At 62.2% G+C, this 57,364-nt stretch carries 54 protein-coding genes (1 of these 54 cut by a window edge); 31 read left to right on the top strand and 23 right to left on the bottom strand.

Annotated elements, in window-relative coordinates:
- The 5 genes from ACHHTY_RS03700 to ACHHTY_RS03680 all read right to left on the bottom strand — a co-directional run.
- Positions 1-366, bottom strand: partial view of an SIMPL domain-containing protein gene (locus tag ACHHTY_RS03700; protein ID WP_395492715.1) — the 5' portion only. The gene continues 357 nt to the left of window position 1, outside the view; the window shows 366 of its 723 coding nt (coding positions 1-366); its start codon is at positions 364-366; its stop codon lies off the left edge, out of view.
- Positions 367-600: 234 nt separating this feature from the next.
- Entirely contained in the window at positions 601-1,029 is a 429-nt protein-coding gene (locus ACHHTY_RS03695; RefSeq protein WP_395492714.1) for an FKBP-type peptidyl-prolyl cis-trans isomerase, read from the bottom strand.
- Positions 1,030-1,267: 238 nt separating this feature from the next.
- Positions 1,268-1,696: a response regulator gene (locus tag ACHHTY_RS03690; RefSeq protein WP_395492713.1), complete on the bottom strand. Its 429-nt coding sequence runs from the start codon at positions 1,694-1,696 to the stop codon at positions 1,268-1,270.
- 109 nt (positions 1,697-1,805) lie between these two features.
- Positions 1,806-3,482, bottom strand: coding sequence for a sensor histidine kinase (locus ACHHTY_RS03685; protein ID WP_395492712.1), 1,677 nt, complete (start codon positions 3,480-3,482; stop codon positions 1,806-1,808).
- Positions 3,483-3,636: 154 nt separating this feature from the next.
- Positions 3,637-5,160, bottom strand: a complete 1,524-nt coding sequence (locus ACHHTY_RS03680) for a phospholipase D-like domain-containing protein (RefSeq protein WP_395492711.1) — start codon at positions 5,158-5,160, stop codon at positions 3,637-3,639.
- A gap of 363 nt (positions 5,161-5,523) precedes the next feature.
- Here ACHHTY_RS03680 and ACHHTY_RS03675 point away from each other — a divergent pair, with 363 nt between their 5' ends.
- The 3 genes from ACHHTY_RS03675 to ACHHTY_RS03665 all read left to right on the top strand — a co-directional run bounded on the left by ACHHTY_RS03675 (position 5,524) and on the right by ACHHTY_RS03665 (position 7,752).
- A complete protein-coding gene (locus tag ACHHTY_RS03675; protein WP_395492737.1) occupies positions 5,524-5,916 on the top strand; it encodes a diacylglycerol kinase in 393 nt (130 codons plus the stop codon).
- Between the two features lie 176 nt (positions 5,917-6,092).
- Positions 6,093-7,010 carry an inositol monophosphatase family protein gene (locus ACHHTY_RS03670; protein ID WP_395492710.1) on the top strand — a complete coding sequence of 306 codons (918 nt, stop codon included), beginning with the start codon at positions 6,093-6,095 and terminating at the stop codon, positions 7,008-7,010.
- A gap of 223 nt (positions 7,011-7,233) precedes the next feature.
- Positions 7,234-7,752, top strand: coding sequence for a hypothetical protein (locus tag ACHHTY_RS03665; RefSeq protein WP_395492709.1), 519 nt, complete (start codon positions 7,234-7,236; stop codon positions 7,750-7,752).
- A 30-nt stretch (positions 7,753-7,782) separates the two neighbouring features.
- Here ACHHTY_RS03665 and hypE read toward each other — a convergent pair whose 3' ends face one another.
- From hypE to ACHHTY_RS03635, 6 genes are all read right to left on the bottom strand, one after another.
- Complete coding sequence (gene hypE / locus ACHHTY_RS03660; protein WP_395492708.1) at positions 7,783-8,883, bottom strand: hydrogenase expression/formation protein HypE; 1,101 nt, start codon at positions 8,881-8,883, stop codon at positions 7,783-7,785.
- 71 nt (positions 8,884-8,954) lie between these two features.
- Entirely contained in the window at positions 8,955-10,046 is a 1,092-nt protein-coding gene (hypD, locus tag ACHHTY_RS03655) for a hydrogenase formation protein HypD (RefSeq protein ID WP_395492736.1), read from the bottom strand.
- Positions 10,047-10,048: 2 nt separating this feature from the next.
- Positions 10,049-10,351: a HypC/HybG/HupF family hydrogenase formation chaperone gene (locus ACHHTY_RS03650; protein WP_395492707.1), complete on the bottom strand. Its 303-nt coding sequence runs from the start codon at positions 10,349-10,351 to the stop codon at positions 10,049-10,051.
- 11 nt (positions 10,352-10,362) lie between these two features.
- Positions 10,363-12,822 (bottom strand): carbamoyltransferase HypF, encoded by a 2,460-nt coding sequence (locus ACHHTY_RS03645; protein ID WP_395492706.1) that lies wholly within the window; start codon positions 12,820-12,822, stop codon positions 10,363-10,365.
- A complete protein-coding gene (hypB, locus tag ACHHTY_RS03640) occupies positions 12,819-13,622 on the bottom strand; it encodes a hydrogenase nickel incorporation protein HypB (protein ID WP_395492705.1) in 804 nt (267 codons plus the stop codon). The genes ACHHTY_RS03645 and hypB overlap by 4 nt, the downstream gene beginning before the upstream one ends.
- 119 nt (positions 13,623-13,741) lie before the next feature.
- On the bottom strand, positions 13,742-14,080 hold the full coding sequence (locus ACHHTY_RS03635; protein ID WP_395492704.1) for a hydrogenase maturation nickel metallochaperone HypA/HybF: 339 nt from the start codon (positions 14,078-14,080) through the stop codon (positions 13,742-13,744).
- A gap of 459 nt (positions 14,081-14,539) precedes the next feature.
- Here ACHHTY_RS03635 and ACHHTY_RS03630 point away from each other — a divergent pair, with 459 nt between their 5' ends.
- Both ACHHTY_RS03630 and ACHHTY_RS03625 read left to right on the top strand, forming a co-directional pair.
- Positions 14,540-15,667, top strand: a complete 1,128-nt coding sequence (locus ACHHTY_RS03630) for a phosphotransferase enzyme family protein (protein ID WP_395492703.1) — start codon at positions 14,540-14,542, stop codon at positions 15,665-15,667.
- A gap of 50 nt (positions 15,668-15,717) precedes the next feature.
- Entirely contained in the window at positions 15,718-17,070 is a 1,353-nt protein-coding gene (locus tag ACHHTY_RS03625; protein WP_395492702.1) for a DUF945 family protein, read from the top strand.
- On the opposite strand, the gene ACHHTY_RS03620 is transcribed toward ACHHTY_RS03625, so the two are convergent.
- The 6 genes from ACHHTY_RS03620 to ACHHTY_RS03595 all read right to left on the bottom strand — a co-directional run bounded on the left by ACHHTY_RS03620 (position 17,049) and on the right by ACHHTY_RS03595 (position 22,947).
- Positions 17,049-17,507 (bottom strand): YbhB/YbcL family Raf kinase inhibitor-like protein, encoded by a 459-nt coding sequence (locus ACHHTY_RS03620; protein WP_395492701.1) that lies wholly within the window; start codon positions 17,505-17,507, stop codon positions 17,049-17,051. The genes ACHHTY_RS03625 and ACHHTY_RS03620 overlap by 22 nt on opposite strands.
- Before the next feature lie 63 nt (positions 17,508-17,570).
- Positions 17,571-18,257, bottom strand: coding sequence for an LOG family protein (locus ACHHTY_RS03615; protein ID WP_395492700.1), 687 nt, complete (start codon positions 18,255-18,257; stop codon positions 17,571-17,573).
- 177 nt (positions 18,258-18,434) lie between these two features.
- A complete protein-coding gene (locus tag ACHHTY_RS03610) occupies positions 18,435-20,177 on the bottom strand; it encodes a tetratricopeptide repeat protein (protein WP_395492699.1) in 1,743 nt (580 codons plus the stop codon).
- Positions 20,174-21,607, bottom strand: coding sequence for an L-seryl-tRNA(Sec) selenium transferase (gene selA, locus ACHHTY_RS03605; protein WP_395492698.1), 1,434 nt, complete (start codon positions 21,605-21,607; stop codon positions 20,174-20,176). Before selA ends, ACHHTY_RS03610 begins: the two co-directional genes overlap by 4 nt.
- Before the next feature lie 63 nt (positions 21,608-21,670).
- Positions 21,671-22,036, bottom strand: a complete 366-nt coding sequence (locus ACHHTY_RS03600) for a hypothetical protein (protein ID WP_395492697.1) — start codon at positions 22,034-22,036, stop codon at positions 21,671-21,673.
- Between the two features lie 137 nt (positions 22,037-22,173).
- A complete protein-coding gene (locus ACHHTY_RS03595; protein ID WP_395492696.1) occupies positions 22,174-22,947 on the bottom strand; it encodes a hypothetical protein in 774 nt (257 codons plus the stop codon).
- Between the two features lie 389 nt (positions 22,948-23,336).
- Between ACHHTY_RS03595 and ACHHTY_RS03590 the strand changes: the two genes are divergently transcribed.
- Genes ACHHTY_RS03590 through ACHHTY_RS03580 form a run of 3 tightly spaced genes read left to right on the top strand, consistent with a single transcriptional unit; the run spans position 23,337 to position 26,165 of the window.
- Complete coding sequence (locus ACHHTY_RS03590) at positions 23,337-23,864, top strand: GNAT family N-acetyltransferase (RefSeq protein ID WP_395492695.1); 528 nt, start codon at positions 23,337-23,339, stop codon at positions 23,862-23,864.
- On the top strand, positions 23,848-24,993 hold the full coding sequence (locus tag ACHHTY_RS03585; protein ID WP_395492694.1) for a M20 family metallopeptidase: 1,146 nt from the start codon (positions 23,848-23,850) through the stop codon (positions 24,991-24,993). Before ACHHTY_RS03590 ends, ACHHTY_RS03585 begins: the two co-directional genes overlap by 17 nt.
- A 17-nt stretch (positions 24,994-25,010) precedes the next feature.
- Positions 25,011-26,165, top strand: a complete 1,155-nt coding sequence (locus ACHHTY_RS03580) for a murein transglycosylase domain-containing protein (RefSeq protein ID WP_395492693.1) — start codon at positions 25,011-25,013, stop codon at positions 26,163-26,165.
- On the opposite strand, the gene ACHHTY_RS03575 is transcribed toward ACHHTY_RS03580, so the two are convergent.
- Positions 26,162-26,947, bottom strand: coding sequence for a M90 family metallopeptidase (locus tag ACHHTY_RS03575; protein WP_395492692.1), 786 nt, complete (start codon positions 26,945-26,947; stop codon positions 26,162-26,164). The genes ACHHTY_RS03580 and ACHHTY_RS03575 overlap by 4 nt on opposite strands.
- Before the next feature lie 306 nt (positions 26,948-27,253).
- On the opposite strand from ACHHTY_RS03575, the gene ACHHTY_RS03570 reads away from it, so the two are divergent.
- The 17 genes from ACHHTY_RS03570 to ACHHTY_RS03490 all read left to right on the top strand — a co-directional run bounded on the left by ACHHTY_RS03570 (position 27,254) and on the right by ACHHTY_RS03490 (position 42,318).
- The gene (locus ACHHTY_RS03570; RefSeq protein WP_395492691.1) at positions 27,254-27,547 is read left to right on the top strand and encodes a rhodanese-like domain-containing protein; all 294 of its coding nucleotides are present in this window, start codon (positions 27,254-27,256) and stop codon (positions 27,545-27,547) included.
- A 233-nt stretch (positions 27,548-27,780) separates the two neighbouring features.
- Positions 27,781-28,734, top strand: coding sequence for a substrate-binding domain-containing protein (locus tag ACHHTY_RS03565; RefSeq protein ID WP_395492690.1), 954 nt, complete (start codon positions 27,781-27,783; stop codon positions 28,732-28,734).
- 12 nt (positions 28,735-28,746) lie between these two features.
- Positions 28,747-30,204: a sensor histidine kinase gene (locus tag ACHHTY_RS03560; protein WP_395492689.1), complete on the top strand. Its 1,458-nt coding sequence runs from the start codon at positions 28,747-28,749 to the stop codon at positions 30,202-30,204.
- Positions 30,197-30,871 carry a response regulator gene (locus ACHHTY_RS03555; protein ID WP_395492688.1) on the top strand — a complete coding sequence of 225 codons (675 nt, stop codon included), beginning with the start codon at positions 30,197-30,199 and terminating at the stop codon, positions 30,869-30,871. Before ACHHTY_RS03560 ends, ACHHTY_RS03555 begins: the two co-directional genes overlap by 8 nt.
- 340 nt (positions 30,872-31,211) lie before the next feature.
- Positions 31,212-32,090, top strand: coding sequence for an NrfD/PsrC family molybdoenzyme membrane anchor subunit (gene nrfD, locus ACHHTY_RS03550; RefSeq protein WP_395492687.1), 879 nt, complete (start codon positions 31,212-31,214; stop codon positions 32,088-32,090).
- A gap of 23 nt (positions 32,091-32,113) precedes the next feature.
- A complete protein-coding gene (locus ACHHTY_RS03545; protein ID WP_395492686.1) occupies positions 32,114-34,654 on the top strand; it encodes a molybdopterin-dependent oxidoreductase in 2,541 nt (846 codons plus the stop codon).
- Positions 34,655-34,670: 16 nt separating this feature from the next.
- Entirely contained in the window at positions 34,671-35,354 is a 684-nt protein-coding gene (locus tag ACHHTY_RS03540) for a 4Fe-4S dicluster domain-containing protein (RefSeq protein ID WP_395492685.1), read from the top strand.
- 257 nt (positions 35,355-35,611) lie between these two features.
- On the top strand, positions 35,612-36,229 hold the full coding sequence (locus tag ACHHTY_RS03535; protein ID WP_395492684.1) for a TorD/DmsD family molecular chaperone: 618 nt from the start codon (positions 35,612-35,614) through the stop codon (positions 36,227-36,229).
- A gap of 17 nt (positions 36,230-36,246) precedes the next feature.
- A complete protein-coding gene (locus ACHHTY_RS03530) occupies positions 36,247-36,606 on the top strand; it encodes a DUF4870 family protein (RefSeq protein WP_395492683.1) in 360 nt (119 codons plus the stop codon).
- Between the two features lie 201 nt (positions 36,607-36,807).
- The gene (locus ACHHTY_RS03525; protein WP_395492682.1) at positions 36,808-37,056 is read left to right on the top strand and encodes a hypothetical protein; all 249 of its coding nucleotides are present in this window, start codon (positions 36,808-36,810) and stop codon (positions 37,054-37,056) included.
- Between the two features lie 6 nt (positions 37,057-37,062).
- Positions 37,063-37,953, top strand: coding sequence for an NAD(P)/FAD-dependent oxidoreductase (locus tag ACHHTY_RS03520; protein WP_395492681.1), 891 nt, complete (start codon positions 37,063-37,065; stop codon positions 37,951-37,953).
- A gap of 38 nt (positions 37,954-37,991) precedes the next feature.
- A complete protein-coding gene (locus ACHHTY_RS03515; RefSeq protein WP_395492680.1) occupies positions 37,992-38,288 on the top strand; it encodes a hypothetical protein in 297 nt (98 codons plus the stop codon).
- Between the two features lie 18 nt (positions 38,289-38,306).
- Positions 38,307-40,004, top strand: coding sequence for a 2-oxoacid:acceptor oxidoreductase subunit alpha (locus ACHHTY_RS03510; RefSeq protein WP_395492679.1), 1,698 nt, complete (start codon positions 38,307-38,309; stop codon positions 40,002-40,004).
- A 9-nt stretch (positions 40,005-40,013) separates the two neighbouring features.
- The gene (locus ACHHTY_RS03505) at positions 40,014-40,865 is read left to right on the top strand and encodes a 2-oxoacid:ferredoxin oxidoreductase subunit beta (RefSeq protein WP_395492678.1); all 852 of its coding nucleotides are present in this window, start codon (positions 40,014-40,016) and stop codon (positions 40,863-40,865) included.
- A 79-nt stretch (positions 40,866-40,944) separates the two neighbouring features.
- Entirely contained in the window at positions 40,945-41,337 is a 393-nt protein-coding gene (locus tag ACHHTY_RS03500) for a class II SORL domain-containing protein (protein WP_395492677.1), read from the top strand.
- 116 nt (positions 41,338-41,453) lie between these two features.
- The gene (locus ACHHTY_RS03495) at positions 41,454-41,810 is read left to right on the top strand and encodes a TusE/DsrC/DsvC family sulfur relay protein (protein ID WP_395492676.1); all 357 of its coding nucleotides are present in this window, start codon (positions 41,454-41,456) and stop codon (positions 41,808-41,810) included.
- A gap of 70 nt (positions 41,811-41,880) precedes the next feature.
- Positions 41,881-42,318, top strand: coding sequence for a hypothetical protein (locus ACHHTY_RS03490; protein ID WP_395492675.1), 438 nt, complete (start codon positions 41,881-41,883; stop codon positions 42,316-42,318).
- A gap of 80 nt (positions 42,319-42,398) precedes the next feature.
- Here ACHHTY_RS03490 and ACHHTY_RS03485 read toward each other — a convergent pair whose 3' ends face one another.
- The 5 genes from ACHHTY_RS03485 to aat all read right to left on the bottom strand — a co-directional run bounded on the left by ACHHTY_RS03485 (position 42,399) and on the right by aat (position 50,218).
- On the bottom strand, positions 42,399-43,550 hold the full coding sequence (locus ACHHTY_RS03485; RefSeq protein ID WP_395492674.1) for a PQQ-dependent sugar dehydrogenase: 1,152 nt from the start codon (positions 43,548-43,550) through the stop codon (positions 42,399-42,401).
- 153 nt (positions 43,551-43,703) lie between these two features.
- Positions 43,704-45,308: a Na/Pi cotransporter family protein gene (locus ACHHTY_RS03480; protein WP_395492673.1), complete on the bottom strand. Its 1,605-nt coding sequence runs from the start codon at positions 45,306-45,308 to the stop codon at positions 43,704-43,706.
- A 149-nt stretch (positions 45,309-45,457) separates the two neighbouring features.
- Entirely contained in the window at positions 45,458-47,134 is a 1,677-nt protein-coding gene (locus tag ACHHTY_RS03475; RefSeq protein WP_395492672.1) for an electron transfer flavoprotein-ubiquinone oxidoreductase, read from the bottom strand.
- 179 nt (positions 47,135-47,313) lie between these two features.
- Positions 47,314-49,419, bottom strand: coding sequence for an FAD-binding protein (locus ACHHTY_RS03470; protein WP_395492671.1), 2,106 nt, complete (start codon positions 49,417-49,419; stop codon positions 47,314-47,316).
- 100 nt (positions 49,420-49,519) lie between these two features.
- Positions 49,520-50,218, bottom strand: coding sequence for a leucyl/phenylalanyl-tRNA--protein transferase (aat, locus tag ACHHTY_RS03465; RefSeq protein WP_395492670.1), 699 nt, complete (start codon positions 50,216-50,218; stop codon positions 49,520-49,522).
- A 289-nt stretch (positions 50,219-50,507) separates the two neighbouring features.
- Between aat and ACHHTY_RS03460 the strand changes: the two genes are divergently transcribed.
- The 6 genes from ACHHTY_RS03460 to ACHHTY_RS03435 form a co-directional block, all read left to right on the top strand.
- Positions 50,508-50,846: a P-II family nitrogen regulator gene (locus ACHHTY_RS03460; RefSeq protein ID WP_395492669.1), complete on the top strand. Its 339-nt coding sequence runs from the start codon at positions 50,508-50,510 to the stop codon at positions 50,844-50,846.
- Positions 50,847-50,912: 66 nt separating this feature from the next.
- Positions 50,913-52,238, top strand: coding sequence for an ammonium transporter (locus ACHHTY_RS03455; RefSeq protein ID WP_395492668.1), 1,326 nt, complete (start codon positions 50,913-50,915; stop codon positions 52,236-52,238).
- Positions 52,239-52,376: 138 nt separating this feature from the next.
- A complete protein-coding gene (locus ACHHTY_RS03450; protein WP_395492667.1) occupies positions 52,377-53,096 on the top strand; it encodes a type 1 glutamine amidotransferase in 720 nt (239 codons plus the stop codon).
- Positions 53,097-53,260: 164 nt separating this feature from the next.
- Positions 53,261-54,898 carry an ABC-F family ATP-binding cassette domain-containing protein gene (locus ACHHTY_RS03445; protein WP_395492666.1) on the top strand — a complete coding sequence of 546 codons (1,638 nt, stop codon included), beginning with the start codon at positions 53,261-53,263 and terminating at the stop codon, positions 54,896-54,898.
- 279 nt (positions 54,899-55,177) lie between these two features.
- Entirely contained in the window at positions 55,178-56,242 is a 1,065-nt protein-coding gene (locus ACHHTY_RS03440; RefSeq protein WP_395492665.1) for a potassium channel family protein, read from the top strand.
- Positions 56,243-56,392: 150 nt separating this feature from the next.
- Positions 56,393-57,364, top strand: a 972-nt coding sequence (locus tag ACHHTY_RS03435; RefSeq protein WP_395492664.1) for an amidoligase family protein, incomplete at its 3' end; no start/stop codon positions are given.

The following is a 57,364-nucleotide window of genomic DNA, read 5'->3' as shown; positions in this document are numbered from 1 at the left end:
GCGCAATGTCTGGCGGATCCGCCAGCCTACCCTTTCGCTTTGCCCGTCGCGGCGCTGGTAGATTGGCTGGGTGGAATAGGCGGTGGTTGCGGCCTTGACCTGGGGATATTTGCCGGCCTCGGCCAAGGCCCGGGCCATGATCTCGGCCACCATGGCGGCCAGGCGGGCGCTGTCGGGGCCGGTGCGCTCAACGCTGAGGGAAGCGATCAACAAATCGTTGGCCGCTTCCTCTTCCGCCCAGGCCGTCATGTGGACGGTAAAGCCGTCTTCCAGGCTCGCCGGCCCGCCAGCGGCCAGCGCCAGGCCGGCCGGTCCCCCCAGCAACCAGATAACCGTCCATACCAGGACAAAGCGTACCGTTGCCATAGTCGTTCCTCCTTTTATCAATTACCTTGCCCCAACCGGGAACCTAGCAGGTCCCCGACCGCTTACAACCCGCAGCAAAACACCGCGCTTATCACTTCCGGGCCCAGACCTGGCGGGGTTTCCCGCCAGGATCAACCGACGGACCAAGGCGGCAAAAGAAAAGGCCCCGCACCATCAGAAATCAACGGTAAACCGGAGCCTTTTCCCTTGCCGGAGGCAGCAGGTTGCCTGAAATCAGGCAATCTCCACCAGCTCGATATCAAAAATCAAGTCCTCGCCGGCCAGAGGCGGATTGGCATCGAGCTTGATCAATTCCTCCGTCACCTCGACCACCTTTACCACCACGTTTTCGCCGTTGGGACCGCTCATCTGCAGGCGCTGATCCACCTCGGGATTGAGGTCCGGGGGCACCTGGCTGCGGGGAACGTCAATAATCAACTGCTCGACCCGAGGGCCATAAGCCCGATCCATGGGGATGGTCACATTCTTGCTTTCACCCACTTCCATCCCGGCAACCGCGTCGTCAAAACCGGGAATAACCTGACCGCTGCCAAGGGTGAATGCGAGGGGATCACGTCCCGAGGAAGAATCAAACACCGTGCCGTCGGTCAACCTGCCGGTATAATGAATTTTAACGTTATCGCCTGATTTCGCTTGAGCCATAATAATAATCTCCTTTATCTGGGGTTGGCGGCACCGCCTTTTTTGGTCGGCCCCACAAAAAGCCGCTACGCCAGATCTCCAGGCTTATCAACTTGTTCCTTGCGCTCAACCCTGACCAGGGTCCGGTTCTTTTTGCGGGCTTGGCAAAATAAGGGGGCCAATATTTCCGTAACCATAACATATAGTGACGGAAATCACACCCCGAGATTCCCCCGGCGGCAAGCTGCTCCCGCTGACCCTACTTAACCGCCAGGCCTGCCAGCCCCCGCCTTTTAATGACCCGGGTCAAGGCCTCTTCAATATCATCGGTGACAATCGGTTTTTCGATGAACTCATGGACCCCGAGGCGGAATGCTTCGGCCAGTACCTCCTCGTTCATGTAGGCGGTCAGCAGTATTTTCTGGGCCGCCGGTTGCAGTTCCTGCAGGATGCGCAAAAAATCCAGCCCGTTCATGCCGGGCAGCCGGAAGTCGGTGATCACCACGTCGAAAGGGCGATGGTGGATGATCTCCAGGCCGTCCTCGGCGCTTTCCCGGACCTCCAGCCGGCAACCCTCGTTGGCAAAAAACAGGGCCAGGGAATCGCGGACCAGCTCGTCATCCTCAACGAGCAGCATGTTAAGTCTTTGCAAAAGTGCAAAAAGATCGTCATTTTTGGGACCCGGCATCGCTCTGTCCTCCCGCTGACCACCTTGCTGGCCGAAACCGGCACCAATCCGATCCAGGCCCATCATTCGATCATCGCATATTCAATCCGCTCTTGTCATTTTTTTTTGCCTACCCGGCCGCCCCCAGACCGGCTACCGGCAGAATGACCCGGAAACCGGCGCCCCCCAGGTCGCTGGGCCCCGCCTCCAGGCGGCCGCCATGATCCTTGATGATCCGCTGACTGATATTGAGCCCGATCCCGGTTCCTTCCAGCTTGGTGGTGAAAAAGGGATCGAAGATTTTCCCCCGCACCTCCGGAGCCAGCCCCGGCCCGCTGTCATCCACCTGGATTTCCACCTCGTTGGCCCGTCCCAGGGTCCGTACCCGCAAGAGGCGGGGAGCGGCCGGGGGCAGGATGCCCATGGCCTCGGCACTGTTGGACAGCAGGTTGAGGATGACCTGCTCGATCTGGTTGCAATCGATGCGGCAAGGCGGCAGACCGGGGGCCAGATCACGGTCCACTTCGACTCCGTGTTTTTTCAGGAAAACCGCGGCCAGATCCAGGGCCGCCAGCACCGGCTCGTTAATTGGGGTCAAATCCATCAGCGGCTGCCCCGGTTGGGCGAAATCAACCACCCGCTTGATTACCGCCTCGATCTTGGTCGAGGCCAGGGCCAGGCGGCGAAAAATCTCCTCGGCCTGGTCCCGTTGCTCCGGCCGCTGGTAAATCCGGTGCAGGGTCGCCAGGTAGATATTGATTCCGGAAAGGGGATTGCGGATTTCATGGGCCAGGCCGGCGGCCACCCGGCCCAGGGAAGACATCTTGTCCTGAATCCGGACCAATCCCTCCAGTTCCTTGGCCCTGGTCATATCCATCATGCTGATCAGCAGGGTTTGGCGGCCCTGGAAATCAATGAGCCGGGCCCGGCCGTAAACCCAGACCAGGGCGGCCTCGTCCTGCCGGCCTCCGGTATAAAAACGAAAATCGAGATCCTCCTGGCGCGAATGGCCTGTACTGATCCGGCGGTAACTTTCCCTCACCTTGGCCTGGTCGTCGGGATGAACGGCGGCAAAATTTTCCAAATGCACATAGCGGGGATACCTTCCCAGCAAACGCTTCTGCTCGGGATTCTGGTAAATTATTTCGCCATCCTGGATCAGCATAATCCCCACCAGGGAATTCTCGACCAGTTCGCGGAAATTCCGCTCGCTGCGGCGCAAGGCCGCTTCCGCCCTTTTGCGCTCGGTGATGTTGATGGCGATTTCCAGCCGCACCAGGCGGCCGTCAAACCAGTCCAGGGCCCGGGCGATACCAAGATACCAGTTGTCGTTCCAGGGATTACGAAACTCCCGCACCACCGGGGGACCGGGTTTGCCGTCCGGCCCCAGCAGAATCCGGTCGGTGCAGAACAGACACGGTCCCGGGCTGCCCGGTCCTTGGCCCGGGAAGCCCTTTTCCCCCGCCAGAGGCCCCTGGAAACAATCCCGATCGCGACCGGCGATGGCCAGGATTTCATGGGTTTCCATGTCCGCCACGTAAATCCCGCCGGCAATGGCATGGAAAACGGCAAAGATATCTTCGACCTGCCGGCCCATGGCCGCCTTGACCTGCGCTTCCCGCTCCGTTTCGGCCCGTTGCAGCAGGCGATGATGGTGGAGCCGGACCAACCAGGCCGCCGGCAAGCCCGCCAACCCGCAGGCCAGCGCCACCCATCCCAGGCTGCCAAGCCCATACCCCTTGACGGCCAGCCAATAACCTCCGCCGGCCGCCAGGACGGTCCCAACCGCGCCAACCGCGAATACCAATGGGAATAACCGGTTTATCTGCATGGCGATGTCCCCGGGCGCGCCGACTCGCCGGCGCTGAACAGAGGTTTAAAAGGCCCTGAAAGCCCTCGGCGCCCCACCAGGCAGCAGGCGGCCTGGGTGGTGGGAAGCTGAGGCACGGTCGTCCTGCTGCTCAGAAAGTTCCCAGGCCGCTGAATTCCTGCCAGGAGGACACGATCTTTTTAAAGCGCCCCGGCTGGGCCAACTCCCCATAAGCCAAGGTATAATTTGCGTCGCGGTTGGTCCAGAGCCGATTGAAAAAATCCCCCGCCTCGCCGGCGACCGGATCGGCTGAGCCGGCCCGGATTTCCAGGCAGGTTTCCAGGTTGTAACCCGCCAGGTTGCGGCGGGTAAAATTGGCCGAACCACCGATTATCAGCACCTCGGCCCCGGCAAGCAATTCCCGGGGCGGACGGGATTCCGACTCCGCCTGAGGATCGCCGCCCGCAGCGGCCGTCGTGACCCGGCCATATTCAATCATGATCAACTTGGCGTGAAACTGTTCTCCCTGGGTATCATACCAGCGGATTTCCATCTTTTCCCCCGCCTGCTCCCGTAGTCGGGCCGCCGAACTCAGGTTGGGAATGCCATACTTGTTGCGACCAAAGGCATGGCGGCTGGGGTCAAGGATCAGGCGAACCGCCACCCCACGGTGAGCGGCGCCAACCAGGGCGGCCATAACCTGGCGGTCGGTCAGATAAAATTGGGCCAGCCGGATCCGATCACCGGCCCCGGTGGCGGCAAGGGCCTCCAACAGGGTTTTTTTGATCGCGCTTTCGGTAAGCAGGCGGACCCGGGGAGGTGCCAGCCCCGCTGCGCCGCCGGCAGGAGTGGCGGCGGCAACCGACGGCAGCGCCCCGGCGGGAAGGGTGAAATCATGGCCGGAAAATCGAACCGCCGCCAATTCGCTGGCCACCAGGTCGGCAATGATTTCTCCACTGACTACCCGAAAGGCGATATTACTGTGGCGGGCGCTGGCATCGTGGATGTTGCCCGAGCTTACCACCGCGGCCCGCTCGGTGATCAGCAGCTTGCGGTGATTGGCCTTGAAGTTGAGCAGCCGCAGGTATGAACGCAAACTCAGCGCCGGAGCCTCGGCGGCGAAAGGATTGGGCAGCCGGACGCGATCGGCGGCGGGAAACCACTGCAGGAGAGGGCGCCAAAGCCCGCTATAGAGGATATTGGAGTCGGGCAGGCGGCTCAAATCGACCGGAACTACAACCACCCCGTGAGCGACCAGCCGTTCCAGGTGCGGTTCGAGATAAGACCCGTAGCCGGTGTTGATTTCGTCGGTGAGGAAAAGGATCGCCAGTTCCGGCCGTCCCCGCCGGGCCTTGAGCAGCGCCTCGGTCAGGCGAGCCACCGGCGATGGCAAATCCGGGTCCAGGACCTGGTGGCCGCCGATGGTGTTAAACAGGAACATATCGACAATGATAAAACGCCGGGCCTGCTCAATTTCGGCCAGGATCGCCGCCAGGATCCGCTGTTCATGCACGGGCCGGCCATTACGCTGGAAACTGAGATCAGACAAAAACTCCAATTCGACCGCCGACCGCAGCGGACCGGCCACGGCAAATCCCGGCGGCGGCCGCCGGCTCAGCGAGTAAACCACCCCGAGACCCCAGGCAAGGAGTAAAACAAAAAACAGAACTTTCATTTTTCCCCCAGGCAAGGGTCAGTAATTTTCCCCCTGCCGTCAGCTTCTTTTAGCCGCTGCCGGAAGTCAAGGAGAAGATGGCGCCGCCGCCTGGCCTCGGCAGCAACGATCATTTGCCCTGCCGGAACCGCTTCCCCTCTTCCCTGCCTGGCGGCGCCAGGGCCAAGATTAGCGATGACGGAGCAATTTTGGTTTTTTTTCTGGCGGGAAAAGGGGATTATCCTAAAAAGACCTGTCGAGCTTCAAGGTGGCGGCATGAACCCAACTCCCCCAAAACTGGCCTTCCGCCGCCTGGCCGCCGGGGACTCGACCAACCGGACCGAAACTAATCGGGGAATTGCCAACTCACCGGAGACCGCAATGATGATCAGCGACAAAAAACAACCCCAAACCTCCCCGTTAGCCGGATTGACCCGGCTTTGGCGGGCCCTCGTTTATTCCCTGGCGGGTCTGCGGGCCGCCTGGCGAGGAGAAGCGGCCTTTCGGCAGGAAGTCATACTCTGTCTGGTGCTGGTCCCCGCCGCTTTTTGGCTGGGCGGCTCCAACCTGGAAAAAGCCCTGTTGCTGGGCAGCCTGTTGCTGATTCTGCTGACCGAATTGCTCAACAGCGCCATCGAAACGGTGGTGGACCGGCTGGGCGAGGGTTATCACCCCCTTTCCGGCCGGGCCAAGGACCTGGGCTCAGCGGCGGTTTTCATCGCCCTGATCAACGCCGCCGTAGTTTGGCTGCTCATCCTGACCGGCGCGGAGTTTTGATGCGACCGCCGGCAATTTACCTGCCGGCCGACCACGCCGACTAAAAGCCCGCGCCATTTTTCCGGCGGCAGCCGCCAAGGCCCCGGAGGCCAAAGGCAAGCCGGTTGACACCGGCGCCGGCACCCTATAACCTGTGGCCATCATTGCCAACCGAAGGCAAAAGGAGATAAAGCCTAATGGATCGTCTGCAACGCTCTCTGGCCCGTTGCCGGGATCGCCGCCTGGCGGCAATTCTCGACGCGGCGGGCCGGGCCGCCTTAGCGGCCGGGGAAATCCTGCGCCGGCTTTACGATACCCCGGTTAAGATCAGCAACAAGGGCCGGATCGATCTGGTCACCGAAGCCGATGTCGCCGCTGAAAAGGCCATCCTAAAAATTCTCAGCCGCACTCACCCCGAAATCGCGGTGCTGGCCGAAGAGTCGGCCTCCGCCTACCAGCCGACTCCCGCCGGCAACCCGGGACCGGCAACTCCCCTGCCCGGCCCGACGAGTTCTCCCTCGGCTCCGCCCGATCCAGCTCCACCGCCGGGGCCGGATTTGCAGGGTCCCCTCTGGGTCATCGATCCCTTGGACGGCACCACCAATTTCGCCCATGCCTATCCCTGGTTCGCCGTGGCCATCGGTTACATGGAAGCGGGCCAATGCCGGGCGGGGGTGATCTACAATCCGATCAGCGAGGAATTTTTCTGCGCCGTCGCCGGGGGCGGGGCCTGGCTCAATGGCTCGCCGATCCGGGTTTCCCGGATCAACGTGCTCGAAAAGGCGCTCCTGGCCACCGGTTTTCCTTACAGCATCGCGGAAAAGGCCGATGAAGTGGTGGATGTGCTGAAGGCGATGCTACCCCGGGTGCAGGGCGTAAGACGGGCGGGGGCGGCGGCCCTGGATCTGGCCTACGTGGCCTGCGGCCGGCTGGACGGCTTCTGGGAAATCAATCTCAAGCCCTGGGACACGGCGGCGGGGATTATTCTGCTCCACGAGGCCGGCGGCCGGTCCGGCGACTTCAGCGGGGCGGATTTTTCCCCTTTCAAGCCAGAACTGCTGGCCTCCAACGGCCTCATTCACCGGGACATGCAGGCGATCATCGCCAAGGGCTGAATTCCGAGGGATCCCATGGGCTCATAGGTCTTCGACCGGCGGTCCCCCTCTTTGTGGGCCGAAATCCCGCCCTGGCCCCCCGGCAATACCGAGCGCCGCCGGCGGAATCTCCCTGCCGGGCCATGCCGATGTTGCGGACCCAAAATTTTATCCCGCCGCCTGTCAGAGCGATGCTATAATAAGGGTCAACAATTCTTGCCCTTTTAAACTGCGGAGGTTAGCCATGAATATGTTGACACCTGCCACGTCCGTCCTTTCGCTGCTGCTCAGCCTGACCCTGATCTCCTGCACCCCCGGGCTGCGCCTGGATACGACCCGGGCGGAGGAAAGCGCCCTCAGCGGCACCTACACCCTCATTCTGCATGGCTGCAGCTACGGCAACGACACCTCGACCATCGCCTTTCTCCAGCAGGAGAATCAGCCTTATACCTTTGCCCCGGCCTCGCCGGCCTTCCAGTTCCGGGTCGAAGAGGGGGTGCCGGCAGCGGCCGCCCTGGCCAAAGCCCAGGAGTTCATCAACTGCAGCGCCCATTACCAGCGCCCGCAACTGCGGGCGATCCTGGGTCCCCAGAGTGAGGTGATCGGTTACGAACTGCGTCCCATTTATCGGCTGTCGGGTTTCGGCATGCCCGATGTCCTCAATGTTGCATACTATGTGGACGGCCAGCAGGTAAGGATTTACGTAACCCCCATGAACCGGGAAAATGACGGGGAGGACCGCGACGACGGCCGGGGTCTCTGAAGAGCATTCCCCCTGCTGTTGCGACGCTGATCAGCAGATCCGGGGCAGCAGTTCGCCGGCGGGCAAGTCGATGATCCGGTGGGGCCCCAGGAGAGTGCGCAGGGCCACCAGGCCGGGATTGGCGGCCCGCACCTCGCCGATGATCGCCGCCTGCCGACCCAAAGGGTGGGCCCGCATGGCATTCAGCACCGGAGCGGCTGCTTCGGGGGCTACCACCGCCAGCAGTTTGCCTTCATTGGCGACAAAGAGCGGGTCGATGCCGAGAATTTCACAGGCCCCCCGAACCGGGTCGGCCACCGGCAGGCTTTCTTCCGCGATGACCACCCCAACACCCGACGCCCGGGCCATTTCACTCAAGACCGCCGCAACCCCGCCCCGGGTGGGATCCCGCATCGCCCGCAGGGCCCCCGAGGGTCCGCCGCTCTCCCTTCCCCCCATCCCGGCCGCCGCCAGGATGACGGCCACCAGGCCATCCAGGGCGGCAGTATCACTCCGCAGGGCTTCGACAAAACTCAAACCCTGGCGGCAGCTCATGATCGCCATCCCGTGATCGGCCATGGTGCCGGAAATGATGATCTGATCACCGGGCCTGAGGTTGGCGGCGGATAACTCGATTCCCGCCGGTACCGCCCCAATACCGCTGGTGTTGATAAAAAGCTTGTCGCAGGCGCCCCGGCCCACCACCTTGGTATCCCCGGTCACCACCCGCACCCCGGCCGCGGAAGCGGCGGCGCTCATGGCGGCAACCACCCGCCGCAACCACTCCAGGGGCAGACCCTCCTCGATGATCAGGGCCGCGGAAAGATAAAGGGGCCGGGCTCCGCCCATGGCCAGATCGTTGACCGTACCGTTGATCGCCAGTTCCCCGATGCTGCCGCCGGGGAAAAAAAGCGGATCCACCACGAAGGAATCGGTGGTGAAGGCCAGCCGTTCCCCGGCGGCCAGTTCCGGGTTCAGCACCGCCTGGTCTTCCAGGCGGGCCAGAACCGGGTCGGCAAAGGCGGGCACCAGCATTTTTTCGATCAGCTCGGCGGCCAGGCGGCTGCCGCCGCCGTGGGCCAACTGGACGGTCTCGCTGTTATCCTGCGGCAAGGGACAAGTGAAATCTTCCGGCTTGATGGATAAAGACATCGACAACCTCTAAGGGGTTAGCTGTTGAGTGCCCGGCTTTGCCGCCGGGCTTGGGCCAAGCGGGCCGGGCCTCAGAACCGGTGGCGCTGGGCGCTGAAGTAGGCGGAACAGGCCCCTTCGTTGGAAACCATGGTCGCGCCCAAGGGATGGGCGGGGGTGCATTGGCGGCCGAAGGCGGGGCACTGGGGCGGTTTTTTTTCGCCGCGGAGGATCGCTCCGCTGATACACAGGGGCGATTCCTCGGCCTGAATCGGGGAGAGGTCAAATTTCTGCTCGGCGTCGAAGGCGGCGAATTCCGGCCTAAGGGTCAAGCCGCTGGCGGGAATTTGCCCCAGGCCGCGCCAGGTCCGGTCGCTGACCTGGAAAACCTCCGCCACCGTCCGGCGGGCGGCGGGATTGCCCTCGCGGCGCACCGAGCGGCTGTATTCATTTTCCACCTCGGCCCGGCCGGCCTCGGCTTGCCGGACCAGCAGCAGAATGGCGGCCAGGATATCCACCGGCTCGAAGCCGGCCGGGACAATGGGCACCCGGTAATCGGCGGCGATCGCTTCATATTCCTCCAGGCCGGTCACGGTGCAGACATGGCCGGGGGCGATAAAGGCCTGGACCCGGTTTGCCGGGCTGGCCAGCAAAGCGGTGATCGCCGGCGGCACCAGGACATGACTGACCAGCAGGCTGAAATTCCCCAGCCCGAGGCGGGCGGCCTGCCGCACCGCCAGAGCATTGCCGGGGGCGGTGGTTTCAAAACCCACCGCGAAAAAAACCACCTGCCGGTCGGGGTGGCGCACGGCCAGCTCGACCGCCCCCAAGGGAGAGTAAAGCGGACGGACATCACCGCCCCGGGAGCGGACCATAGCCAGGCTTTCCCGGCTTCCCGGCACCCGCAGCATGTCACCGAAGCTGGTGAAGATCACTTCGGGCCGGCCGGCCAGGGCGACGGCCTTGTCCACCAGTTCAACGGGAGTGACGCAAACCGGGCAGCCCGGCCCGTGCACCAGCTCGATCTGCTCCGGCAACAGGCGGTCGATGCCGGAGCGGATGATGGCATGGGTATGGCCGCCGCAGATCTCCATGATCACCAGGGGGCGACGCGCCACGGCGGCAATTTCCCCCAGCAGGCGCCGGGCCAGGTCAGGATCCCGGTATTCATCCAGGTATTTCAGCATCAGACCTGGCCCCGCTTTGGCTTGGCCGCATCCGGATCCAGGGGCCGGCCGAAGAGATCAACCCCCTGCCGATCCGCCTCGGCCTGAAGTTCCCGCCAGGCATCGAAGCTTTTGGCCGCCTCTTCCTCATCGAGGATGGAAAGAGCGAAACCGGCGTGCACCACGGTATAATCGCCCAGCTTGATTTCCGGCACATATTCGAGACAGGCCCGGCTCACGGCCCCGGCATAGTCGACATGGCCCATCTTCAAGCCGTTTTCCTCAAAAATTTCCACCACTTTTCCCGGTACCGCCAGACACATTGAGAACCTCTTCAGGGCTGAACTTGTTTGCCGTGCTGGGCAAAGTTAAGGGCGATTACCGCCTGGCCGAAGGAAATGCAACCGTCGTTGGGCGGTAGACGCCGGGGCAGCAGAACTTCGAAACCGGCCGCAGTCAGGGCTTGCCCCAGCCCGGCCAGCAGGATTTCATTTTGCATCACTCCCCCGGAAAGTACCACTGTTTTGATCCCGCTGGCCGTGGCGGCCCGTTGCACCGCGGCGGTAAACATTTTTACCAGAGTATAATGAAAACGTCGACTGATCATGGCCAGGTCGGCCCCGGCGGCAACCGCGGCGGCGACATCCCGCACCAGGGGCCGGATGCCGAGTACAATCCCTTCCCCCTGTTCTTCTATCCCGTAGGCAAAAGCGGGGGCCGCCATCCCGCCGCCCGCCTGCATCAATTCAATGGCGGCCTGGGCCTCATAGCTGATAATTCCCGGGCCGCCGCTGATGGCGGCCACGGCATCAAACAAGCGACCGCAGCTGCTGGTAAGGGGGCAGTTGAGCCGGCGCTCCAGCATGGCCACCACCGCTGCCCGTCCCCCTCCGCCGCCCCCGGTCAAGGCGGGATCGCCAAGCCCGGCCAGAAAGGGCAAGTCGGGCAGCTCGCCGCCAAAGGCCTGATGGAGATAGGCCAGTCCGGCCCGCCAGGGCTGGGCGACTGCGGCATCGCCCCCGGGCAACGGCATGGTTTCAAGATGGCCGTAACGCCGGTAGCCGGCGCCATCGCCGATGAGAATCTCGCCGCCCCAGATGGTGTGGTCCGGGCCGTAACCGGTGCCGTCCAGAATCACACCGATGGCCGGACCGGGATGCCGATTTTCCGCCAGGCAGGAGGCCAGGTGGGCATGGTGGTGCTGAACCGCCAGGCGGGGCAACCCCTCGGCCTGGGCCCACTCGCGGGCCCAGCGGCTGGAAAGATAATCGGGATGAAGATCATGCGCCACCACTTGCGGACGGATGGCAAAAAGGGCGGCGAGATCGCGGATGGTCCGGTCAAAGACCCGGTAACTTTCCAGGTTTTGCAAGTCTCCGATATGCTGGCTTAAAACCGCCCGGCCCGCCGCGGCCAGGCAGACGGTGTTCTTCAGTTCCGCCCCCACGGCCAGCACCGCCGCCCCGCCGGTGGCCACCGGCAGCAGCCCGGGAGCGTAGCCCCGACCCCGGCGGATCATCAAATGGCCGGTTGAACCGGGGATCCCGGCCGGAGCAGGCAAACCGACCAGACCCATGACCACCGAATCGTCGTTGCCCCGGCTGATTTGCCGATCGTGGAGCAGGGTGGCATCGGCAATCCCCGCCAGCCGCCGGCGGGCCTCGTCGTCGGCGATGCAGATCGGTTCGGCGCTGCGATTGGCGCTGGTCATCACCAGCACCGGCAGATCATCGGTCAGCAGCAGATAATGGAGCGGGGCGTAGGCCAGCATCAGGCCCAGGCGCTGGTGGCCCGGGGCCACCGCCGGGGCCGCCAGGGGCGGTGCCGTTCCGGCTGGTCCTGGCTCGACCGTGATTTTGGGGGCCAGCACAATGGGGCGGGCCGGGGAGGTCAAAAGCCGTTCATCATCCGGGCTTAACCGCACCAGGCCCCGGGCCGTGGCCAGATCCCGGACCATGAGGGCCAGCGGCTTGGCCGCCCGGCCCTTGCGGCGCCTCAGGCGGCGCACTGCCGCATCATCGGCCGCGTTGACCGCCAGATGAAAGCCGCCGATTCCCTTGATCGCCAGGATCCCACCGGATCGCAACAGGCCCCGGGCGGCAGCAACCGCTGCCCGCTGGTCTGGCCGCCCGTCGGCCTCCAGCGCCTCTGCCCCCGCCGCCCAAATCGATCGGGGCAAAGCGGCGTCGGCCGGATTGCCGGCATCCGGCCCCGGCTCCTGGAGCGGAGCCAGCCGCAACCGGGGGCCGCAGGCCGGGCAGGCATTGGGCTGGGCGTGGAACCGGCGACTGGCCGGATCGTCGTATTCCGCCTGGCAGGACGGGCACATGGTAAAGGCCCGCATGGTGGTGTGGGGACGATCATAGGGAATCGCTTCGATGATCGTGTAACGGGGGCCGCAGTTGGTGCAATTGATAAAAGGATATAGGTAACGGCGGTCGGCCGGATCCAGCATCTCCCGCAAGCAATCCGGGCAGACCGCCAAATCCGGGCTCACCCCGGCCAGGGGGGGGCCGCCGGCGCCGGAGGCTTCAATGATGAAAGCAGCACTTTGCTGGGGAGGGATTGCGGTTTGCTCCACCTCTTCGATCACGGCGGCGGGGGGGCATTCACCCGCCAGGGCGGCGGCAAAAGCCTCCAGGGCCGGCGCCGGACCCTCGATTTCCATTTCCACCCCGGCGGGGCTGTTGCGAACCAGTCCGGCCAGGCCATGGCGGCGCGCCAGGCGATAGACAAAGGGCCTGAACCCCACCCCCTGGACAATGCCGCTCACCAGCAGGCGCCAACGGGTCATCGGGCGGCGGGCATCAAGCTGCGAATCGCCGCCAGCCAGGCATCCATGCCCTCGCCGCTGCGGGCGGAAAGGGCGCAAAACTGCAGGTCCGGGTTGGCCCGGCGCGCGTACTGGCGGCATTTTTCCAGATCGAAATCGACGTAGGGCAGCAGGTCGATCTTGTTGATCAGGCAGAGCTTGGCGGCGGCGAACATGGCGGGGTACTTCAAGGGCTTGTCTTCCCCCTCTGTAACGCTGATGATCACCACCTTGGCCTCCTCACCCAGATCAAAAACCGCCGGACAGACCAGGTTGCCGACGTTTTCGATGAAAAGGAGCGAGTTGGGCGGGGGCTCAAGCCGATGCAGGGCCCGATGGATCATGGAAGCGTCGAGATGGCAGCCGGCCCCGGTATTGACCTGGGCCACCGGCACCCCGGTTTTTTCAATGCGCTGGGCATCCAGCACGGTTTGCTGATCGCCTTCGATGACCGCCAACGGCAGCGAGCCGGCCAGGCGCAGAATGGTTTGTTCGAGGATGGTGGTCTTGCCGGAGCCCGGCGAGCTCACCAAATTGAGGGCCAGGATGTTATGGCGGCGGAAATGCTCCCGGTTATGGGCGGCCTGGGCGTTGTTCTGTCCCAGAACCTCTTTTTCCACCAGCAGCCGGCGGCCGGGATCGCCATGCCCCTCAGCCTCGGCTCCACCGCCCTCCCACCGGGGGCCGGTGCCCTGGCCGTCTTTCCCCGCCCGGCGGGTCACTCCCGCCACGGTAATCGTCACGCCATCGGGCCCGTGATCACAGCCGCAATTGTCGCACATGATTTTCCAGCCTCTCGGAATGGATTTTAACCAGGCGATCCTGAGCCTGGCCTGTTACCTTACGGGCAAGCCCCGGGGCCGATCTGCCGCCGGGCAAAATCTTTTTATGTAACCAAGTTTCAATCAACCACAATGGCGATCAAGCGCAGTTCCGCTCCCTGCCTCATCCGCAATAGACCGCCGCAGGCGGGGCAAAGTTCCAGGTTGGTGGTCATCGGCATGACCTGGCGGCAACCGACGCATTCGCCCTCCCCCGGCGTGGTCCGAATCAGCAACTCCGCTCCCTCGGCCAGGGTGTCGCGACAGGCGGCGGCAAAACAGAAATGCAGGGCGTCCTCCATCACCCCGGCCAGGGCGCCCACCTCCACTTCGATCCGCCGGATCTTGGCCCCGCCGGCCGCCCGGCTTTCCTTTTCGGCCAACTCCACGATATTCAAGGCTATCGACATTTCATGCATGGTGCCGTTCCCGCCAGTACCGGTCAATTTTCTGCCGCGCTTTTGCCATTGGGCCAGAATAGCCGAAAATTAATGGCGGCACAAATCTATTGCCGCCTCATTGCTGCCGCCGGCGCGAAAATCTTTATTTAATAACTCCCGGACCACTGCCGGCGCCATGATGAACTGCCGCAGCACCAGGCGGCGGGGCCACCAGCGGGGCGGCAATCCCGGCTGGCCGACCTCCGGCCTTGACATCGGAGGAGCGAATAGTTAAGCAGTGAAAAGGGCCGACGTCGCTAAAAAACAGGCCCCCGGCTGGTCTCCCGCGGGATCTGGCCGGCGGCTCCTTACCCTGGCCAGAAGGCCCGCGCTTTCGAGAATGTCCAATGCCGGGCCGCCGGGCCGATCGCCCTTGGGCAATTTATGCCGGCGTTGCCGCGGGGCCGGAATGCCGAAGGGTTCGAGGTTGTCAAACTTGTGAACAGCGATCAGGAATCCCGCCCCGCCACTTTGCCCCTCTCACCCCGTTCGGTGGCGGCTTTTTTCGCCCCGCCCGGCGATATTATATCCATCACTCCCCATGGCCGAGGCCTGATCAACGACAGTTACCTGGTCCGGCGCCGCAGAGGGGAAGATTTTTTATTGCAGCGGCTCAACCCCGCCATATTTCCCCAGCCGGAAATGCTGCTCGGTAATCTCCGCCTGGTCAGCCAGCATCTGGGCGGCAAAATCGCCGGCGCCGGAGCCGGCAAGCGCCACCAGGCCGTCCGTCTCCTGCCGGCCCGGCAGGGCCGGGATTTTCACTACGACCAGGAGGGGAACTGCTGGCGGGCCCTTAATTTCATCGGCCCCAGCAGGGTTCTGTCCCGAATCGCCACCGAGGAACAGGCCGGAGCCGCCGGTTCGGCCCTGGGGCTTTTTCATGCCTGGCTGGCGGATCTGCCAGTAAACCGGCTGGCCGATCCCCTGCCCGCCTTTCATGTGACTCCCTGGGTGCTGGCGACTTACGAGCAGATCGCCGCCGCTCGGCCGGAACCCGCCGGAGCCGCCGGCGACCAGCGCTTTTGCCGGGATTTTATCAGCCGCCGCCGCAGCAGCGTAGCCGGCCTGGAGCAGGCCCGGGCCCGGGGTATCTTGCGGGAGCAGGTGATCCACGGTGATCCCAAGCTCACCAATATTCTCTTTGACCGCACCGAGGACCGGGCTCTGGCGCTGATCGACCTGGACACGATCAAGCCGGGCCTGCTCCAGTACGATATCGGGGACTGCCTGCGCTCCTGCTGCAATCGAGCCGGCGAAGACCCCGGCGATCCGGCCGCCGTGGAGTTCGACCTCGACCTGGCCCGGGCCCTGCTGGCCGGTTATTGCCAGCCCATGCGGCCCTTGCTGACCCGCGGCGATCTGGCCTGTTTTTACGATGCCGCCCGCCTGATCACCTTCGAGCTGGGCCTGCGTTTTTTCAGCGACTATCTGGCCGGCAACTGTTATTTTAAGGCTGACGATCCCGAGCATAACCTGCGCCGGGCCCTGACCCAGTTCCGGCTCACCGCCTCCATCGAAAGCCGGGAGCGGCCATTTCGCCTGCTCATGGCCGAACTGACCTGAAATCGACATTTATTGAGCCTTAAACGGGACAAACGCCCCAGGCACCAGCCATGACCAATCACCCCAAGTTCAGAAAAATTCTGCTGGTTCTGGCCCTGCCGATTTGCAGCGCCCTGCTGCTGTTGGCGGCGGCCTCCTCCTGGTTGGGGATCAAGGGCGAGGAACATATGGCCCGCACGGTGGCCGAACTCAACGGCCAGGCGGGAATCGAGCTCAGCCTGCTGGAATACCGGCGGGGGTGGTTTTCCTCGCGGGCCCTCACCGAACTGCGCCTTGCGCTGCCGGCCGCTGGGCCTTTGATTATCAGCCATCGCATCTGGCACGGTCCCCTGCCGCTGGCCGGCCGCCCCCACGGATCCGGAGATCGGTTCAAACCGCTGCTGGCCGCCATCGACTCCCGGCTGGTTGCCCCTTCTTCCCTGCCCAATCCCGGCCAGCTGGCGGCCGCCCCGGCCCCGGTCAATGTATTCCATGCCAACACGACCATAACTCTGGGCGGCCGGGCCGAAACTTTTTTCCGCCTTGCACCAGGATACCAGGACTGGCAAGCGGGAGCCCGGCAACTCTCCGTGAGCTGGCGGCAGTTGGAGGGCCACCTGCTCTTCCCCGCCAATCTGCACAGCATGCGGGGCGAGCTGCGGTCCCCCGGTCTGGCCCTGCGGTCAGCCGACCAGGGACCTGAGCCGCCCAGCTTACTGGAAATCAAGGGAATCAGCCTGCTTTTCAACTATCGGCGGGAGGATGACGGGGCGGGAGGCGGGACCCTGGCAGGCAGCCAGCAAATGGTGCTGAGCCGGATCCATACCGGCGGCAGCGAACATGGGCCCTTGAAGCTGGAAATTGCCTGGCGCAATCTTGATCAGCGGGCGGGCGGGGAACTGCTGGGGGTGGCCCCCTGGTGGCCGCAATTGCTGGGGGGCGGAGGGGGCCGGGAAATCCCGCCTGCCGTCGCCCAAACCCTGGTGGAAGCCCTGCCCCGGCTGCTGGGCAAGTCCCCGGTCCTGGAAATCGCCGAGCTCCGGCTCGATACTTCCCACGGGACCGCTGAGGGCCGCCTGCGTCTGGCCTATCAGGGCAGGGATGAGGCCCGGCTTTTTCATCCGATCATGTTGATTTCCGGCCTGCGCCTGGAAGCGGAAGCTAAGGCCCCGGAAACCCTGCCGGAAAACATGTTCGCGGACTACCAGCAGTGGCCGCAGCCCGAGCCCGGAGCCAATCCCGGCCCTGACTTAACGGACCGGGGAAGGGATCCGCTGGCGGCCCTGCGGCGCCGGGGCTATCTGCCGCCCCCGGACGGCAGCGACCTGGTCAGCTTCAGCCTTCGTTACCAGGAGGGCGAGTTGGAAATCAACGACCGGCCCGCCCCCATTCAGGCCCTGTTTTATCTGTTGCGCCGGTCATAGCGGCCCATCAGTTCGGCCTGGGCCATAATATGACCGGCCATGGCTTCTTCCACTTGGGCCTTGCTCGCTCCTGCCGCCAACTCAAGTTCACAGTCCAGGGCAAAAAGCTTGAAAAAATAACGGTGTTCGCGATCCGGCGGGCAGGGGCCGTAATATTTCCGATTGCCGGCGGTTCCCTGCCCCGGCACGCCGGGCGGCTCCGAATTTTCGGCGACGGTCCGGACCCCGGGCGGGATATTATAGACCACCCAGTGATCCCACATCCCGTCAGCCCGCAAATGGCTGGGCACGTCGGGATCATCCATGATCAACACCAGGCTCACGGCCTGCTCCGGCACCCCGGCGATCACCAGGGGCGGGTTGATGTTGTCGCCGTCGCAGGTATAACGGGCCGGAATCGAGGAGTCGTGGGCAAAAGCGGGACTGGTCAGTTGCATGGCACACCTCCGGTTTAAATCACCGTTCAGCCGCAAGGGCCGGCAAGCCTTTGGCCGATCAGGCTACAGAACCACGGTACGCTTGATATAGCGGACCACTTCGTCGGGATCGTCCATCACCTGGAAATAGAGCATGTCGTCGGCATCGATATTGCCGACGGCCAGCATTTTTTCCTTAATCCAGTCCACCAGGCCGCCCCAGAAATCGGAGCCGACCAGAATGACCGGGAAGGCCTTGATCCGGCGCGTCTGCATCAGGGTCAGGGACTCGAAAAGCTCGTCCAGGGTGCCGAAACCGCCGGGCATCCCGATGAAGGCCATGGAGTACTTGATGAACATGACCTTGCGGACGAAAAAGTATTTGAAATGGAGCGGGACATTGGTGAAGGGATTGGGATCCTGCTCGAAGGGCAGATTGATGTTGAGCCCGATGGACATGCCCTCCGCCACCGCCGCCCCCTTGTTGGCGGCGGCCATGATCCCCGGCCCGCCCCCGGTGATGATGGCGTAGCCGGCCCGGGCCAGATCCTGGGCGATCTTATCGGTCAAGGCAAAATACTTGTCTTCCATGGGGGTTCGGGCCGAACCGAAGATCGATACCGCCGGCCGGCCGATGCTGGCCAGGGTGTCGAAACCGTCAACAAACTCCCCCATGATCCGGAACAAGCGCCAGGAGTCGCCCACCTTGAAATTGTCCAGGGAGTATTGCTGCCGCTCATCGACCATCCCGGCCTTGGTAATTTTCATCATAATTCCCCTCAAAAACTGATTATTTGAATTAAAGAAAGCTTCTCTCTATCCGCTTAACGGCTTGCCGGCCAAGCTGAAAGTCCGCCGGGGCCGCAGCTTGAGGCAAGCAGGTCCGGCCGGCCATACCCCGGTATACCGCCGGACCTGATCGTGCCAAAATACGGTCCCGGCGGACTTTCAGCCCTGCCAACGCTGGGCTCGGGCGTACATCTGGCGAGCCTGGCGATGGCGGCCCTGTTCTTCGTAGATCCGCCCCAGCCAGGAGGCGGCCAGAGGATCGCGCCGACTGAGCCGCAAGCCCTGGCGCAGGGAGGCCTCCGCCTCAACAGCCTTGCCCTGGCGCCATTGGACCCAGCCCAGGCGCCGCCAGCTCTCGCCCCGCTTGCCATCCATTTCCACCGCCTGATGGCAAAGCGACAGGGCAATGTCATCCCCCTCGCCGTTGATGAGATAGAGTTCGCCCAGCAGGCTCAGGGCCTCGGTATCCCTGGGATTGAGGCTCAAGGCCTTCTGCACCGCCTCCATGGCCGGGCGAGGCTGCTCCAGGCCCAGCAGGGCCCGGCCCAGCAGACGATGAGCGGCGGCCAGGTCGGCGTTGCGGCGCTCCTCGACCCCATGGTCATCCACGCAGCGCCGCAGCAGGGCTACCGCTTCGGGATAACGCCGCCGCCGACAATAGAGCTTACCCAGCTGGAGGAGCAGATCAAAGGAGCAGCCGTTGACGGTCAGGGCCTGCTCAAAACAGGCAATGGCCCGGTCATCCCGAGCGGAGGAAAGATGGGCGAAACCCAGGTTGCAGAGAGCCATGAAGCTGGCTGGGTCTATTTGCAGCGCCTTTTCGAAGGCGGCCAGGGCCGGTTTGGTCTGGTTGAGCTGGACCAGGGCCACTCCCAGGCTGTTGAGCAGGTTGACATTAGCCGGATCCAGAGCCAGGCCCTGCCGATACTCGGCCACTGCCCGGCGGATATCACCCTCGTTGTAGTAGGCATCGCCGCTGATATTGAGGCTGATGCCGTTAAAAACCGCCAGAGAGTCAGGCCCCAGCAGTTCGGCATGCCGCAAGGCCTTGCGGCAATTGAGGGGAATTTGCGACTTGCGGTAGCTCAAACAGGGGTAAAGGGCGATGCCGGTGGAGAAAGTGCTGCCGCTGGATTGCTCCATCCGGTGGCGGAATTCCTCCAGCCAGCGGCGGGCTGCCGCTTCATCGGCTCCGTCAAGATAAACCATGCTTTCCCGCTGGCTGAGAAAAAGAACCTCGCTATCCGGGATCAGGGCCGCACGCACCCGCTTGCTGAAATGATTGCTCAAGGCCACCTGGTCCTGGCGAATCAGCAGCAGGGCAAAGCGTTCCCGGCCCCTCCAGAGCCGGCCGAGCCGAGCCCGATCGCCGGGGGCCAGGGGGGGGAAAATTCTTTCGGCGCCGGCGACGCAAAGACCAAAGGGCCCGCGCCGACGGGCCACCGCCAGCGCCTGCCAGGCTTCCGTGACCAAGCGGGCGGCGGTCAGTTTGGCCCCGCCGCGCAATGAGGTCAAGCCGGCATGGGCCCGGCCGAATTCCTCCCGCCGCAGCCGACGCAGCAGCATGTCCGCCATATGGCGTGATTCTTCCGGCGAAACCCGGGACCAGAGGAGGGCGAAAACCCCCAGCCCCAAGGAATAGAGCGGGGTGGAGCTCCCGAACAGCGACTGCAGGTAAGCGCCGGCCCGCTGAATGGCGGTCAACCCCCGCTCGGCATCCCGAGCCTGGGGATAGATCTCCAGCAGCAGCAGGAAGTCCTCGCCCTGCCGACGCCCATTGCTCTCCTGCCGGTCTGCCGGCATGCGGGCCGCCAGATCCGCCGCCAGCCGCGCCGCCCCGGGCAGACCGGTAACGGGATCGGTCCCCCCGTCCTGGTCCGCCCCATAAAGCGGGAAGCTCATGCCAGTACCTCCCGCAGAATGGCAGCCAACTCGGCCACCTCCCGGTCGGCCACGGTGCGCAGATCGAGCAGCAGGCGGTCGTTCTCAATGCGCCCGATTACCGGAATCGCCGCTCTCCGCAGGGACTTTTCCAACTGGTTGAGACTGAGCTTGCGGGGATTGAGGGCCAAGGCGCAGCTGGGCAGGGGCATTTCCGGCAAGGAGCCGCCGCCGACCCGGGAATTGACCCGGACCAGCTCCAGGCCGCAACTCTCGGGCGGCAGATCCTTAAGGCGCCGGCGCAGCCGGTTGGCCCGGCGCCGCACCTCGGCATAGGGGGTGGTCAGCATCCGCAGGGTGGGGATCTCCGCCCGGGCCTGCTCTTCGTCGAAATAGAGGCGCAAAACCGATTCCAGGGCGGCCAGGGTGAATTTGTCGATCCGCAGGGCCCGGTTGAGGGGGTTTTTCTTGACCTGCTCGATGATGGCCCGCCGGCCCAGGATCAAACCGGCCTGGGGGCCGCCCAGGAGCTTGTCGCCGCTGAAGGTGACCACATCCACCCCGGCTTTCAACACTTCCTGGACGGTGGGCTCCTTCTCGAGGCCGTAACGGGAAAAATCCAGCAGGGAACCGCTGCCCAGGTCTTCCATGACCGGCAGGTCATAACGGGCGGCCAGCTCCACCAGTTCGCCGGCGGCGACTTCGGCAGTGAAGCCGCTGATCCGGTAGTTGCTGGTATGGACCTTGAGCAGCAGGGCGGTATCCGCCCCAATGGCTCGTTCATAATCGCGCAGATGGGTGCGATTGGTGGCGCCGACCTCGACCAGCCTCGCTCCGCTGCGGGCCATGACCTCGGGGATCCGGAAGGAGCCGCCGATTTCCACCAGCTGCCCCCGGGAAACCACGACCTCGCGGCCGGCGGCCAGGGTTTGCAGGACCAGCAGAACGGCGGCGGCATTGTTGTTGACCACCAGGCCGGCTTCGGCCCCGGTCAGCTCGCAGAGCAGATTTTCCACCAGGGAGTAGCGACTGCCCCGCTTGCCGGTCTCGAGATCTAATTCCAGGTTGGAATAACGGAAGGCCACCGCCGCCAGGTTGGCCGCGGCCGTCTCCGGCAGCAGGGAGCGGCCCAGGTTGGTATGCACCACCACCCCGGTGGCATTGATCACCGGCCGGAAATTGGGACGCAAGCGGGCAGCCAGACGCCCGGCCAGCCGGGGCAGCAGCCGCTCCCGGCTCAACTCCTCGGGCCGCCGCAACCGGCCGGCCAGAATATCCCGGCGGCACTCCGCCAGGATTTGGCGGACCACGATTTTGGTCAGCCGGGCCGGAGCGGCGGCCGAGGAACCGGCAGGGCTCAGCCAGGCCAGGGCTTCATCAACCTTGGGAATGGCCCGCAACAGAGCCTGGGCTTCCACCGCCGCCGAAGCGGCGGATACAGGGATGGTCATAGCTGCTCCCAGTCAATTTTTTCCGAATCGGCTCCCGGGCTGCCAGCGGTTGCCGCTGGACCGTCAGCGACCATAACCTCCACCCGGCGCGGGGGGCAAGCCATAACCGCCGGTAGCCGGGGCGGGAGGCGCCGGCGGGACCCCATAGCCGGGAGCCGCCGGCGGGGCAGGTTCTTCAATGATCTCCTCAGCCGGGGGTTGCTCAACCTCCGGGGCGGGGGGAGCTTCCGGGGCCGGGGGAACGCCGTAAGCCGGGGCGGGTGGAGCCGGGGCCTCTTCAATTACCGGTTCCTCGACCACCGGCGGGGCCGGAGCCGGGGCCGGAGCCTCTTCTTGCGGGGCCCGCTTACAACCGGTCATTACCGGCAACAGTAAACCCGCCACCACCGACATCAGCAGCACTTTTCTTAAAAGATCGAATCCACTCATAACAAACCTCCCCTCCTGCTTGTGGTTATCGGCTTCCTCGAGCAAAGTAGCCGTGCTGGAATTTTCGTAATATAACAGAGAAGGACGCGGCGAACAAAGTGTTTCCGGGCTTTTTGCCGGTTATCCGGCAGGCAAACTCAGAACTCCAACTGATTCTCCCGCTCCTGGCAGGGGGTGCTGTTGAAGGCGAACATCGCCAGGGTTTCCGGGGTCTGTTGCCGGTAAGCCTCCTTGACCAGCCGTTTCAGCGGGCCCTTGACCTCCTTCAACGGCGGCAACGGTTTGATCAGCGGCAAAAGCTTTTCAATCGGCGCCGGAGGTTTGATCAGCAGCTTGCTGTCCAGTTCCTCGGCCAGCCCCACTTCCATGCCGCCCTGCATGGCTCCGGTGGCCTGCTTGTCCCCCAGTGAACGGAGAAAAGAGAGAATGGCGCTGATATTGTTCTGTTTATAGAAAACCTCGATCTCGGCGGCAATATCGCCCTGAAACTTGGCCAGCTCTTTTAATTTGCCGTTATACACCTTGACGTGAAAAGTCAGATTTTCGTAGCAGGAGAAGAAATAACGGCTGAAGCGCCTCTTCCTGGTCCAGCCCTTGAAGCGCTGGCATTCGAGCACCCGTTGCCGGATGGTGGGCGACTCCAGCAGATAGGGATCATAGAACAGTCGCTCGTTGAGCCCGACCAGGTCAAGGAATTGCTGGATCAATTCTTCCTGGCGCAAAAGCAGATAGATTCGAATCAGATCGAAACTGATCCGTTTTTCGAGAATAAAGGAGTGCTGCCGGGCCAACTGGGCATAATCCCGGCTGTCTTCCTCGATCAGCTTGCGGAAACCGAAATAACGGCCGGCGATTTCCTGCTTGAGTTCGGCGGCCATAATATCTTCCAGGCCGGGCTGCTGTGTACTCATAAACCTTTTCCTTGTTGCGCCGGTTAGGCGGGCAGGCGCCGGGAGTTATTCCCCTGGTTGATCATTACCGGCGGCTAGTTCCCTGTCAACCCCGGTCGCAGCAGGACCGGCGACTCCGCTCCGGCGATACCGATCCGCGCCCGGCAATTCCGTCTTTGTGGTAATTTCCGGCCCGGCGGCGGGGCCGCTGAACCGGGGTCAGCAAACCCGCGGACCGAGTACTCAAACCATCGCACCTGTTTCAATTATAGCCCATTTTCCGCCGATCTTTTCAAGTTTTATGACCATCAGACCGCCGATTATCACCTTTCCCCTTGCCGGGCATCATGGTAAAGTCGGGAAGCTCAACCATGCTTCCCCGATGCCCCTGAACCCCTCCTGACCGCGCCATGACTATCTGCGACCAAACCCCGGGCAACAAAGCTCTCTGCATCCGCGAGATGAACGTCGATGATCTCGCCGAGGTCTTTCATATCGGCGAGGTGGTCTTCACCGCCGAGTACTCCCCCAGCCTTTATCGCACCTGGGATGAGTACGAGGTGATTTCAATGTTCAACAGCGACTCGGAACTCTGCCTGGTGGCGGAACGCGACGGCCGAACCGTCGGCTTCGCCCTCGGCACCACGGTGGAAAAGCAGCATTCGGCCTGGAAATACGGCTACCTGGTCTGGCTCGGAGTCTGTCCGGGGGCCCAGAAGCTCCGGGTCGGGGAACGGCTGTTCAAGGAAATGAAGCGGCGGATGCGGGCCCAGGGGGTCCGGATGATCATCGTCGATACCGACGCCGACAACCAGGCGGGCATCCGCTTCTTCACCAAGCTCGGTTTCGGCAACATCCAGGAACATGTCTACATGACCCTCAATCTGAGCCCCCGCCGCAAAAAAAGGAAAAAACCGAAAAATGATTTCTGCTCCTGACCCGACCCGGGCCTGGCCGGCTCTCAACGAGCTGCGCCTGGCCACCATCCTCCGCCAGATGATCGACATATACTCCCCTTCGGGCAAGGAGGAGGACATCCAGCTCTACCTCGAGGAGTTGCTGCGGGCCGGAGGGCTGCAGGTTCGCCGGCAGGAGGTCGAAGAGGAGCGTTACAATCTCATCGTCTCCCTGGGGGAGCGGGAACCCCGGCTCTACCTGGTGGGCCATGTCGACACCATCGCCGCCTGGGATCTCAGCGAATATGTGGCCCGGCAGGAAGACGGACTTATTTACGGCCTGGGCAGCGCCGACATGAAGGGAGGCTGCGCCGCCATGGTCGAAGCCTTTCTCACCCTGGCCCAGCTGCTGCCACCCGCCGAGCGGCCCCCAGTAGGCCTGCTGCTGGTGGTGGGCGAGGAAGAAAACGGCGACGGCAGCGCCGCCTTTCTCGAATCCTGCCGCCCTCCCTGGGTGGTGATCGGCGAGCCCACCGGCCTGATGCCCAATTTCGCCCATTACGGCTATCTCGAAGCGGTTTTCACCACCATCGGCCGCCGCACCCATTCCTCCCTGCCCGAACTGGGCCACAACGCGGTGGAGTCGATGCTGCGGGTCCTGCTCCACCTCGGTCGTGATCCCCTTTTTTTCGACCGCGGCCGCTCGGGGATCATTTACTCCATCCGGGAAATGACCTCTTCCCAAGCCGGCTTCGTCGTCCCCGACCGTTGCGAAACCTGGATCGATCTGCACCTGCCCCCGGAAATGGACCCGGCCGTCGTTGAGGCCGCCATCCGGAACCGGGCTGAAGGAGCCAAGGCCCTGATTCCCGATCTCAAGCTGGAGTTCACCTCCAACCTGGCCGCCCGGGGCTACAGCCTGGACCTGGATAATCCCCTGGCCCGGCAACTGAGCGCCATCTACCCCAAGCTGCAACTACCTTGGCGCTGTGATTCCTTCCGTTCCCATTCCGACGGCAATCTTTTTCACCAGGCCGGGGTCAAACCCCTGATCCTCGGTCCCGGCGCCCTCGAGGTGGCCCATACCCCGGAAGAATATACCCCTCTGCACGAGGTGGTGAGCGCCGCCAAAATCTACCTGGCTCTCTGCCTGCTGGCCGAAAATCTTTGACCTCCGGAGTTTTTGCCTTGCCCAAGTCTTTTCCCCGGCGTGACTTTCTCCTTTGGCTGGTCGTCCTTCCCCTGGCGGGCTGCACCCCGGCTCAAATCCAGCGCGGCCTCAGCACCACCGAGCGGGTTCTCTCAGGAGATATGGCCGGGGCGGTTTCGCACCAGATCCCGGTCACCGGGCTGGGGGTGGTTGACCAGGCGGTGCGGCGCCAGGTTCAGACCATGGTCCGGGAAATCGGCCGCCGCTGGACCGACCAAAAGGTGGCCAGCGAACGGGAATACGTCAAGTACACCGACAACTACCAGACTCGGGCCATCGTCAATTTCGACCGCGGCCTGATCCGGGTGGAAACCGTCCGGCCCCAGGAGCCGCGGGCAACCCTGAGAAGGGCCATCGTGGCCACCCTGCTGACCCCGGAAGACCCCGCCCGGGTGGATTTGCTCAGTGCCCGGGAAATCCCGGCCGACGGCCGGCCTTTTCTCTATCGGCTGGTGGTCGATCATGAGGGGGAATACATCCGCTGGCCCTGGCGGGCCGAGCGCTACGCCGATTATCTCCTTGCCCACGCCTACCGGAGAGAACCGGCCGGAGATCGGACCGTCCATTACGTAACCTTTGCCATGGTGCGACAATACCAGCAAAACCAGCAGTTCAAGTTTCAGCAGGCTGTGCTGGAAAACGCCCGCCGCTTCAACCAACCGCCGCCTTTGATCTTCGCGATCATCGAGGCGGAAAGTAGTTTCAACCCTTACGCCATGAGCCATGTCCCGGCCTACGGTCTGATGCAGATCGTCCCCACCAGCGCCGGCCGCGACGCCCACCAGCTCCTTTACGGCCGGGCAGGCACTCCGACCCGGGAATATCTTTTCGTCCCGGCCAACAATATCCGGATGGGCACAGCCTATCTTCATATTCTGGACCGCCGCTATCTGCGGGGGGTGGGAAATCGGCTCAGCCGGGAATATTGCGTGATCGCCGCCTACAACACCGGCAGCGGCAACGTCCTCAACGCCTTCGACCGGGGCGACCGGACCCGGGCCCTGGCCCGGATCAACCGCCTGGGGCCGCAGGAGGTCTACCGACACCTGGTCCGCAACCTGCCCTATCGCGAAACCCGCGAATACCTGCCCAAGGTCGTCCGCCTCCAGGACAAGTACCGCGGCATCGGCTAACTCCCCTGGCGCCGGGCCGGATCCTGGCGGTAGTAAAGGGCGAACTGCTCGTAAACCGCAGGATAGACTTGCAACAGATAACCGGGGGCCATAAAGAAATATTCGCTGCTGACCGCGAAAAACTCGGCCGGGTCTTCGGCGGCGTACTCGTCGAGCAGAGGTTCGGCGCCCCGTTCCAGGGCGGCCCGCAACTCCTCATAGGCCGAGGCCAGGGCCGCGGCCCAGGCGGCGGAGCTCATGCCGCGATGCAACGGGGGCATCCCGTTGGCCAGGCCGTTGTTCATATCGAGCTTGTGGGCGAATTCATGAATCACCACGTTGCCGGCCGGACCGTGAGGATAGGCGCCGGGGGCGCAATCGGCCCAGGAAAGCACCACCGGCCCGCCTTCCCAGGATTCGCCGGCCAGCACCTCGCTGCCGCTGTGGACAATCCCGTCGGCGTCGGTCTCTTCCCGGGGGGCGATAAAGCTGTCCTCGTAAACCACGATGGAAGTCCAGCCCGCGTAATAATCGAGATCCAGGTTGAGGATGGGCAGGCAGGCCTGGGCGGCGATGGCGGCCTGCATTTCCAGGGTGAGTTCTAAACCCCGGGCCCCATAAAACTGCTTGGTGGCCAGAAACAGGCTGGTCCATTCCCGCAGGCGCTGGTTTTCCGCCGCCGTCAGGCCGGCAAAAAGTTCCGGCGGGTGGGCCAGCGCCGCGGCCCAAATCGGGTCAGTCAGTGACGTCCGCCGCAGGAGCCCGGCCCGCCGCCATTTTTTCCACCACCGCCAGAAACCCATTATGCTCTCCTTGTTCCGACCCGGTCGACCTCCCGGTCAAGCCTTCCGGGGCCAGCCCACCGTTGCCGGCGGAAATTTAGCGGCAGCCCAGAGAGAGGCCACATGCCGGGCCGGGCCAGCGCCAGCGCGGCGATCAGAGCCCCCCGACCGGCCCGGTAATCCACGGTTAAAGCTTACGGCCCCAAGCGGCACCGTCCTGATCCCCAGCCCTCTTCCATCATGCCCACTTGCCTGAATAGCATTTATATCTTATTTTGTAATGCTCAGGAGCAAACAATCGCAATCTCAACCAAGGAGTAACCAGAAATGCGTTCCAGCCTCAAAATCATTCCCGCCCTGCTGGCCTGTGCCTTGTTGCTGTTCAGCGCCGCCGGAGCAGGCGCCCAGATGGTCCGGAATCTCAGCACCGACGAACTGAAGGAAAGGCTCGATCAACCCCGCCGCATCGTGGTGGTGGACACCAGAACCACCCGGGAATATCGCCAGGGCCACATCAGCGGGGCCATCAACATCACGCCGGAACAATTCGAAAATCTGCCGGCCCTCTTGCCTGAAGACAAAAACGTCCCCCTGGTCTTCTACTGCCGGGGTTACGACTGAGGCCTGGCCCCCGCTGCCGCAGGTGCGGCGCAACAAGCCGGTTACCGCAACGTCTTCACCTACCGTGGAGGTTTCCCTGAATGGCAATCCCGACGTTTACCCATCAGCGTCCAATAACGCATGCGCCCGGCCGGCTTGAAGCCGGCCCGGAATTAAATCGGAACAACAGGCGGCCGGGCCGGCCAAGCAGGCCCGCCGCTCCGGGCAGCCGGCCCGGAGCGGCTGCGATCTTAATGGCCCCAGACGGCCGCTTGCCCCAACCGGCAGCCGGCCATTACCAGCAAACCCATGCCGCGCTTTATGTCCTGCTCGCCGGCCTCTGGCTGCTGCTTTTCTCCGCCTGCGCCGGCGATCCTCCCGGTGATGCCCCCCCTCTCCCGGCGGTACAGCTCGACCGCCTGGTGGCCCTGCCCGAACCCTCCGCCGAAGAACAGTTCAATTCCCTGAAAATGGCGGTGGCGGCCATCATCTCGCCCCAGGGCACGGTCAACTCCTATCGCCCTCTGCAGGCCTACATGGAGCAGAAGCTGGGCAAACCGGTGCAACTGGTCCAACGCCGCACCTACCAGGAGGTCAACGAACTGCTGGCCAGGGGCCTGGTCGATGTCGCCTTTGTCTGCACCGGGCCCTTTGTGACCGGCCTCAAGGAAGGGACCATGGAGATGCTGGTGGTGCCCCAGGTCAATGGCAAGATTACCTACCAGGGGGTTTTCATCGTCTCCGCCGCTTCCCGCATAACCGCTCTGGAGGGCTTGCGCGGCAAGGTTTTCGCCCTCACCGACCCGATGTCCAATACCGGCTACCTTTATCCGATGTCGGTGATTCAGGCCCGGGGGGAGTCGGCCGAGGATTTTTTCGGCCGGATAATTTTTACCTACAGCCATGACCGCTCCATCGCCGCAGTCCTCGACGGGGTGGTGGACGGGGCCTCGGTGGACAAGATCGTCTTCGACCACGCCCTGGAGGCCGACCCGTCGCTGCGGGAGCGGTTCCAGATTCTCCATGTTTCCCGGGAATTCGGGATCCCCCCGGTGGTGGTGCCCCCCGGCATCGACCCCGAGAGGAAAAGACAACTGCAGGAGTTTTTCTTAAATATCCATCATGATCCTGAAGGGGCCGCCATTCTCGCCGAGCTGGGGATGGAACGCTTTACCGAGGGCGACCTCAAGCTTTACCGCTTACCCTGAGAGAAACGACCCGTGAAACCCAAGAAAGCCGCAGCCATCCTGACCGTTTTAAGTTCGTGGCTGCTGGGGGTTCCGCTGCGGCTCAAGATCATAGGGATGGTCACCGGCATCATCATCCTTTTCGCGGCCACCAGTCTCTACATCATTTACGGCACCCTGATCGGCAACATGGAGGAACTGATGGAGAAGGAAGGCCGCTCCATCGCCCTTGAACTCGCTTACCAGGCTCCGGACTACCTCCTGATCAACGATCTTTACGGCCTGACCCGCACCCTCCAGAACACGGTCCGCAACCGGCCCGATCTGCGTTACGCGGTGGTCAACGATCGCAGCGGCCGGATCGTCGCTCATACCTTCGGGGCCGGCTTCCCCTATGATCTGCTGGACCTTTATCAGCGGGGCGAAATCCCCTCATCCGAGATCTCCTTGCGCCAGATTGCCAGCAACGAGGGCATCATCTGGGAAACCACCGCCCCCATCATGCAGGGGGATGAGGGCCGGGTGCGCGTAGGGGTTCGGGAAAACGCCTTTCGCCAGCAGATCAACCGGTTTCTCAACTCCTTCATCTGGAACTTCTTCTGGGTGGTCTTGATCGGTCTGCTGCTTTCTTTTTATCTCACCTGGCTGATTACCCGGCCGATCAAAAGTCTGCTGCTGGCCACCCGGGCGGTCAACAGCGGCGATTACACGGTTTCCCTGCCCCATTGCGCCAGCGATGAAGTGGGCTCATTAACTTCGGCCTTCAATGAAATGGTCGGCCAACTGGCCCTGGCCGATGAAGCCCGGCGGGAAAAGGAAAAAATCCGCCGTGATTACCTCCAGCGGGTGATCGCCGGCCAGGAGGGTGAACGCAAGAGAATCGCCCGCGAGTTGCACGACCAGACCGGCCAGGCCCTGGCCTCGATCATGGTGGGGCTGAAAATGCTGGAAAACAGTGCCGATAGCCAGGATATCCGCACCAAAATCGGCGACCTGAAGTCGGCCATCACCGCCGAAATGGCCACCATCCACCATCTGGCCGTCAACCTGCGCCCCAGCGTTCTGGACGATATGGGGCTGGTGCCGGCCCTGGAGATGTTCATCGACGAGGTCCGCAAGCGCCACCAGCTTAAAGTGGGGCTGACCATGATCGGCTTTGCCAACCGCCGGACCGACAGCAGCACCGAAACCTGCGTTTACCGGATCGTCCAGGAGGCGGTCCTCAATGTGATCCGCCATGCCCGAGCCAACGAGATCAAGGTGCTGCTCGAATGGCGGCGGGACCAGATCAGGGGGGTGGTGGAGGACGATGGCCGGGGCTTCAACCTTGAAACCATGACCATCAACGACCGCCTCGGCCTCTATGGCATGATGGAGCGGGCCGAACTGCTGGGCGGCACCCTGAGGATCGAATCGGAACCGGGCCAGGGCACCATGGTGGTTTTCGCCCTGCCCACCGAGAGCCAGGGCGAGGAGATTAAAAATGATTGAAGAACCGACGACCATCCTGGTGGTCGATGATCATCCCCTGTTGCTCTCCGGGCTCGGCATGCTGCTCAACGCCGAAAAGGATCTCGAGGTGATCGGCCAGACCGATCGGGCCGAATCCGCCCTGGAACTAGCCCAAAAACTGCAACCCGACATCATTTTGCTGGATATCGGCCTCCACGAGGTCAGCGGCATCGACCTGCTGCCCCGGCTGCTGGCGGCAAGCCCTCGCAGCCGGATAATCATGCTGACCATGCACGAAGACCAGAATTACCTGCAACGGGCGATGCAGTCCGGGGCCCGGGGTTTTGTTCTCAAGCGAGGACTGGACGCCGATCTGCTCTATGCCATTCGCACCGTCCGGCGCGGCGAGGTTTACGTTCATCCCTCCATGCTGCTGGAACTGGTTGGGGGAGAGCCAGGTCAAACCGAAAACCCCGACCACCAGCAAATGCTTTGGGAGTCCTTAAGCCAAAGGGAACAACAGGTCATGCTGGCGGTGGCCCGCGGCCATACCAGCCGGGAAATCGCCGAAAAATATTTCGTCAGCGACAAAACCGTCACCACTTACCGCAGCCGGGCCATGGCCAAACTGGGCCTGAACAGCAAGGCCGAACTGGTGCGCCTGGTCATGGAACTCGGCAAATTAGACAATTATCCCACCTTGTAGGGCTTTACCTGACATAAAAATCAGGGAAAGCCCGGCTTTTTCTTCTGGACAATTCCGCTACCATTACATCACGTGAAACTGGGACCAAAGGGGACCCCGGCCCGGGGGAAAACCCTCATAGGGCCGGGAGCGTCCGGCTCCGCCCCCCTTTGGCTGCCCTATTAATAACCAGGCACCAGGAGGTGGAAAGCGGGAAAGATGCTGAATGCCATGAAAAATCAAGGGAGGTAGAGGTATTAAACAACAACTTGACCCAGCAAAACCAACAGGAGGTAGAGCAAAGAACTCCAGCAACAAAGCAAGTATACGGTCATCAACCAAAACATAAGGAGAAAAAACCGTGGAAGATTTCATTGCTTGGCCAATCTGGATTGCCATGTACCTGTTTCTAGGGGGGGTGTCCGCTGGTGCATTTTTGGTGGCGGCCCTGTCCGACCTCTTCGGAGGGGAAAAATACCGCAGCCTGGCCCGAATCGCAGCATATCTGGCCCCAGCGCCGATCATCATCGGCCTGATCCTGCTGATTTTCGACCTGGGAATGCCATGGACATTCTGGCGGCTACTGGTCTACCCCAACATCACTTCGGTTCTGTCGGTCGGCACCTTCCTGCTGAGCGTCTTTTCACCGATTACCATCATCTACGCCTACTTGCTGTACAGCCAGCGGAACAACCCCTACAAACAACCTGAAGGCCTGCAGATGGTGCTGGCCTGGGCCGGGATCGTGCTCTCCATCGGCGTGGCGGCCTACACCGCCCTGCTGCTCCAGTCCGTTTCCGTCAACGCGGTCTGGGCGACCTCCATGCTCTGGCTGCTCTTCGTGGTTTCCGCCTTCTCCACCGGGATTGCCCTGACTCTCCTGGTGACCCACTTCGTCGCCGATGACGCCAAAGAAGCGATGCATTTCTGGACCAGGTTCGACGCTTACCTGATCGGCGGCGAACTGGTGGTAATTCTGCTGATGATCGTCGGCTGGTCCCTGACCACCGGGGGTCCCGGCGGCGGCCAGGTGGCCCTGCAAACCCTGGTCTTCGGCGGCTATGCTCCACTCTTCTGGATCGGGGTTATTTTGTTCGGCCTGCTGGTACCCTTGCTGCTCGAGTACAAAGAACTGAGTGGAAGCGGCGGGCCCGCGCTGACGGTGGTGGCCTCGGTCCTGATTCTGGTCGGGGGCTACCTGCTGCGGCATGTAATCCTTTTCGCCGGTCAAATGGCTTAAGATAACAGGAGGTGTTTAGACTCATGAAAACAACACGGCGAAATATACTGAAAGCTTCTGCGGTCGCCGCCGGCGCGGCCGCCATCGGCGCCACCGGCGCCTGGCCGACCCTGAAATCCCTGGCGGCGATTCCATATGCCAGCGGCGAAGGCGACGGCGGCCGCTGGGTTAGCACATCCTGCCAGGGTTGCACCACCTGGTGTGCGGCCCAAGTTTACGTTCTCAACGGCCGGGGGATCCGGATCCGGGGCAACCCCAACGCCAAGACCGGGGTGGGCAACCTCTGTCCCCGCGGCCATTTGGTCCTGCAGCAGGTCTATGACCCCGACCGGCTCAAGGTGCCGATGAAGCGCACCAACCCCAAGAAAGGCCGCAACGAGGACCCCCGTTTCGTGCCGATCAGCTGGGACGAGGCGGCGGATACGATTGCCGAAAAACTGATCGAGTTGCGGCAAAACCAGGAAACGGAAAAGTTTGTCCTGATGCGCGGCCGTTATTCCCATATGCATCACCTGCTTTACGACCACCTGCCCAAGATCATCGGCTCGCCCAACAACATCTCCCACAGCTCGATCTGCGCCGAAGCGGAAAAGGTCGGCTCCTTCTTTACCGAAAGAAACTGGGGCTACCGGGACTTTGACCTGCTCAACACCCGCTATCTGCTGGCTTGGGGCTGCGACCCGACCTCGTCCAACCGGATGGTGCCCTTCGCCATCAACGCGGTGGGCCGGATCCAGGAGAAGGGCAAGATCTGCAGCGTCAACCCCATCCTGACCACCATCGGCACCAAGGCCGATTACTGGCTGCCGGTAATTCCCGGCGAGGACGGCGCCCTGGCCACGGCCATCGCCCATGTGATTCTTACTGAAGGCTTGTGGTACAAGCGCTTTGTCGGCGACTTCGTCGATGGCCAGAACCGCTTTGTCGCCGGCCGGACCGTGGATGAAGAGACCTTCCAGGAAATTGAAACCTACGGCTTGGTCAAATGGTGGAACCTGGAACTCAAGGACCGCACCCCGGAATGGGCGGCGGGGGTCTGCGGCATCCCCAAGGAACAGATCCAGCGGGTGGCCCGCGACATGGGAGAGGCCGCTCCCCGGGTCTGCGTTTTCAATGGCCCCACCATGTGGCCCAACGGCTCCTATGCGGCCCTGGCGATCCAGGCCCTCTCCGGCCTGGTGGGCGCCCCGGACAGCTTCGGCGGCCATACCGGCGGCTCGCCCGGCACGCCCAAGCACGGCCCCAACTCCATGGCCGATTTTCAGGACGATCAGGCCAAAGCCGCGGCTAAAAAAGAAAAAATCGACCAGCGGGGCCGGCTCGAATGGCCCAACCTGGCCCGCGGCGTTTCCGGTAGCGGGGTCAACACCAACCGGGTGGCCGACGCCATCCTGGCCGAGGACCCCTACGACGTCAAGGTGATGATCGCCTACTTCATCAACCCCAACTTCTCCGCCACCGAAACCGACCGCTGGGATCGGGCGATGGCCAAGGTTCCTTTTACCACCCATATCGCCACCCACTTTTCGGAGTTTTCCTGGTTCGCCGATCTGCTGTTGCCGGTGGCCCAGCACATGACGGAAAGATGGGCCTACACTACTCAGAAAACCCAACTTTATACCCATATCTCGATTCAACAGCCGATCCATGAGCGAATTTTCGACGTCAAGAACGACGAAACCGAAATCACCTGGCTGGTCGCCGAAAAACTGGCGGAAAAAGGCTTCCCCAACCTGCTGGACTACTACAAAACTTACAAGGATCCGGAAACCGGGCGGGTCCCGACCAACGGCGCCGAATTCTCCCTCTACGCCCTAAAGTCCTACACCAAGAATATCTGGGATCCGGCCGGCGAGAAGCAGGGCGATACCCTGAACGGCTGGGAGGACTTCGTCGAGAAAGGGGCCTGGAACTCAATCAAGTATCCCTACGGTCGCCGTCTGGGCGGCAAGTTCGGCGGCGAAACCGGCAAGTTCGAGCTCTACAGCGAAACCCTCAAGAAGGGCCTGCAGGGCCACGCCGACCGCCACGGAGTGAGCATTGACGACGTCATGGTGGCCTGCAAGTACTCGGCCCGGGGTGAGAAGGCTTTTATCCCCCACTACGACCCGCCGCGGCGCGAGGGCGATCCCAGCAACTTCCCGCTGATGCTGGTCGACTTCAAATCCCGCCTTAACCGGGAAGGCCGCACCGGCAACTGCCCCTGGTACTACGAGTTCAAGGGTGTTGATCCCGGTGACGTCAATTACGAGGACGTGATCAAGATCAACCCGGTGGACGCGCGCCGCCTGGGGCTGCGGGATGGGGCCACGGTGCGGGTTTCCTCGGCCAAAGGCTCGCCGATCACCTGCAAGCTCAAAGTCTGGGAAGGGGTCCGGCCCGGGGTAGCGGCCAAGACCTTCGGCCAAGGCCATTGGGCCTATGGACGCTTCGCTTCCAAGGAGTTCGGCAAAACCCCCCGCGGCGGCAACAACAACACCCTGATGCATGCCGACTGGGACCACCTGTCCGGTTCCACCGCCCGCAACGGCGGTTTCTGCCGCGTCAGAATCGAAATGATCTAAAGGGAGGTGAACAGCTGTGACCAACTATATAATGACCCACGATTTGCACAAGTGCATGGGCTGCGGCGCCTGCCTGATGGCCTGCAAAATCGAAAACAACGTAACGGCAGGAATCAAGTGGCTTACTTTCGAAACCAGGACGGTGGGCAAGTTTCCCAATGTCCGCTACGAATTTCAGCTCAATCAGTGCAACCACTGCGAAAACGCTCCCTGTGCCCGCAACTGCCCCACCAAGGCGATGCACAAGGATTTCGGCGGCTTGACCCTGCATGACCCCCGGCGCTGCGTGGGTTGCCGGGCCTGCATGGTGGCCTGTCCCTACGACGCGATTTCCTTTAATCGCGATCAGCCTCATGCTCAGTACAGAGACGATAAGCCGGTGGCCAGCGGGACCTCCAGCGGCAAGGAGCTTGCCGGCCGGATGCTGGCTCCGATACCCACCCACAACCCGGCACTGGATCAGGGCTATGTCTCGATCCGCCAAAAAGGCCTGGTGGAGAAGTGTACTTTTTGCTTTCATCGCCTGGCCCGCGGCCAGCAACCCCGCTGCGTCGAGGCCTGCCCGGCCCAGGCCCGGCTTTTGGGGGACCTGGATGATCCCAATGATCCGATCCATGAATTGATCGCCAAACACGGCTACATGACGCGACTGGAGGCCCGAATTACCCATCCCAAGGTCTATTACCTGAACTCATATTAAGCGATTCCGCAACCTCCTAACTTTAACTGCCGGATTACGGCAGCCGGCGCCGGGAGGGCTTCTGCGCAAGCCCTCCCGGCTTTTTTTCTGCAAGAAAAGTCGAACCGGCTTGATCCCTGGTTCTTTGCCGGAAAAGCAGTTTAAGATCTGCGGCCGATACGTTATGCTGATGGTAATTTTTTGCCCCTGACCATCATCAGTCCGCCCCGGGTTGACCGGGCCGGGGAAGATCATCAACCAAAAGGGACGATTAAGCGATGAATGCCACCACCGAGCAAACCCCACAAGCCCACCGAGCCTACATCTACCAGGCCTTATCCGCCATTTTTTATCCTCCCACGGCGGAATTGACCGCCGTGCTCGAAGAGCTTCCCGGCCGACTGGAAGCTCTCCACCCCGAATTGACTCCTTATGCCTCCGATTTGCTGGCCGAATTTCTTGAACAACGGGAGAACCTGACCACTCTGCAAGTTGATCACGCCAAACTTTTTCTCGGCCCCAACGAGCTGCTGGCCGCTCCCTACGGTTCGGTATACCTGGAGGATGGGCGCAAAATCATGGGCGACACCACCATAAACGCCTTGGAGCACTACCGGGCGGTGGGCCTCATGGCCAACCAGGAAAGCAAACAGCCGCCGGACTTTATCGCCACCGAGCTGGAATTCATGTTCTTCCTCGGCCATTGCTACCTGCAAACCGGCGAGGCGGAATATCTTGAACGTCAACGGAATTTCCTCACGCAACACCCCGGACGCTGGGCAGGACCCTTCACCGAACAGATCATCGCCGAGAGTGAAACGGAATTTTACAAATTGCTCGGAGTATTGACCCAGAAGTTTATCGAGGCCGAGTTGCTGGCCATGCCAGCCGCATAAATTCCCCCAGGAGCCGCATGGTCGAAGTAAACACCCCCGACGCAATGAATCCGGGTGCCACCGCCGCCAAGATTATCTACATTCTCTACCTGGTCGGCATCTTCGTCGCTCTGACCGGCCTGATCGGGGTGATTTTGGCCTATGTCAACCAGAGCGGTGCCCCCCGGTGGCTGCAAAGCCATTATCGCTTCCAGATCAGGACTTTCTGGATCGGCCTGCTTTATCTCCTGATCGGGGCATTGCTGACCGGCATCGGCGTCGGCTGGCTGATCATTCTGGGCTGGCTGATCTGGCTGGTGGTTCGCTGTGCCCAGGGCCTCCGGTATCTCGATCGCTGGGAGGCCCACCCCAACCCGGCCACCTGGTTTTTCACTTAGCTGAAGGTAGAAAAATCCGGAAGATTTTCCCCCAGCATCCTCAGCACTAAAATGCCGCGACTGCTCAATTAATCTTGCCCCGAGCCACCATCGGGACATTTTTCATCCTCTTTTTTCTTGCTGCTGTTGACATCCAGTTTTATAAAACCTATCATAACAGCACCAATCAGTTGAAAAACCTTAACCACAGGAGGAAAAACCATGCCCACCAAAGAAGAGTTGTGCACCAAAATCAAGGAAGTTTTCCCGGAGATCGGGGCCTGCGGCATCGATCTCAAGGTTGATTACGATGATTCCGAGAAAGCCTGGGTGGTCGACCTGAAAAAGGATAATCACGAACTCAAAACCTTTCTCGAGGAACCCGAGGCGGACGAATGCATGGCCGGCAAACAGTGCGTCTCTTTAGGCCTGCAGATCGGCCAACTGAGGAAGAATATCGAGGAACTTTAAGAGACCATGCCCTCTGACGGTTATGACTGCATTATCATCGGGGCCGGGCCGGGGGGCCTCCAGGCCGCCATCCACCTGGCCCGTTATAACCGCCAAGTGCTTTTGCTCGACCAGGGGGGCGGGCGCACCCGCCACGCCCTCCATCTAGAAAACTACCTCGGCCTGGAAATCACCTCCGGCAAAGAACTGGTTGAAACCGGGATCAGGCAGATCAAGTCCTTCGGTGTTGAATTCCGCCGGGAGCAAGTTTCCTCGGTGCAAAGCGACCATGGTTTTACGGTCAGCACCGCCCAGGGCCGCTACCAGGCTCCCTATGTCGTTGTTTCCTCCGGGGCCAGCGAAAACCTTCCCCCGATCAGAAGATTGAACCGCTTCTTCAGCCGCTCGATCTTCACCTGTGTGGATTGCGACGGCTATCGCACCACCGGCAAGCAGCTCGTCATCCTGGGCCGTTCTCAGGCCGCCGTCCGGCTTGCGGTGGCCATGAAGCAGATGTTCACTCCGGATATCACCCTGGTCATGCCGGCGGGACGGCTGCCGGACGATCAGGCCGAATTACTGGCCGAAGATGAGATCAAATTCCGCCGGGGGGAGCCGGAGGAATTTCTCGGCGATCCGGACTTGACCGGGGTCAAGTTGCGGGACGGGCGGGAAATCCCCTGCCAGGTGGTCATGCTCAGTTACGGTTATCGCATCAATGATGCCTTTCTGGCCGGCCTGGCCCTGGAGAGGGTGGCCGGCGGCCAAAAGTTGGCCACTGATCACCATTGTGAAACGTCGCTTAAAAATCTTTTCGCCTTGGGCGCCCTCAAACCGGGCAACGCCCAAGCCATTATCGCCGCCGGCCAGGGGGCGATGGTGGGCATTGAGATCAACCAACGCCTGCTGGAATTGTGACCCGGCCGGCATTAACCGTTAAAACAGGGAGGTGTATTATGAAACGTCAGGTTGAAATGCAGGAAGCAATGGTAAGGGCCCATCGGGATTTCATCGAAAACCTTGAAAAATCTGTCGAACTGGTGGCTCGAGACCTCGAAGAAGCCAAAGAGATGACCCAGATCTGCACCGACGAGTGGTGCGCCGCCACCGAGGAAGTACTCGATGAGCTGGCCAAGCTGGTTTTTTCAATCAGCGAACCGCGGTGGCTTTCCCGCGATGACTCCAAGAAGATCAGCGCCCTGCGCCATCGCATCCACGATCTGTACAGCCGATACAAGGCCGTAAAAAAGTAGCGGCGGGGGGCCCGGAATATGCCACAGGACATCCAGCTTCTTATTGGCGGTGAAGCCGGCCAGGGCTTGGTGACCATCGGCCAGTTGCTCGGCAAGGCCCTGGTCCGGAGCGGCCAGGAGATTTTTACCAGCCAGAGCTATCATTCGCGGATTCGCGGCGGCCACAACACCTTCGCCATCCGGATGGGCACCGGGCCCTTTTTCGCCTCCCGGGAGAGCATCGACATTCTGGTGGCGCTCAATGCCGAAACCGTTGAGTTGCATCGCGGGCAGCTAACCGAGGGGGCCCTGCTCATTGCTGATGCCGACTTCGCCCCCGAACGGCCGGGGACCATTGCCGTGCCATTTGCCGAACTGGGCCCGGAAAAGCTTTGGAATACCGCCGCCCTGGCCCTGCTCGGGCAAATCCTGGGCCTGGCCCCGGAGCCCTTGCACCAGGCCGTGGAGGCGATGTTCGGCCAAAAACACCCGGAGGTTCTGGCCGAGAACCGGGAAATCATGGAAAAAAGCCGGGAATGGGCGGAGAGCCATGCTCCGGCCCACGATTTTACCCTGCAATCTCCCCCGGCCGCCGGCGCCGCACGGCTGCTGCTTTCCGGCAATGAAGCCATTGCCTTGGGGGCTTTGGCCGGTGGGCTCAAGTTTTGCGCCTTCTATCCCATGACCCCGGCCACCTCCATCGTGGTCGAATTGATCGCCCATGCCGACAGCATGGGCTGCGTGATCGAGCAGGCCGAGGATGAAATCGCGGCCATCAACATGGCCGTTGGCGCCGCCTTTGCCGGGGCCCCGGCCATGGTGGCCACCTCGGGCGGAGGGTTTGCCCTGATGGCCGAAGGAGTCAGCCTGGCGGCGATGACCGAGACCCCGGTTCTCATCGTGGTGGGCCAGCGACCGGGCCCGGCCACCGGCATGCCCACCCGCACCGAGCAGGCCGACCTGGAGTTCGTCCTCCATGCCGGCCACGGCGAATTTTCCCGGGCAATATATACTCCCGGCAGCATCGAGGACTGTTTTGAGCTGACCGCCAAGGCTTTGAGCCTGGCCGAGCACTCCCAGTCCCCGGTCTTTCTCCTGACCGACCAGTTTCTGGCCGATGCAACCCGGCCGGTGGCCCCTTTTGATCTTGCCGCCATCAGCCCGATCCGCGCCGGGACCGACCCCCGAAACCTGCCCACTCCTTACCAGCGCTATCGCCTCACCCCCGACGGCCTCTCTCCCCGCCTGCTGCCGGGCCAGTCGGAGCACCTGGTGGTGGCGGACAGCGACGAACACGACGAGGACGGTCATCTCAGCGAAGACCACGGCCTGCGGATCGCCATGGTGGAAAAACGGCTGGCCAAACTTAAGCTGCTCAAGGACCAGGTCATCGCCCCGACTTTAGAGGGAGAAAAAGGCGCGGAGCTGCTGCTGGTCTGCTGGGGTTCCAGCCTGGGACCGGTGCGGGAGGCGGCCGCCATCCTCAACACACAGGGCCGCCGGGTCGCCGTTCTCCATTTTTCCCAGGTCTGGCCGCTGATTCCGGACCAGTTCCGCGAAACTCTCGAGGCCGCCGACCAGGTCGTCTGCGTGGAGGGCAATGCCACCGGCCAGTTTGCCCGGCTCATCCGGCGCGAAACCGGCTTTGCCATTCCCGAGCGGATCGGGCGCTATGACGGCCTGCCCTTTACGGCCCGCTACATCCTGGACCACCTGGAAAACCTGGAAGCCGCCTGAGGTATTGACATGACCACCATTGAAGATTACGGCAAATTCGAGACCGCCTGGTGCCCCGGCTGCGGCAATTTCGGCATTCTCAACGCCCTGAAAAAGGCCCTGGTTGCCTGCAATCTGGCTCCCCACCAAATCCTGCTGGTTTCCGGGATCGGCCAGGCGGCCAAAGCTCCCCATTATCTGAGAGCCAACGTCTTCAACGGCCTGCATGGCCGCAGTTTGCCGGCGGCCCTCGGCGCCAGGCTCGCCAACCCGGAACTCACCGTAATCGCGGAGAGCGGGGATGGCTGTCTATACGGCGAAGGCGGCAACCACTTCCTAGCCGCCCTGCGCCGCAACCTCGATCTCACCATTCTGGCCCACGACAACCGGGTTTACGGGCTGACCAAGGGGCAGGCCAGCCCGACCTCGGAGCGGGGCATGGTAACCAAGACCCAGCCCCACGGGGCCTTCGCTCCCCCCTTCAACCCGGTGGCGGTGGCGGTTACCATGGGGGCTTCCTTCGTGGCCCGGGGCTATGCCGGGATGCCGGAGCATCTCGCCGACCTGATCGCGACCGCCATCAAGCATCGGGGCACGGCCCTGGTCGATATTCTCCAGCCCTGCGTGTCCTTTAACAAGGTCAACACCTATCAATGGTACAAGGAACACTGCTACGAATTGCCCGCCGCACATGACCCCACCAGCCTGGACGATGCTTTGCGCATCGCCCTGGAATTCGGCGACCGGATCCCCCTGGGGATCATCTACCGGACCGAGCGGCCGCTGTTCGAGGAACAGTTCGAGGCTCTCAAAGAAGGACCACTGGCCGGCCAGGAGGTTCCCCGGGAGCGGCTGCAAAAGATCATGCTGGGCTATGCCTAGCGCTATGGCCTGAAACAAAGACGGGGGTTGACTGCCCCGGCCGTCCAAACAAACTTCACCACCGAACAAGGAGGGACCAATGCAAGCAGGAGATCTTTATCAAAACGCCGACTGGAAGACGGAAAAACACGTGCCGGTGATCGATTGCCCGGACCAGGTTGCAGTCGACGAGTTATGCGAGGTTAAAATATCCCTGGGCAAGGAAATCGCCCATCCCAACACCACCGAACATCATATTCGCTGGATTCAACTCTTTTTTAAGCCCGAGGGAGCCAAGTTCGCCTACCAGGTGGGAAATTTTGAATTCAGCGCCCATGGCGAATCCACCGAAGGTCCCAACACCGGCCCGGTTTACACCCACCACGCGGTCACTACGGCGCTCAAGCTCACCAAACCCGGTACCCTGCTGGCTACGGCATTTTGCAATATTCACGGTTTCTGGGAAAGCAGCAAGGCGATCTCGGTCAAATAATGGTTCCCTGGCCCGGCTGACCGTTAGGTGAAAGTACGGTTTAGCGGGGAAAAGGCGGCGCCCGGCTTCAGGCGCCGCTTCACAAGACAAGCTGGCAGAATTAATGGAGGTGCGCCATGGCACAACTTACTTACTCCGGCGGAAGCGTCGAGGTTGACGGAGACGGTTTCCTTACTAATCCTGAAGAGTGGAATGAAAATGTGGCCCGGGCCCTGGCGGCCCAGGAAGGGTTCGGGGAGTTGAGCGACGAGATGCTGGAAGTGATCAAGTTCATGCGGACATATTATAAAAAATTCCAGGCTTTCCCGATCCTCAACTACGTCTGCAAAAACATTCACCAACCGCGCGATTGCGTCAACGAGGAATTCATCAACCCGGAAAAGGCCTGGAAGATCGCCGGGCTGCCCAAGCTTGAAGGGGTTCATTTCGTGAGCGTTGACGGCAAGCATTACATGCTGGAGCAGTGCTGCTAGCCGCCCGGGCGGGGCAAAATGCAACTATCCGGCAATTCGCGATAACTTATTAAATCAAGGGAGGGAATCCGTGCAAATCAAAGACCCCAACCTGCACCTGAAACTGCAGGAAATGTGCGACTGCTACCTGGACACCGGCTTTGCCGAGCAGTTGGCCTGGATGGCAACCGGCCCGAGCGAGGACCAGGAGGAGGACGCGGTCAAGTACCTGGCCCTGGCCATCATGTACGGCATCACCGAAAAGGCCCGGAGCCTGAAGCTGAAGCGAGGCGAGGACGGGACCATCAAGGCGAGTCTCAAGGCCGAGGAAAAGGTCACCCTGCCGGCGCCTTCCCCGGCAATCTTCGACCGGATAAACGATATCGTGCGCCGCATACTCCACTTTGAGGAAGGCGGTGGTGAGTCGCCCCTGGCTTTGGGTCTCCGGACCGGCAGTATCGATCTGGAGGTTAAGCTCAAGGATAAGGGCGGCAAGAGCTCACTTAAGATCTCTTTCCCGGCCTGGTAAAGAGCAAGATCCCGACCGAAAAAACCCGGCCTCCCGGCTACCGCTGATCATGCGGCGGCCGGGGGGAGGTCTCGGCCGCTCTAGGGCAGTTCCAGGCGCAGGATGCGCCCGGCGGTTTCATCGAGCAGATAAAGCCGACCGTCCGGCCCCTGGCGCACGTCGCGGATCCGATGACCGATTTCCTTAAGCAGGCGCTCTTCCCTGACTACTTTTTCCCCATCCAGTTCCAACCGGGCCAGCAGGCTGCCCCGCAAAGCCCCGACAAAGAGATTGCCCCGCCATTGGGGGATCTCTTCGCCGGTATAAAACGCCATGCCCGAGGGGGCTATGGAAGGAGTCCAGACCTGGAGGGGCGCCTCCACGTCCTCGCGCTCGGTTCCCTCCCCAATGCGAAACCCGGTGACGTATTCCCGGCCGTGGGTAATCACCGGCCAGCCATAGTTGCGCCCGGGCCGGATGATATTAACTTCGTCGCCGCCCCGGGGCCCATGCTCGTGACTCCACAACACCCCGGTCTCGGGATGCAGAGCCGCCCCCTGGACATTGCGGTGGCCATAGGACCAGATTTCCGGCAAAACATTGGCCTTGTCCAGGAAGGGATTATCCTCCGGCACCGAACCGTCCGGCCGGATGCGCACGATCTTGCCCAGGTGACTGTCCAGATCCTGGGCGCGGTCCCGATGGGCAAAGCGCTCCCCCAGGGTAACGAACAGGTTGCCCCGGGGGTCGAAAACCAGTCTTGATCCCCAGTGATTGTTGCCGGCCGGGGCCTCATTCTGGGCAAAGATCCGGGTCACTCCCTCCAGGCGCAACTCACCCAAATCCAGACGGGCCCGGGCCACCGCGGTTCGGGCTCCCCGCTGCAGCGGTTCGGCGTAGGAAAAAAAGATCAGTCCATCGTCCGCAAAATCGGGGCCCAGCACCACATCCAGCAAGCCGCCCTGCCCCCGCGCGTGTACCGCCGGCAGGCCGGCCACCGGCCGGGATATTTCACCGGCCGCCGTAACAACCCGCAAGCGCCCAGGCCGCTCGGTTACCAGCATCCGGCCATCGGGCAGAAAAGCCAGGGACCAGGGAATTTCCAGGCCGCCTGCCACCTCCACCACCCGGATGGGGCCGATCTCGCTGCTGACGGTGGCGACGGTCTTCTCCGCCCAGGCCCCCCCGGAAAAGATTAAAATCAGGGCGGTTGCGGTGATGACCCTGATGACTGCTGCTCTAACTTGCTTCATGGTCTTTTCTCCGGCTGGCAAATCTCGGGCTTTTATTCTTCTTGAGCAAGGATACCATAAAAAGCGGCCGGGAGTGCAGCCGCGGCAGGCGCCGGGATCGGGTAGCTGCGAAGGATGAGACTGATCAGGTCGTTGCCCGGGGGCCGCTTAGGGTCAGCTGCCGCGGTTCAGGCTTTGCAGGCTCAGGACCAGCATCCGGCAGGACTGGGTAAAGAGGCGGTTGCTCATCAGCAACCGGGTGACATCGTGTTCCCGCAGGCGTTTGGCGGCGACTTCCCTGGCACAGCTCCGGATAAAAAGCTTGTCCGCCTCCTCGACGGCCAAAAATGCCTGTTCCAGCAACCCGGTATGATCCAGGTCCGGTTCGGCGCCGATCTCGTCCACCACCCCACCGATAATCTCCAACCGATCCAGGAAGCGATGCCAGGCATCCTGCATGAATTCCTGGTCCTCCCGGCGAAATTCATCCAGTTCGTGATTCTGCTCGTAGAGATTCTTGGCGGCATTCATAATGCTGCGGCTGGCCCGGATAAAAGGTTCCAGCCGCCGGGCCTCTTCTTCTTCCATCTGGTGTCCCAGAATCCGGGCGTAAAAGGTGAAAATTTCGGCATGGAGACGCTCAAGATCATCATAGCTGACCGGGCTCCGGGTACGCTGTCGGGGGTCGATGCCGTAAATCAGCCGGATGAAATCGACGCTCCATTTGGCCTGGTTGACCGCCTCCTTGCGCAGGGCCTCGATGGCCGCCTCCGGTACTTCGGGACTGGTATTGGTGATGTAGCGGGCCAGCTGCAGCACTTGGCGTTCGGGAATCCGGCGGCGGACAAAGACGGCGATGGCGGGAATCAGGGGATAGAACATGATTACCCCCAGGGCGTTGAACAGGGTATGGAAGAGGGCCAGCCCCAGAACAAGATTGTCGGCAAAACCGAGCAGCTCCAGAACCAGCCAGGTTAACACCGGCAGCAACAGGAAGGTGAGAGCGGCGGTGCCGGTGGTGAAGATCAGCTGACTGAGGGCGGCCTGCTTCTTGACCGGAATTCCGCCCAGCGAACCGAGCAGCACCGTGACGGTGGTGCCGACATTGGCCCCGATTACCATGGCGGCGGCGGCACTGAAACCCACCACTCCGGTGTAAAGCATGGTCAGGGTGATGGCGATGGTGGCCGCCGAGGATTGAATGATCGCGGTCAACAGCAGGCCGACCAGGGCGTAAAACCAGATCCCCAAATCCGGCAGGGCCGCGATATCGATGGCGGCGGCCAGATCCTCAACGCTGCTCTTCATGAAATCGAGGCCATGGAAGAGAAAACCGAAGGCGACCACCAGTTTACTCAGATTGACGTAGCGCGGCGAGTTGGCCAGAAAAATCAGGCCCAAACCCCCCAGGCCGATCATCGGCAGGGCAAAGGCTTCGATCTGGAACTTGAAGCCGAAAACCGCCACGATCCAGGCGGTCATGGTAGCTCCGATCTTGGTGCCGATCATCACCGCCACCGCGTTGACCAGGCTCATCAGGCCGGCGCCGGCAAAGGCCAGGACCAGCAGCGAGACCGCCGAAGAGCTTTGCAGAATGGAGGTGCTGATGATCCCGGAGAAGATCCCCCGCAGCCTGGTCCCGGTGTAACGCCGGATCAGGGATTTGAAGGCCCGGCCGGAAAGGAGCTTGATGGATTCCTCCATCATGAACATCCCAAAGAGGAAAATACCCAGCCCGGCCAGGAGCCGCCAGAGATCAAAGTGTTCGAAGATCCCCATTAAGCCAGTTGCCATTTGGTTAAAATAGTGGACATGAACAGGTTAACCAGCGAGTTCACAGAATTCCGGAAGAATAAGCGACCGGAGCCGCTTCAGCTTGGGGCCCACCGGGTTGGGAGGCGCCTGCAGCGGCCCCATTATCCGCGGAGTTACATCGTGGTGTAGCGGGGGCCGCCGCCGGCTTCCGGGATCGTCCAGCGGATATTGTCATAAGGACATTTGCGCTGGCAGGTTTTGCAGTGCAGGCAATTGGAAGGGTTGGCGGCCCGGGGCAGGCCCTCGATTTTCTCGTAAACCCCGGCCGGGCAGAAAGTGACGCAAGGCCCGCCGAATTTGGGCAGACAGCGGTTGCGGCAGATGCTGTCGTCGAGGATCCGCAGGTGAGATGGCTCGTCTTCCCGGTGCCCGGTGCGGGCCAGGGCGGTGAAGGCATTCTTGTCGAAAGGCCGGGCCGGCCGCAGGGGGTAAGAGGTCGGCTCGAGCCGGGTGTAATCGGATTCCAGCCGGAAACGGGGCAAGAACCGACCGCCCAGGGCCAGCAGCATTCCGAGCAGGGAACCGAATTTGGCGATAGTCTGGCGGAAATTACGGGCCGCCGCCATTTCCCAGTCCACCCCGGCCTTGCCCAGTTGGACGGTGTAGGCCGCCGCCAGCTTTTCCGGGGCGGCCGGGGCGGCGGCAATGGCCGCGGCGGCGGCCAGCCCCGATTCAATGGCGTTGTGCAGCCCTTTGATTTTCAGCATATTGACCAGGCCGGCGGAGTCCCCGAGCAGAGCCACATTGCCCCGGCCAATGCTGTTGTCCCGCGGGCAACGGGGTACGGCGTCCCAGCCCCCCTCGGGAATCATCTTGGCCCCGGCCTCGACCACCGTACCGCCGGCAATGAACTGTTTGACGAAACCATGCTCCTTGAACAAGGCCAGGGCGTCCTGGGGATTGAAATCGCAATAACGGTAATCCAGCCCGGCGATGATTCCGACCGCGATCTGGTTGTCCCCCATGGGGTACATGATCCCGCCTCCGAAGATATCAGGCCCCAGTACCGGGGTCCAGAGGGGATAGCCCATGGCGTGGACCACCCGGCCGGCGCTGAATTTTTCATACTGTTCGGGGCTGACCCGGATCAACTCCTTCACTCCCAGGGAATAAAGCTGCTCTCCGGCCCGTTGGAGCCCGGCCTGGGCGATGAATTTTTCGCTGAGCAGGCCATCGCAACCTTCGGCCAGCAGGATAAAATCGGCCTTGACCGTCTCGCCGGCCAGAAAATTGCGCTCCGGTTGGCCTTCCCGGTTGCGGCCCTGATCCACCAGCCTGACCCCGGCGGCCCGGCCGCTCTCCTCGTCCCAGAGAATATCGGCGGCGGCAAAACCGGGGAGAACCTCGACCTCAAGCTCGGCGGCGACCTTGGCCAGCCAGGCCACCAGCCGGCTCACTGAACAGATATAATCATCCTGATGGATCATCAGGCCATAGCCCATGCCCAGGGCCCGGGCCGCCTTCAGCAGGGGCAGCAAGCCGAAGGAGCGTTTGCGGCCCAGCAGCATCAGGACATCATCCCGCTCCACCCTGGCGGCCAGAACCGCCTTGGCCTCGTCGCTGTCCCGCCAGTCGGGGCGGACCGGGTCCAGCAGCCGGGCCAGGGCCCCGGGCTCCAGCACCGCCCCGGAAAGAGCGTGGTTACCGGGGGCCGCGGCCTTGTCGATGACGCAAACCGCCAGTTCGGGCCGCTGCCGCTTGACGCTGATCGCCGCCGCCAAGCCCGCCGTACCGGCGCCGACGATCAACACATCCACTTTGCTGAAATCCTGCTGCAAGCTGTCGCTCATGATTAATCCTTGATTTGTCCCGCAAACCCCGGCGGCCTGCTCATCATAAAATCTCAACTTCACGGGGCCGGCAAAGCTGTTTAAGCCTCGGGGGGCTAAAGGCAAGCGCGGGCCCGAAACCCCAAAGCCGTCGCAAACAGCCAATAGCAAAGGAGCGCATCCTCCCGCGAGGACCCTTCTTATGACCCTAAAACGCCGATCAGCTCCGGTATCACCTGCTCGGCTCGGCCCACCAGGTAATAGTCACACTGCTTGAAGATCGGCGCCTGGGGATCGGAATTGATGGCGATGATGGTCCGGCTGGCCGCCACCCCGATCATGTGCTGGATCGCCCCGGAAATACCCACGGCAAAATAAACCTTGGGACCCACTGCGGTGCCGGTCTGCCCAACCTGGAAAGCCCGGCCGGCAAAGCCCTGCTCCACCGCCGCCCGGGAAGCCCCCTTGCCGGCCTTGACCTGGAATTTGGCGCCCACCGCCGCCACCAGGTCGTCCAGCAGCTCAACAAAATTTTCCCGGCTGCTCAAACCCTTGCCGCCGCCGACAATGACCTCGCAGGCAAAATCGACCTTGTCTCCCCCGCGGCGTTTATCCAGGACTTTAAAGCTCAAGTCGGCCTCGCTCAATTCCACCGGCCAGGCGATGACCTCGCCCCGACGGGCGGAGTCGGCGGGCAGGCGCTGCATCACGCCGGGCCGGGCGGTGGCCATCTGGCAACTGGAATTACGGCTGCAGATGGTGGCCATGACGTTGCCGCCCAAGGCCGGCCGGGTCTGCATCATCACCGCCAGCTGACCCTTGCGGGTGTTATCGCGAATCGCCAGCTCGGTGCAGTCGGCGGTGAGACCGCAGCCGACCCGGTAGGCGACCAACGGGGCCAAAACCCGGCCCTGGGGGGTGGCGCCGAAGAGCAGAATCTGGGGCTGGTGGGCCTTGAAAAGCTCCGCCACCGCCCGGCGGTAGCTCAAGGGGTCAAACTCGGCCAGCAACGGGTGCTCGAGGAGATAGACCTTGTCGGCCCCGGCGGCGATCAATTCCGGCGCCAGGGCCCCCACCTGCCGGCCGGGCAGGACCACCCCCAGCGGCACCTCCAGGGAATCGGCCAGCTCCCGGGCCTTGCCGGTCAGCTCGAAAGTCGCGGCATTGAGCGCCCCTCCCTCCTGCTCGGCCATGACCCAGACCTCCCCCTGATAGGCGGTTTCCCGTTGGGCCAAACCGGTGAGCATTTCCGTGACGATCTTGGGGGATAACCGCAAGTCCTCGAGAGCCAGGACTTTTCCCCGGACCTGGGCCAGCTTTTCTTCCGAATCCAGTTGCTCAATGCCCCTGATTCCCAGCCCGGCCAGCAATTCGGCCAGATATTTGAAGTCGGCGCACTCCTTGTCGGTGCCCTCGAAGGAACGGTCCAGCCAGGAGGAACGGCGGTTGGGCAGCTGATAGCGAGCCGGGCCGGTCTCGGCGTCGGCGGCCGGATCGGCCTCCTTGGCCAAAGCCTGGCGCAGGATCCCGGCCAATTCGGCCACCGATTCCAGCCGGCGGCAGAGGCGGTTGGTTTTGGGGGGCGGGAAAACCCGGATTACCCGGGTCTTGGAACCGGGGTTGCCCATGGCGGTGGGCTTGACGTCGTCGGCCCCCCACTGGACCAGGGTGCTGCGATTGGCCTTGCGGGTGGCGGCAAAGGAGGCGTATAGGGGATAGTCATACTTGGCGATGGTAATCACCGCCGGCCGGCGCAAAACCTCCACCACCTGGGTGCCGCCGGCGATAATATGGTGGAAGCGGAAGCGACCGTCAGCGAACTCCACTTCGATGGCATAGGGAACGCAGGCAATGCCCAGTTCCTCGGCGATCTGGGGCGGCACCTGGGCGGTGTCGCCATCCACCGACTGCATGCCGCAGACCACGAAATAATCTTGATCTCCCGAGAGCATTTCGTCCCGGATCTTACCGATGGCATGCGCCAGCGGATTGGCGGTGGCCGGGGTATCGGCCCCGCCCAGGGCCCGGTCGGTCAGGAGCACGGCCCCGTCGGCCCCCCGGCTCAGGCCGTAGCGCAGCACCTCGGCGGCCATCGGCGGCCCCATGGAAAGGCAGATGATCCGGGCATTGCGGTCCCCGGAAATTTCCTTCATCCGCCAGGCAAAAGCCAAGGCCTGGGCATCCAGCTCGTTGATTACGCTGGCCAGCCGGGAACGGATCAGATTGCCGGTTTCGGGATCAAAGGCGTTATCGGTGATCCGGGCCACGTCAGGCACCTGTTTTACCAGGACAATGTAATTACTCATGAAGGCGGCAGCTCCTTGCAATCATCACCAGCCGAACAGCGCGGCAGATTTTCAGCGTTATTTCATAAAGATTAATTGTTACTTATTTAGCGGCGGGTTGTCAAAGCAAAAGGCCGGAGGGCAAACGGGCTGTACCACTTTCCGGCCGGCCGATATCGAGGACCAGCCGCTGGTAAAAGACCCGGCCGGGGATGAGGCGCGCCCCCAGGCTCAGAAGGTGGTCACTACTCACCTGGCAGTCGATCATGGTCCCGCCGCTTAAGCGCATCAGTTCAACCAGGTGAGCCAGGGCCGCCTTGGAGGCGTTGGCCTCGCGGCTGAACATCGACTCGCCGAAAAACACCTTGCCCAGGGCCACCCCGTAAATGCCCCCCACCAGTTCCCCCTCCCGCCGGCACTCCACCGAATGGGCGTAACCCATTTCATGGAGGCGGCAGTAAGCGGTGATCATTTCCTCTCCCAGCCAGCTCCCCTCCTGCCCCCGCCGGGGAACTTCCGCGCAGGCCCGGATTACCGCGGCAAAGTCGCGGTTGAGACTGAAGGTGAAACGCCCCTGGCGCAGGGTGCGCCGCAGGCGGCGGCTGACATGGAACTCCGCCGGCAACAGGACCAGGCGCGGATCCGGAGCCCACCAGAGGATTGGCTCATCGGGCCCGTACCAGGGAAAAATCCCCATTTGATAGGCCAGCAAAAGCCGTTCCGGGCTCAGATCGCCGCCCACCGCCAGCAGACCATCCGCCCGGGCCAGTTCCGGTGGCGGGAAGACCAGCAATTCCGGGTCAAGCTGATAAACCGGCATAAATTACAAATTTGTTATTTTTTTCTGGCATCAATCATGCTCCACGACAAAAATGTATCGGCCGCCGGGGCGGACCAGCCACCATTCATTGTCGATGATTATCGCATTAAATCAAGATTTTGGGCGAGCTACAAGCCTGGCCGCCGGACCTGGCACGTTTCTTGATATCTCCTGCAACCAGACAATAAACCCCACCATCCCCGGAAGCGCCCGGCAAGCCGGCCAAACCTGCCGCAGGCAAGTCACGGCCCCCCAAAGCGCCTTTCGGGGTCAACCAGGAGGAAACCCGATGAAGAAAGTTGAAGCCATTATCAAACCATTCAAGCTGGACGCGGTCAAGGAAGCCCTTACCGTCCTGGGCATCCAGGGGATGACGGTCACCGAGGTCAAGGGCTTCGGCCGCCAGAAGGGCCATACCGAAATCTATCGTGGCGCCGAGTATGTAGTGGACTTTGTCGCCAAGGTCAAGGTGGAAATCGTGGTGGCAAGCGAACAGGTAGGCCAGGTGGTTGATACCATCGTCAAGACGGCGCGCAACGGCACCATCGGCGACGGCAAAATCTTCGTCCTGCCGGTGGAATCGGTCTGCCGGATCAGAACCGGTGAACAGGACCAGGACGCCATCTGATTGCCGCCCGGGCTCCCTCGAGCAGCGGCCTCAATATAATTACAATAAATCAGCAAGGAGAAAACCATGAAAGCGACAAAGTTCATCAGTGCCGCCGCCTGCGGCCTGTTCGCGGCTACGCTGCCGGCCGCCCTGCTGGCCGGAGAAGCGGCGGCGGTCAGCGGCGGCGAGGCCATGTATACCGTCAACAACACCTGGATGCTGGTGGCCACCTTTCTGGTCTTCCTGATGCATCTGGGCTTTGCCTCCTTGGAGGCGGGGATGACCCGAGCCAAAAACACGGTCAACATTCTGTTCAAAAATACCGCCATCATCGCCATCGGGCTGCTTACTTACGCCGCGGTGGGCTTCAACCTGATGTACCCCGGCGATTTCGCCCTGGGATCCTGGCTCGGCTTCGCCGGCTTCGGGATCGGGACCTCGCCGGAGGATCTGCACATCCTGGAGGATGGGATCGGGGTTTACACCTACTGGACCGACTTCATCTTCCAGGCGATGTTCGCCGCCACCGCCGCCACCATCGTTTCCGGAGCGGTGGCCGAGCGCATCAAGCTGCATGGCTTTCTGGTCTTCACCGTCCTTTACGTGGCCTTCATTTACCCCTGGGTAGGCAGTTGGCAGTGGGGCGGCGGCTGGCTGGACGAGCTGGGTTTTTATGACTTTGCCGGTTCCACCCTGGTCCACTCGGTGGGGGGCTGGGCGGCCCTGGCCGGGGTGATCGTGCTGGGCCCGCGGCTGGGCAAATATGTCGGCGGCGGCATCCGGCCGATTCCCGGCCATAACATGCCGTTGGCCACCATCGGGGTTTTTCTCCTCTGGCTGGGCTGGTTCGGCTTCAACGGCGGCTCGGTGCTTTCCGCCGATCCGGGCATGGTTTCCTACGTCTTCGTAACCACGGCCATGGCGGCCGCGGCCGGGGTGCTCAGCGCCATGGCCACCTCCTGGGCGGTGACCAGAAAGCCCGACCTGACCATGACCTTAAACGGCGCCCTGGCCGGCCTGGTTGGCATCACCGCCGGGGCCGACGCGGTGAGCGTGGGCGCGGCGGTGGTCATCGGAATCTTCGCCGGGATTCTGGTGGTCTGCTCGATCCTGATCCTGGACCGGGCCAAGCTCGACGACCCGGTAGGGGCGATTTCGGTCCATCTGACCTGCGGGATCTGGGGTACTCTGGCGGTGGGAATCTTCGCCGCCGATCACTCCTTGCTGATCCAGTTGCTGGGGGTCGCCGCCTACGGGGTTGTGAGCTTTGTCGCCGCCCTGGCCATCTTCCAGGCCATCAAGCTGACCATCGGTCTACGGGTTGATGAAGAAGAGGAACGGCGGGGCCTGGATATCACCGAGCACGGCATGGAAGCCTACTCCGGCTTCGAGATGAATACCACACCTTAACGGCAGGCCCAACAGCAGGGTTTCGGGGGCAAGACAGCAGCGAGCAGCGCGACTGCTCTTGCCCCCGCGCCCCGCTGGCTGTACCCTGGAACTTGAAGCCTGAATCTGGTCCCTTGCCCCGGCAATCTGGAACTGACCATGAAATTTCTGGTTTTACAGCACGGTCCCTGGGAAGGGCCCGGACAATTCCTGCTGGCCTCGGCCCGCAAGCTTAAAATCGAACTCGAGATCGCCCCGGTCTGGCTGGGCAAGATCCCAGACCCCCAGGATTTTGAAGCCCTGCTGATTCTGGGCGGCGGCGCCAATGTCGACGAGGAAGAGCGGTTTCCCTTTCTCCGCGAGGAAAAGGCCCTGATCCGGCAGGCGGTGGCCGCCGACCTGCCCTGCCTGGGAATTTGTCTCGGCCACCAGTTGCTGGCCGAGGCCCTGGGGGCCAAGGTCGGGCCCAATTTCCGCAGCAGCATCGGCTTCATCCAGGGTCACCTGACCCAGGCCGGCCGGCGCCACCCAGCCTTTGCCGGGCTCAAACAGCATCTCCCCCTCTACAAATGGCACGGCTACGCGGTGCTGGAACCTCTGCCCCGGCATCTCGATGTGCTGCTGACTTCGGATCACTGCCAGGTGGAAGCCCTTTCGGTGCGCGGTCGGCCCCATCTGCTGGGCCTGCAGGCGGACAACCACGCTGCCGATCCCCGCGATGTCGCCCTCTGGCTGGAACAGGACCGGGAATGGCTGGCCGGTATTCGCGACCAGCAGGTCAATCCGGAGGAAATCCTGGCCCAGGCCCGGACCCACCGCGCCGCCGTCGGCCGCGACTTCCACCGCCTGCTGGCCAACTACCTCCGCCTGATCCGCTGACGCCCGGGCCTGGGTCGCTCCAGGTCCAGCCCCCACAATGATCATTGCAATGATCTGCTATCCGGCGTATTATATCGGATTTCGCAACAGTCCGGTCAACCCCGCCATTCCGGCCACTCCGCCGGAAAATCGCCTTTTTCCCTCATCGAACCCAAGGAATCAGCATGATCAGTGCCGCCAATCTTTCCCTCTCTTACGGCAAGAGGGTTATTTTCAAGGACGTCAACATCAAGTTCACCCCCGGCAACTGTTACGGCTTGATCGGGGCCAACGGCTCGGGCAAATCAACGTTTCTCAAGATTCTGGCCGGAGAAAAAGAGGCGGACAAGGGCGAAATCATCGTCGGCCCCCGGGAACGGATCGCGGTCCTGCGCCAGGAACAGTTCGCCTTCGACGAGGAAACCGTTTTCGATACCGTGGTCATGGGCCATAAACGGCTGTACGAACTGATGGTCGAACGGGACGCCCTCTACGCCCAGCCTGAGCTTTCGGATGCCGACGGCATCCGAGCCGGCGAACTGGAGGCGGAATTCGCTGAAATGAACGGATACGAGATGGAATCCGAGACGGCGGTGCTGCTCAAGGGACTCGGCATTCCCGAGGAATTTCGGTCCAGGAAGATGAAGGAATTGGAAGGCGGCGATAAGGTCAGGGTCCTGCTGGCCCAGGCTCTATTCGGCAACCCCGATATCCTGCTGCTGGACGAGCCCACCAACCATCTGGATCACAAATCCATAACCTGGCTGGAGGATTTCCTGTTCCGCTTCCAGAACACGGTGATCATCGTTTCCCATGATCGCCATTTTCTCAACCAGGTCTGCACCCATATTGCCGATATCGACTTCGGCGAGATCCGGGTTTACGTGGGCAACTACGACTTCTGGTATCAGGCCAGCCAGATTTTCCTCAAGCAGAGGCAGGACGAAAACCGCAAGACCACGGCCAAGGCCAAGGAGTTGAGCGAGTTCATCCAGCGTTTCTCCTCCAACGCCTCCAAGGCCAGGCAGGCCACCTCGCGGAAAAAGCTGCTGGATAAGCTCACCATCGAAGACATGCCCGTCTCCTCGCGCAAATATCCCTTCGTCCTCTTCAAGCCGGAGCGACCTTGCGGCGACATCATCCTGGAGATTACCGGACTGGGCAAAGAAATTGACGGGGTAACGGCTTTGCACGACTTCAGCCTTACGGTCCACAAGGGAGACAAGATCGCCTTCATCGGCGCCAACTCCCTGGCCAAGACCACCCTGTTTCAGATTCTCACCGAAGAGCTGGCTCCCGATCGGGGCAATTTCCGCTGGGGGGTGACCATGTCCACCTCCTATTTCCCCAAGGAAAACAGCGCCTATTTCGCCGAGGACCTGACCCTGGTGGAGTGGCTGGACCAGTATACCCCGCCTACGGAAGGCGAAAGCTTCGCCCGGGGTTTTCTGGGCAAGATGCTGTTTTCCGGCGATGAGGCCCTGAAAAAGACCGGCGTCTTGTCTGGCGGGGAACGGGTGCGCTGCATGCTGGCCCGGATGATGCTCAGCGGAGCCAACGCCCTGATCCTGGACGAGCCCACCAATCATCTGGACCTGGAATCAATCACCGCCCTCAACGATGGCCTGATCAACTTCCCTGAGGTAATTCTCTTGGCCTCCCACGACCACCAACTGGTAACCACCACCGCCAACCGGATTATCGAAATCACCCCGGGCGGCATCATCGACAAGCGAATGAACTTTGACGACTACCTGGAAAACCCGGAGGTCGCCGCCCTGCGGGAAAGCCTGTGTCAGAACCGGCTGGAACTGCGCCTGTAACCGCAACCGGCCCCCAGCCTCCCGGGACACTCCGCTTTCCCCCCTCAACTCCGCCCGCCGGGGCTTTTTGTTCCCGGTCGAGTCTTCCCGGCCGAGGGGGGGCGGCTCCGGCTGGGTTTTCCCTTGACAGGCCGGGAATCCTGCCGCTAGAAGAAAACGACCCGGCCTGGCCGATCTCTGCTACACTAAGGAGCGACTTTACCGGAGCCGCCCCGGCCAGGGGCGGGGCTGACCGTCCCCGCCCGCAAACTCTTTGTTCGCGCCCAGCGGAGCTCAGAAATGGCATCTTTGAAGGAAGCTCTATCCAGGAGAGAGTTTGCCAAGCGCCGACGCCTGGTACTCTACATGAGGGCCCAGGCCAGCTCGGAGTGGATTCTGGCCCGGCGCCTGGCCGCCGTATTGCTGTTGCTGGCCTCGGTTATCGCCATTATCTGGTTTGACCGGCAGGGCTATCACGACGAGCTGGATGGCCATGTTTCCTTTGTCGACGCGGTTTATCTGGCCATGATCACGATCACCACCGTTGGTTACGGGGATATCGTGCCGGTGGCGACCCACTCGCGCCTGATCGATGCCCTTTTCATCACCCCGGTCCGTTTCTTCATCTGGTTCATCTTCATCGGCACCGCCTACCAGTTCCTTTTTCAGAAAGTGTTGGAGAATTTTCGCATGAACAAACTCAGAGAGCGGCTGCAAGATCATGTTATCGTCTGTGGTTTCGGGGAAAGCGGACGGGTGGCGGCCCGGGAAACCGCCGAGAAGGTGGTCTCGCCCGAAAACGTGGTCGTGATCGACGCCTCGGAGCAGAACGTGCGGGACGCCGCCGATCTCGGTTATATCGGCCTGCATGGCAATCCGAGCCACGATGAGATTCTGCGGGACGCCGGGCTGGAAAAGGCCCGGGCAGTGATTGTCGCCCTGGAACGGGACGACAGCGCCGTGCTGGTGGTGTTGACCGTCCGCAATATCAACCCCAAAGTGAAGATCGTCAGCCTGGCCTGGGCCAACGATAACGTCAAGATTCTGCGCCAGGCGGGGGCCGATATCACGGTACCCCCCTTCCAGGTGGGAGGGTTCCTGCTGGCGGACGCGATCTCGCAGAACTTTATCACCGACTATGTGCTGGATCTCCTCACCGCCAGCCGCAAGGTCGCCCTGGTGGAAAGGGCCCCCCGTCCCGATGAGCTCGGCCGGGATATGCGCGAGATCAAGCAAGGCGTTGCGGTGCGCATCTACCGCGATGGAATCTCGATCGAGTTCGATGAAGGAGAAAACAGTCGCATCCGGGAAGGAGATGTGTTGCTGGTGATCGAAGCAAATCCCGCCGGGGAAAAGAGCGAATGACCAGGCACCCTGACCCGAGGCATTAAAGGCGCCGCGGATCCCTCAAGAGCCCGGCGCCGGCGGCACGGGGCCGAAACCGGCAACGGTGGGTGTTCTACAGGCCCAGCCCGGCCGGCGACCAAGACCAAATTCAACTTAATTGACCCAACGATGACCACCGAATTCCGAAAACTTCCCTGGGCTAACGGCCCCGCGGGACAGCCCCGCCGGATCGGGATCGAGATCGAGATGGCCGGGGTCGAACTCGAGGCCATGGCGACGGCGGTCCTGGCCGAATTCGGCGGCCGGCTGGAAATCGAAAACCCCTTTGTCTGCCGGGTGCGCGACACCGAGTTCGGCGACTTCCAGATCGAACTGGATGCCCGGGTTCTCAAAGACCGCCAGTTTCGCAAACACCTCCGCAGCCTGGGGGTTGAACTCAATGACCAGGATAACGAAACTTTGGAGCGCTGGCTGGCCGAGGTCGCCGGCCTGCTGGTTCCCCACGAAATCGTCGCCCCGCCGCTGCCCCTGGCCGCCCTGCCCCGCCTGGACCGGGTGCGGGCGGCCCTGCAAAAGCAAGGAGCCCAGGGCACCCAGACCTCCCTGCTCTATGCCTTCGGCCTGCAAATAAACATTGAAGCCCACAGCCTTACCGCTGCCTGGCTCACCCCGATTCTGCAGGCCTTCATGCTGCTCTACGAGGCCCTGGTCGAGGCCGGCAACATCGATCTCAGCCGCCAGTTGTCCCCCTACATCCGGCCCTTTTCCGGCGCCTATGTCCGCCATATCCTCCAGCCTGACTATCAGCCGGATCGCAACGGCCTGATCGATGACTACCTGGCCTACAATCCCACCCGCAACCGGCCCCTGGATCTGCTGCCCCTGTTTGCCGAAATCGACCGAGAGCGGGTCTTGGCTGCCCCGGTCGAACATGAGCTGATCAAGCCCCGGCCGGCGCTGCATTACCGACTGCCCAACTGCGAAATCGACAACCCGGACTGGACTCTGGCCCACCCTTTCAACGACTGGGTAAAAGTGGAACAGCTGGCGGCCGACCCCGATCTTCTGGAAACGGCCAAACGCCAATATCTGCAACGGCCGGGCCAAGCCCTCGGCCAGTTCAGGGATCAATGGACCCGG

It is taken from the genome of Desulfurivibrio nitratireducens, from assembly GCF_044068515.1.
GTDB lineage: Bacteria > Desulfobacterota > Desulfobulbia > Desulfobulbales > Desulfurivibrionaceae > Desulfurivibrio.
The sequence above is the reverse complement of the archived record's forward strand: the minus strand, read 5'-3'. Positions and strand labels throughout refer to the sequence as shown.

Coding starts and splice junctions, on each gene's coding strand:
- ACHHTY_RS03695 (WP_395492714.1), bottom strand. CDS start 1,029: ATGGCTCAAGCGAAATCAGGCGATAACGTTAAAATTCATTATACCGGC.
- ACHHTY_RS03690 (WP_395492713.1), bottom strand. CDS start 1,696: ATGCCGGGTCCCAAAAATGACGATCTTTTTGCACTTTTGCAAAGACTT.
- ACHHTY_RS03680 (WP_395492711.1), bottom strand. CDS start 5,160: ATGAAAGTTCTGTTTTTTGTTTTACTCCTTGCCTGGGGTCTCGGGGTG.
- ACHHTY_RS03675 (WP_395492737.1), top strand. CDS start 5,524: ATGATCAGCGACAAAAAACAACCCCAAACCTCCCCGTTAGCCGGATTG.
- ACHHTY_RS03670 (WP_395492710.1), top strand. CDS start 6,093: ATGGATCGTCTGCAACGCTCTCTGGCCCGTTGCCGGGATCGCCGCCTG.
- ACHHTY_RS03665 (WP_395492709.1), top strand. CDS start 7,234: ATGAATATGTTGACACCTGCCACGTCCGTCCTTTCGCTGCTGCTCAGC.
- hypE (WP_395492708.1), bottom strand. CDS start 8,883: ATGTCTTTATCCATCAAGCCGGAAGATTTCACTTGTCCCTTGCCGCAG.
- ACHHTY_RS03650 (WP_395492707.1), bottom strand. CDS start 10,351: ATGTGTCTGGCGGTACCGGGAAAAGTGGTGGAAATTTTTGAGGAAAAC.
- ACHHTY_RS03645 (WP_395492706.1), bottom strand. CDS start 12,822: ATGACCCGTTGGCGCCTGCTGGTGAGCGGCATTGTCCAGGGGGTGGGG.
- hypB (WP_395492705.1), bottom strand. CDS start 13,622: ATGTGCGACAATTGCGGCTGTGATCACGGGCCCGATGGCGTGACGATT.
- ACHHTY_RS03635 (WP_395492704.1), bottom strand. CDS start 14,080: ATGCATGAAATGTCGATAGCCTTGAATATCGTGGAGTTGGCCGAAAAG.
- ACHHTY_RS03625 (WP_395492702.1), top strand. CDS start 15,718: ATGACCAATCACCCCAAGTTCAGAAAAATTCTGCTGGTTCTGGCCCTG.
- ACHHTY_RS03620 (WP_395492701.1), bottom strand. CDS start 17,507: ATGCAACTGACCAGTCCCGCTTTTGCCCACGACTCCTCGATTCCGGCC.
- ACHHTY_RS03615 (WP_395492700.1), bottom strand. CDS start 18,257: ATGATGAAAATTACCAAGGCCGGGATGGTCGATGAGCGGCAGCAATAC.
- ACHHTY_RS03610 (WP_395492699.1), bottom strand. CDS start 20,177: ATGAGCTTCCCGCTTTATGGGGCGGACCAGGACGGGGGGACCGATCCC.
- selA (WP_395492698.1), bottom strand. CDS start 21,607: ATGACCATCCCTGTATCCGCCGCTTCGGCGGCGGTGGAAGCCCAGGCT.
- ACHHTY_RS03600 (WP_395492697.1), bottom strand. CDS start 22,036: ATGAGTGGATTCGATCTTTTAAGAAAAGTGCTGCTGATGTCGGTGGTG.
- ACHHTY_RS03595 (WP_395492696.1), bottom strand. CDS start 22,947: ATGAGTACACAGCAGCCCGGCCTGGAAGATATTATGGCCGCCGAACTC.
- ACHHTY_RS03590 (WP_395492695.1), top strand. CDS start 23,337: ATGACTATCTGCGACCAAACCCCGGGCAACAAAGCTCTCTGCATCCGC.
- ACHHTY_RS03585 (WP_395492694.1), top strand. CDS start 23,848: ATGATTTCTGCTCCTGACCCGACCCGGGCCTGGCCGGCTCTCAACGAG.
- ACHHTY_RS03575 (WP_395492692.1), bottom strand. CDS start 26,947: ATGGGTTTCTGGCGGTGGTGGAAAAAATGGCGGCGGGCCGGGCTCCTG.
- ACHHTY_RS03570 (WP_395492691.1), top strand. CDS start 27,254: ATGCGTTCCAGCCTCAAAATCATTCCCGCCCTGCTGGCCTGTGCCTTG.
- ACHHTY_RS03565 (WP_395492690.1), top strand. CDS start 27,781: ATGGCCCCAGACGGCCGCTTGCCCCAACCGGCAGCCGGCCATTACCAG.
- ACHHTY_RS03555 (WP_395492688.1), top strand. CDS start 30,197: ATGATTGAAGAACCGACGACCATCCTGGTGGTCGATGATCATCCCCTG.
- ACHHTY_RS03545 (WP_395492686.1), top strand. CDS start 32,114: ATGAAAACAACACGGCGAAATATACTGAAAGCTTCTGCGGTCGCCGCC.
- ACHHTY_RS03535 (WP_395492684.1), top strand. CDS start 35,612: ATGAATGCCACCACCGAGCAAACCCCACAAGCCCACCGAGCCTACATC.
- ACHHTY_RS03530 (WP_395492683.1), top strand. CDS start 36,247: ATGGTCGAAGTAAACACCCCCGACGCAATGAATCCGGGTGCCACCGCC.
- ACHHTY_RS03525 (WP_395492682.1), top strand. CDS start 36,808: ATGCCCACCAAAGAAGAGTTGTGCACCAAAATCAAGGAAGTTTTCCCG.
- ACHHTY_RS03520 (WP_395492681.1), top strand. CDS start 37,063: ATGCCCTCTGACGGTTATGACTGCATTATCATCGGGGCCGGGCCGGGG.
- ACHHTY_RS03515 (WP_395492680.1), top strand. CDS start 37,992: ATGAAACGTCAGGTTGAAATGCAGGAAGCAATGGTAAGGGCCCATCGG.
- ACHHTY_RS03510 (WP_395492679.1), top strand. CDS start 38,307: ATGCCACAGGACATCCAGCTTCTTATTGGCGGTGAAGCCGGCCAGGGC.
- ACHHTY_RS03505 (WP_395492678.1), top strand. CDS start 40,014: ATGACCACCATTGAAGATTACGGCAAATTCGAGACCGCCTGGTGCCCC.
- ACHHTY_RS03500 (WP_395492677.1), top strand. CDS start 40,945: ATGCAAGCAGGAGATCTTTATCAAAACGCCGACTGGAAGACGGAAAAA.
- ACHHTY_RS03495 (WP_395492676.1), top strand. CDS start 41,454: ATGGCACAACTTACTTACTCCGGCGGAAGCGTCGAGGTTGACGGAGAC.
- ACHHTY_RS03485 (WP_395492674.1), bottom strand. CDS start 43,550: ATGAAGCAAGTTAGAGCAGCAGTCATCAGGGTCATCACCGCAACCGCC.
- ACHHTY_RS03480 (WP_395492673.1), bottom strand. CDS start 45,308: ATGGGGATCTTCGAACACTTTGATCTCTGGCGGCTCCTGGCCGGGCTG.
- ACHHTY_RS03475 (WP_395492672.1), bottom strand. CDS start 47,134: ATGAGCGACAGCTTGCAGCAGGATTTCAGCAAAGTGGATGTGTTGATC.
- ACHHTY_RS03470 (WP_395492671.1), bottom strand. CDS start 49,419: ATGAGTAATTACATTGTCCTGGTAAAACAGGTGCCTGACGTGGCCCGG.
- aat (WP_395492670.1), bottom strand. CDS start 50,218: ATGCCGGTTTATCAGCTTGACCCGGAATTGCTGGTCTTCCCGCCACCG.
- ACHHTY_RS03460 (WP_395492669.1), top strand. CDS start 50,508: ATGAAGAAAGTTGAAGCCATTATCAAACCATTCAAGCTGGACGCGGTC.
- ACHHTY_RS03455 (WP_395492668.1), top strand. CDS start 50,913: ATGAAAGCGACAAAGTTCATCAGTGCCGCCGCCTGCGGCCTGTTCGCG.
- ACHHTY_RS03450 (WP_395492667.1), top strand. CDS start 52,377: ATGAAATTTCTGGTTTTACAGCACGGTCCCTGGGAAGGGCCCGGACAA.
- ACHHTY_RS03445 (WP_395492666.1), top strand. CDS start 53,261: ATGATCAGTGCCGCCAATCTTTCCCTCTCTTACGGCAAGAGGGTTATT.
- ACHHTY_RS03440 (WP_395492665.1), top strand. CDS start 55,178: ATGGCATCTTTGAAGGAAGCTCTATCCAGGAGAGAGTTTGCCAAGCGC.